Origin of the sequence: Pseudomonas sp. CG7 (genome assembly GCF_023701885.1) — a bacterium.
GTDB classification, from domain to species: domain Bacteria; phylum Pseudomonadota; class Gammaproteobacteria; order Pseudomonadales; family Pseudomonadaceae; genus Aquipseudomonas; species Aquipseudomonas zanjanensis.
Genome location: NZ_JABAEE010000040.1, coordinates 1 through 57,671, shown reverse-complemented (window position 1 = coordinate 57,671; position 57,671 = coordinate 1). Strand labels below are relative to the sequence as shown.

General features: G+C 59.1%; 48 protein-coding genes, 3 tRNA genes and 1 pseudogene (1 of these 52 running past the window's edge). 33 read left to right on the top strand and 19 right to left on the bottom strand.

Going from position 1 to position 57,671, the window contains the following annotated elements:
* Positions 1-82: part of a DUF1993 domain-containing protein coding region (locus HGO40_RS17275; protein ID WP_250963999.1), annotated on the top strand (this coding region is incomplete at its 5' end). Its footprint begins 254 nt before the window's first position; the window shows 82 of its 336 annotated nt.
* A gap of 222 nt (positions 83-304) precedes the next feature.
* Here the strand turns inward: HGO40_RS17275 and sstT are convergent.
* Entirely contained in the window at positions 305-1,537 is a 1,233-nt protein-coding gene (gene sstT / locus HGO40_RS17270; protein ID WP_250963998.1) for a serine/threonine transporter SstT, read from the bottom strand.
* 282 nt (positions 1,538-1,819) lie between these two features.
* Between sstT and HGO40_RS17265 the strand changes: the two genes are divergently transcribed.
* Positions 1,820-2,980, top strand: coding sequence for an MFS transporter (locus HGO40_RS17265; protein ID WP_186708323.1), 1,161 nt, complete (start codon positions 1,820-1,822; stop codon positions 2,978-2,980).
* On the opposite strand, the gene nhaR is transcribed toward HGO40_RS17265, so the two are convergent.
* The gene (nhaR, locus tag HGO40_RS17260; protein WP_250963997.1) at positions 2,977-3,873 is read right to left on the bottom strand and encodes a transcriptional activator NhaR; all 897 of its coding nucleotides are present in this window, start codon (positions 3,871-3,873) and stop codon (positions 2,977-2,979) included. The genes HGO40_RS17265 and nhaR overlap by 4 nt on opposite strands.
* Before the next feature lie 138 nt (positions 3,874-4,011).
* On the opposite strand from nhaR, the gene HGO40_RS17255 reads away from it, so the two are divergent.
* Both HGO40_RS17255 and HGO40_RS17250 read left to right on the top strand, forming a co-directional pair.
* Entirely contained in the window at positions 4,012-4,263 is a 252-nt protein-coding gene (locus HGO40_RS17255) for a hypothetical protein (RefSeq protein WP_250963996.1), read from the top strand.
* A gap of 26 nt (positions 4,264-4,289) precedes the next feature.
* A complete protein-coding gene (locus HGO40_RS17250) occupies positions 4,290-5,039 on the top strand; it encodes a TerC family protein (protein ID WP_053120828.1) in 750 nt (249 codons plus the stop codon).
* Between the two features lie 87 nt (positions 5,040-5,126).
* Here HGO40_RS17250 and HGO40_RS17245 read toward each other — a convergent pair whose 3' ends face one another.
* A complete protein-coding gene (locus HGO40_RS17245) occupies positions 5,127-5,291 on the bottom strand; it encodes a hypothetical protein (RefSeq protein WP_186708327.1) in 165 nt (54 codons plus the stop codon).
* 224 nt (positions 5,292-5,515) lie between these two features.
* Here HGO40_RS17245 and HGO40_RS17240 point away from each other — a divergent pair, with 224 nt between their 5' ends.
* Both HGO40_RS17240 and HGO40_RS17235 read left to right on the top strand, forming a co-directional pair.
* A complete protein-coding gene (locus HGO40_RS17240; protein ID WP_250963995.1) occupies positions 5,516-6,193 on the top strand; it encodes a peptidase C39 family protein in 678 nt (225 codons plus the stop codon).
* Between the two features lie 101 nt (positions 6,194-6,294).
* Positions 6,295-6,489, top strand: a complete 195-nt coding sequence (locus HGO40_RS17235) for a DUF6021 family protein (RefSeq protein ID WP_186708331.1) — start codon at positions 6,295-6,297, stop codon at positions 6,487-6,489.
* Positions 6,490-6,863: 374 nt separating this feature from the next.
* Here HGO40_RS17235 and pbpG read toward each other — a convergent pair whose 3' ends face one another.
* Positions 6,864-7,802, bottom strand: coding sequence for a D-alanyl-D-alanine endopeptidase (gene pbpG / locus HGO40_RS17230; protein WP_250964000.1), 939 nt, complete (start codon positions 7,800-7,802; stop codon positions 6,864-6,866).
* Positions 7,803-8,142: 340 nt separating this feature from the next.
* Positions 8,143-8,997 (bottom strand): bifunctional methylenetetrahydrofolate dehydrogenase/methenyltetrahydrofolate cyclohydrolase FolD, encoded by an 855-nt coding sequence (gene folD / locus HGO40_RS17225; RefSeq protein WP_053120836.1) that lies wholly within the window; start codon positions 8,995-8,997, stop codon positions 8,143-8,145.
* 281 nt (positions 8,998-9,278) lie between these two features.
* Here folD and HGO40_RS17220 point away from each other — a divergent pair.
* The 15 genes from HGO40_RS17220 (at position 9,279) to HGO40_RS17150 (ending at position 27,731) form a co-directional block, all read left to right on the top strand.
* Positions 9,279-9,355, top strand: a tRNA-Arg gene (locus HGO40_RS17220).
* 41 nt (positions 9,356-9,396) lie between these two features.
* A tRNA-His gene (locus tag HGO40_RS17215) sits at positions 9,397-9,472 on the top strand.
* A 58-nt stretch (positions 9,473-9,530) separates the two neighbouring features.
* Positions 9,531-9,615, top strand: a tRNA-Leu gene (locus HGO40_RS17210).
* Positions 9,616-10,037: 422 nt separating this feature from the next.
* Entirely contained in the window at positions 10,038-11,348 is a 1,311-nt protein-coding gene (gene tig / locus HGO40_RS17205; protein ID WP_250963994.1) for a trigger factor, read from the top strand.
* A 93-nt stretch (positions 11,349-11,441) separates the two neighbouring features.
* Positions 11,442-12,077, top strand: coding sequence for an ATP-dependent Clp endopeptidase proteolytic subunit ClpP (gene clpP, locus HGO40_RS17200; protein WP_186609760.1), 636 nt, complete (start codon positions 11,442-11,444; stop codon positions 12,075-12,077).
* Positions 12,078-12,189: 112 nt separating this feature from the next.
* A complete protein-coding gene (gene clpX / locus HGO40_RS17195; protein ID WP_250963993.1) occupies positions 12,190-13,473 on the top strand; it encodes an ATP-dependent Clp protease ATP-binding subunit ClpX in 1,284 nt (427 codons plus the stop codon).
* Positions 13,474-13,634: 161 nt separating this feature from the next.
* Positions 13,635-16,031, top strand: a complete 2,397-nt coding sequence (lon, locus tag HGO40_RS17190) for an endopeptidase La (RefSeq protein WP_250963992.1) — start codon at positions 13,635-13,637, stop codon at positions 16,029-16,031.
* A gap of 149 nt (positions 16,032-16,180) precedes the next feature.
* Entirely contained in the window at positions 16,181-16,453 is a 273-nt protein-coding gene (locus HGO40_RS17185; RefSeq protein WP_250963991.1) for an HU family DNA-binding protein, read from the top strand.
* A 224-nt stretch (positions 16,454-16,677) separates the two neighbouring features.
* Positions 16,678-18,549, top strand: coding sequence for a SurA N-terminal domain-containing protein (locus HGO40_RS17180; RefSeq protein ID WP_250963990.1), 1,872 nt, complete (start codon positions 16,678-16,680; stop codon positions 18,547-18,549).
* Between the two features lie 678 nt (positions 18,550-19,227).
* A complete protein-coding gene (gene lexA, locus HGO40_RS17175; RefSeq protein ID WP_250963989.1) occupies positions 19,228-19,845 on the top strand; it encodes a transcriptional repressor LexA in 618 nt (205 codons plus the stop codon).
* Positions 19,845-20,477 carry a translesion DNA synthesis-associated protein ImuA gene (imuA, locus tag HGO40_RS17170; RefSeq protein WP_250963988.1) on the top strand — a complete coding sequence of 211 codons (633 nt, stop codon included), beginning with the start codon at positions 19,845-19,847 and terminating at the stop codon, positions 20,475-20,477. Before lexA ends, imuA begins: the two co-directional genes overlap by 1 nt.
* Positions 20,478-20,484: 7 nt before the next feature.
* Positions 20,485-21,906 (top strand): Y-family DNA polymerase, encoded by a 1,422-nt coding sequence (locus HGO40_RS17165; RefSeq protein WP_250963987.1) that lies wholly within the window; start codon positions 20,485-20,487, stop codon positions 21,904-21,906.
* Positions 21,903-24,980 (top strand): error-prone DNA polymerase, encoded by a 3,078-nt coding sequence (locus HGO40_RS17160; RefSeq protein ID WP_250963986.1) that lies wholly within the window; start codon positions 21,903-21,905, stop codon positions 24,978-24,980. Before HGO40_RS17165 ends, HGO40_RS17160 begins: the two co-directional genes overlap by 4 nt.
* Before the next feature lie 273 nt (positions 24,981-25,253).
* On the top strand, positions 25,254-27,365 hold the full coding sequence (locus tag HGO40_RS17155; protein ID WP_250963985.1) for a hybrid sensor histidine kinase/response regulator: 2,112 nt from the start codon (positions 25,254-25,256) through the stop codon (positions 27,363-27,365).
* A gap of 96 nt (positions 27,366-27,461) precedes the next feature.
* On the top strand, positions 27,462-27,731 hold the full coding sequence (locus tag HGO40_RS17150) for a hypothetical protein (RefSeq protein WP_250963984.1): 270 nt from the start codon (positions 27,462-27,464) through the stop codon (positions 27,729-27,731).
* Positions 27,732-27,935: 204 nt separating this feature from the next.
* Here the strand turns inward: HGO40_RS17150 and HGO40_RS17145 are convergent, their stop codons facing one another.
* The 3 genes from HGO40_RS17145 to HGO40_RS17135 form a co-directional block, all read right to left on the bottom strand.
* Positions 27,936-28,319 (bottom strand): VOC family protein, encoded by a 384-nt coding sequence (locus tag HGO40_RS17145; RefSeq protein WP_250963983.1) that lies wholly within the window; start codon positions 28,317-28,319, stop codon positions 27,936-27,938.
* 42 nt (positions 28,320-28,361) lie between these two features.
* Positions 28,362-29,486 (bottom strand): S-(hydroxymethyl)glutathione dehydrogenase/class III alcohol dehydrogenase, encoded by a 1,125-nt coding sequence (locus HGO40_RS17140; RefSeq protein WP_250963982.1) that lies wholly within the window; start codon positions 29,484-29,486, stop codon positions 28,362-28,364.
* A 320-nt stretch (positions 29,487-29,806) separates the two neighbouring features.
* Positions 29,807-31,843, bottom strand: coding sequence for an NADH:flavin oxidoreductase (locus HGO40_RS17135; protein ID WP_250963981.1), 2,037 nt, complete (start codon positions 31,841-31,843; stop codon positions 29,807-29,809).
* 211 nt (positions 31,844-32,054) lie between these two features.
* Here HGO40_RS17135 and HGO40_RS17130 point away from each other — a divergent pair, with 211 nt between their 5' ends.
* The 7 genes from HGO40_RS17130 to HGO40_RS17100 all read left to right on the top strand — a co-directional run bounded on the left by HGO40_RS17130 (position 32,055) and on the right by HGO40_RS17100 (position 38,287).
* Positions 32,055-32,804, top strand: coding sequence for an electron transfer flavoprotein subunit beta/FixA family protein (locus HGO40_RS17130; RefSeq protein WP_250963980.1), 750 nt, complete (start codon positions 32,055-32,057; stop codon positions 32,802-32,804).
* Positions 32,804-33,739, top strand: a complete 936-nt coding sequence (locus HGO40_RS17125; RefSeq protein ID WP_250963979.1) for an electron transfer flavoprotein subunit alpha/FixB family protein — start codon at positions 32,804-32,806, stop codon at positions 33,737-33,739. Before HGO40_RS17130 ends, HGO40_RS17125 begins: the two co-directional genes overlap by 1 nt.
* A 347-nt stretch (positions 33,740-34,086) precedes the next feature.
* The gene (locus HGO40_RS17120) at positions 34,087-34,986 is read left to right on the top strand and encodes a glycine betaine ABC transporter substrate-binding protein (protein WP_250963978.1); all 900 of its coding nucleotides are present in this window, start codon (positions 34,087-34,089) and stop codon (positions 34,984-34,986) included.
* Positions 34,987-35,049: 63 nt separating this feature from the next.
* Positions 35,050-36,069: an Ldh family oxidoreductase gene (locus HGO40_RS17115; protein ID WP_250963977.1), complete on the top strand. Its 1,020-nt coding sequence runs from the start codon at positions 35,050-35,052 to the stop codon at positions 36,067-36,069.
* Between the two features lie 42 nt (positions 36,070-36,111).
* A complete protein-coding gene (locus HGO40_RS17110; protein ID WP_250963976.1) occupies positions 36,112-36,729 on the top strand; it encodes a dimethylsulfonioproprionate lyase family protein in 618 nt (205 codons plus the stop codon).
* Positions 36,730-36,780: 51 nt separating this feature from the next.
* A complete protein-coding gene (locus tag HGO40_RS17105; RefSeq protein WP_250963975.1) occupies positions 36,781-37,029 on the top strand; it encodes a transcriptional regulator in 249 nt (82 codons plus the stop codon).
* Between the two features lie 268 nt (positions 37,030-37,297).
* Positions 37,298-38,287: an isopenicillin N synthase family dioxygenase gene (locus HGO40_RS17100; RefSeq protein ID WP_250963974.1), complete on the top strand. Its 990-nt coding sequence runs from the start codon at positions 37,298-37,300 to the stop codon at positions 38,285-38,287.
* 16 nt (positions 38,288-38,303) lie between these two features.
* Here HGO40_RS17100 and HGO40_RS17095 read toward each other — a convergent pair whose 3' ends face one another.
* The 3 genes and pseudogenes from HGO40_RS17095 to HGO40_RS17085 form a co-directional block, all read right to left on the bottom strand.
* Positions 38,304-39,719: an amino acid permease gene (locus HGO40_RS17095; RefSeq protein ID WP_250963973.1), complete on the bottom strand. Its 1,416-nt coding sequence runs from the start codon at positions 39,717-39,719 to the stop codon at positions 38,304-38,306.
* Between the two features lie 152 nt (positions 39,720-39,871).
* A pseudogene (gene ocd / locus HGO40_RS17090) lies at positions 39,872-40,924 on the bottom strand (ornithine cyclodeaminase).
* 49 nt (positions 40,925-40,973) lie between these two features.
* On the bottom strand, positions 40,974-42,008 hold the full coding sequence (locus tag HGO40_RS17085; RefSeq protein ID WP_250963972.1) for a histone deacetylase family protein: 1,035 nt from the start codon (positions 42,006-42,008) through the stop codon (positions 40,974-40,976).
* Positions 42,009-42,127: 119 nt separating this feature from the next.
* On the opposite strand from HGO40_RS17085, the gene HGO40_RS17080 reads away from it, so the two are divergent.
* Positions 42,128-42,628, top strand: a complete 501-nt coding sequence (locus HGO40_RS17080; RefSeq protein WP_250963971.1) for an Lrp/AsnC family transcriptional regulator — start codon at positions 42,128-42,130, stop codon at positions 42,626-42,628.
* A 48-nt stretch (positions 42,629-42,676) separates the two neighbouring features.
* Here the strand turns inward: HGO40_RS17080 and HGO40_RS17075 are convergent, their stop codons facing one another.
* The 8 genes from HGO40_RS17075 to proV form a co-directional block, all read right to left on the bottom strand.
* Positions 42,677-43,633, bottom strand: coding sequence for a GlxA family transcriptional regulator (locus HGO40_RS17075; protein WP_250963970.1), 957 nt, complete (start codon positions 43,631-43,633; stop codon positions 42,677-42,679).
* A 10-nt stretch (positions 43,634-43,643) separates the two neighbouring features.
* Positions 43,644-44,990, bottom strand: coding sequence for a dimethylsulfonioproprionate lyase DddP (gene dddP, locus HGO40_RS17070; protein WP_250963969.1), 1,347 nt, complete (start codon positions 44,988-44,990; stop codon positions 43,644-43,646).
* Positions 44,991-45,154: 164 nt separating this feature from the next.
* Positions 45,155-46,645 (bottom strand): aldehyde dehydrogenase, encoded by a 1,491-nt coding sequence (locus HGO40_RS17065; RefSeq protein ID WP_250963968.1) that lies wholly within the window; start codon positions 46,643-46,645, stop codon positions 45,155-45,157.
* A gap of 1 nt (position 46,646) precedes the next feature.
* Complete coding sequence (locus tag HGO40_RS17060; RefSeq protein WP_250963967.1) at positions 46,647-47,549, bottom strand: dihydrodipicolinate synthase family protein; 903 nt, start codon at positions 47,547-47,549, stop codon at positions 46,647-46,649.
* A 131-nt stretch (positions 47,550-47,680) separates the two neighbouring features.
* Complete coding sequence (locus HGO40_RS17055; protein ID WP_250963966.1) at positions 47,681-49,000, bottom strand: NAD(P)/FAD-dependent oxidoreductase; 1,320 nt, start codon at positions 48,998-49,000, stop codon at positions 47,681-47,683.
* 316 nt (positions 49,001-49,316) lie between these two features.
* A complete protein-coding gene (gene proX, locus HGO40_RS17050) occupies positions 49,317-50,345 on the bottom strand; it encodes a glycine betaine/L-proline ABC transporter substrate-binding protein ProX (RefSeq protein ID WP_250963965.1) in 1,029 nt (342 codons plus the stop codon).
* Between the two features lie 54 nt (positions 50,346-50,399).
* Positions 50,400-51,353 (bottom strand): glycine betaine/L-proline ABC transporter permease ProW, encoded by a 954-nt coding sequence (proW, locus tag HGO40_RS17045; RefSeq protein ID WP_250963964.1) that lies wholly within the window; start codon positions 51,351-51,353, stop codon positions 50,400-50,402.
* A 94-nt stretch (positions 51,354-51,447) separates the two neighbouring features.
* The gene (proV, locus tag HGO40_RS17040) at positions 51,448-52,608 is read right to left on the bottom strand and encodes a glycine betaine/L-proline ABC transporter ATP-binding protein ProV (RefSeq protein WP_250963963.1); all 1,161 of its coding nucleotides are present in this window, start codon (positions 52,606-52,608) and stop codon (positions 51,448-51,450) included.
* A 333-nt stretch (positions 52,609-52,941) separates the two neighbouring features.
* Between proV and HGO40_RS17035 the strand changes: the two genes are divergently transcribed.
* The 4 genes from HGO40_RS17035 (at position 52,942) to HGO40_RS17020 (ending at position 57,399) form a co-directional block, all read left to right on the top strand.
* Positions 52,942-53,910: a LysR family transcriptional regulator gene (locus HGO40_RS17035; RefSeq protein WP_250963962.1), complete on the top strand. Its 969-nt coding sequence runs from the start codon at positions 52,942-52,944 to the stop codon at positions 53,908-53,910.
* Positions 53,911-54,185: 275 nt separating this feature from the next.
* Positions 54,186-55,421 carry an aromatic ring-hydroxylating oxygenase subunit alpha gene (locus HGO40_RS17030; RefSeq protein ID WP_250963961.1) on the top strand — a complete coding sequence of 412 codons (1,236 nt, stop codon included), beginning with the start codon at positions 54,186-54,188 and terminating at the stop codon, positions 55,419-55,421.
* A gap of 99 nt (positions 55,422-55,520) precedes the next feature.
* A complete protein-coding gene (locus tag HGO40_RS17025) occupies positions 55,521-56,414 on the top strand; it encodes a dihydrodipicolinate synthase family protein (RefSeq protein WP_250963960.1) in 894 nt (297 codons plus the stop codon).
* Between the two features lie 97 nt (positions 56,415-56,511).
* On the top strand, positions 56,512-57,399 hold the full coding sequence (locus tag HGO40_RS17020) for a DMT family transporter (protein ID WP_250963959.1): 888 nt from the start codon (positions 56,512-56,514) through the stop codon (positions 57,397-57,399).
* The last annotated feature ends 272 nt before the right edge of the window (positions 57,400-57,671 follow it).

Sequence of the window (57,671 nt, the reverse complement as noted above, 5' to 3'; positions counted from 1 at the left end):
CTTCCATGTCACCACCACCTACGCATTGCTGCGCCACAATGGCGTGGAAGTGGGCAAGCGCGACTACATGGGCGCGTTCTAACCCCGCCGGCATGAAAAAGCCCGGGACGGTTTGGGCCGTTCCCGGGCTTTTTTGTGGCTGCAGTCTAGGTGGTTAAGCATGCTAATTGGAGGTGAGCGATCTGGCGCTATCGCGAGCAGGCTCGCTCCCACAAGGTTTTGCGGCTGACACAGATCCACTGTGGGAGCGAGCCTGCTCGCGATGAGGGCAGCACCGACACCGCAAGATTCAGTTCCTTCCTGATTACGCCGTACGCGCCAGCTTCGCTTCCTCACCCAGGCACGCCGCCGCCGTGAACAGCACATCCGTCGACGAGTTCAACGCCGTTTCCGCCGAGTCCTGCAGGACACCGATGATGAAACCCACAGCGACCACTTGCATGGCGATCTCACTGGGAATGCCAAACAGGCTGCACGCCAGGGGAATCAGCAACAGCGAACCGCCGGCCACCCCGGACGCACCGCAGGCGCAAATGGCGGCGACAACGCTCAGCAGCACGGCTGTTGGCAGGTCAACTGCAATACCCAAGGTATGTACGGCGGCCAGGGTCAGTACGGTGATGGTGATGGCAGCGCCGGCCATGTTGATGGGCGCGCCCAGTGGGATCGACACCGAATAGGTGTCTTCGTGCAGGCCCAGGCGTTTGCTCAGTTCCAGGTTCACCGGGATATTCGCCGCCGAGCTGCGGGTGAAAAACGCTGTGATGCCACTCTCGCGCAGGCAGGTGAACACCAGCGGGTAAGGGTTGCGACGCAGCTTCCAGAGCACGATGAGTGGGTTGACCACCAACGCCACGAACAGCATGCAACCGATCAGCACAGTGAGCAGGTGCAGGTAGCCGAGCAGGGCGCCGAAGCCGGACGTGGCCAGGGTCGAGGCCACCAGCCCGAAGATCCCCAGCGGGGCGAAGCGGATCACCAGGCGCACGATCACGGTCACGCCGTTGGACAGGTCTTCGAGCACGGTGCGCGTGGTCTGGCCAGCATGGCGAATGGCGATGCCCATGCCGATGGCCCAGGCCAGGATACCGATGAAGTTACCGTCCATCAGTGCCCGGACCGGGTTATCCACCACGCTCAGCAACAGGCTTTGCAGCACTTCGCTGATGCCACCGGGCGCGGTGACTGCGACGTCTTGGGTCGATAGCACCAGGCTGGACGGAAACAGCGTACTGGCGACCACCGCGACCACCGCCGCGGCGAACGTGCCCAGCAGGTAGAGGAACAGGATGGGGCGGATATGGGTTTCCTGGCCGTGCTTGTGGTTGGCAATCGACGCCATGACCAGCACGAACACCAGGATCGGTGCCACGGCCTTGAGCGCGGACACGAAGACCTTGCCGATGAAGGCGGTGGACTTGGCCAGGTCGGGCGCCAGCCATGCCAGGACAATACCGGCGATCAGGCCAATGATGATTTGCGTCACCAGGCTGGTGCGTTTAAGGCGTTGCAAAGGGGTAACGGACGAAGCTGTCATAGCGGCATCTCTGATTTTATTGTGTTCAACGGTCGACAGATCAGGGCAACAAGCGGGCAGGCCACATGAGCGGACCGAGAGAAAGTACGGCGTTTGCAGGCCGCGGACTTTAGCACAGCCGGTGAAAACTCTGCCGGACCTGTGACAGTCCGTCACCCTTATCCGGGCCATGCCGAGCGTTTGTATGACGCGCGCATTCTGTTAGGCTTTGTCACTCTCACTTTTTTTCCGCCAGCGGGCCCCAGGGCTAACGCTGGTGTCGTCGTTTTGCTGGAGTTCTACATGTTGCTACCCATCTTCCTGCTGTCGGCCGCCGGTTTCACCGTGCTGACCACGGAATTCGTCATCGTCGGCCTGTTGCCCTCCATCGCTCGGGACCTGCACGTCAGCATTCCCCAGGCCGGGCTGCTGGTGACGTTGTTCGCGTTTACGGTGGCGGCGTTCGGGCCGTTCCTCACGGCCTGGTTCGCCCGCTTCGAGCGGCGCAAGCTGTTTATCAGCGTGCTGGTGATGTTCGGCCTGGCCAACCTGCTGGCCACCTTTGCCCCCAACATTTGGGTAATGGCCCTTGCCCGATTGATCCCGGCCCTGGGCTTGCCTGTGTTCTGGGCGCTGGCCAGTGAAACGGCGGTGGACATTGTCGGGCCGCAACTGGCCGGGCGGGCTATCGCCCGGATCGGCTTCGGCATCGTCTGTGCCACCGTGTTCGGCATTCCAGTGGGCACGTTGATCGCCGATGCGTTTGGCTGGCGCAGTGCCTTCGCGATCCTGGCGGTCATTGCCTTCGCCAAGGCCTTGTTGCTGTTTATTTATTTGCCGAAAACCAACTTGCACCAGCATCAGGTGAGCTTCCGTTCGCAATTGAAGATCCTGCGCAGCCCGTTGATGCAAGGGCACGTGCTGTTGTCGATCCTGGTGTTCAGCGGCATGTTCACCGCCTACACCTATCTGGCGGATATCCTCGAACGCCTCGCCGGATTCGATGGCACCCTGGTGGGCTGGTGCCTGATGGGCTTCGGCGCCGTCGGGCTGTTGGGCAACTCCTTGGGCGGCCGTGCGGTGGACCGGCATCCGCTGATCGCGTCGATGGTGTTCTGCCTGTTCCTGATCGGCGGCATGGTGGCGTTGGTCCCAAGCATCCATTCACCCCTCGCGCTGGCGGCGGCGATGGGCATCTGGGGCGTGACCCAGGCCGCGTTGTTCCTGGTCAGCCATGTGCGGTTGATGAAGGCAGCCCCGCAGGCCCCGGCGTTTGCCGCCTCGTTGAACATCGCCGGGGCCAACCTGGGGATTGGCCTGGGGGCGATGATCGGTGGCCGGGTCATCGATACCCTGGGCTTGGGCAGTGTCGGGTTCGCGGCCGCCGGGTTCATCTTCGTCTCGATTCTGCTGGCGTTGCTCCTGATGACTTTCAAGCCCCGCGCGACTTGCCTGGATAGCTAAGCGCTGAACAACTCGCGACGGGCGCCTTCGGCAATCGCAACGATGCCAGGATGGCTGACCTTGCGTTCCACCGAAATGGCGTAGAAGGATTCACTCACCGCATCGGTCTGGCCGATCACTTCTACGCCGTACTGACGCTTGACCTCTTCGGCGATCACGCTCGGGCCGATGAAAATCCCACTGCCTGATTGACCAAAGGCCTGCATCAAGGCGCTGTCGTCGAACTCGCCGACGATGCGTGGTTGGATCTGTTGCTCGGCGAACCAGCGTTGCAAGCGGCTGCGCACCACGGTTTCCGGCCCGGGAATCAGCAGCGGAGCGTCATTGAGGCCATAGGGGAAATCCTGCCCGTAGCGTTCGGCCAGCGCGGCGGTGGCAAAAAAACTGATCCCGCATTCCCCCAGTTTCTGGCTGTAGCCCTTGATGTCCAGGTGGGTCGGCATCGGGCTGTCGGAAATCACCAGGTCCAGGCGCTGGATTGCCAGGTCCGCCAGCAGCCGTTCGAGCTTGTCCTCGCGACAGGTGATGCGCAGCGGCTCACTCAACTCCATGGTCGGCGCCAAGAGTCGATAGACGATGGACTTGGGCACCACATCCGCCACTCCGACCCGGAACAGGGTTTGCTGCTCGTTGGGCTGGGCCCTCAGCATCAGTTCCAGCTCACCGCCCAACTGGAACATGTGTTCGGCGTAGGGCAGTGTCTGACGGCCGGCTTCGGTCAATTCCAACTGCCGCCCGACACGACGAAACAATTTGATGTTATACGTTTGCTCGAACAGGGAAATCTGCCCGCTGATGGTCTGTGGGGTCAGGTTCAACTGCTCGCACGCACGCACGATGCTGCCGGTTTTCGCCACCACCCAGAAGTAATGCAGTTGTCGATAATTGAGCATGGGTTCACATTGCTTCGTAAAAATCGAAGTATAACCGCTGAAAATACGAATTTTCCTGAAGTATTCGTCTCTCTAGAATGCCTGGCCATTGGTGGGCCACTTTCGAGCTCCTTCTATTCTTCAAGAGGCATATATTCCATGACCTATAAAACCCTGGGGCTTGCAGCCCTGTTGGTGATGTCGGCAACGACACTGGCGGGCTGTGAACAGGCTGAAAAAAGTGCCCAGCAGTTAATGGGGCAGGCTGCGGAAACCGCCAAGCAGGCCATCGACGATACCCATAAGGCCGCCGAACAGGCGATCAGCGAAGCCACCGGCGGCTTGATCAGCCCGAAGAAAGAGCCAGCGGACGAAGCTGACGAAACACAAACCCCTACCAAAACCATCTAACGCGTCACATCAGTCAGGACTGAACCATGGATTATCTTTTACAGCTCGCCGCCAGCCCCACCGCGTGGATCGCCCTGGCGACTCTGGTCGTGATGGAAATCGTGCTTGGCATCGATAACCTGATCTTCATTTCGATTCTGACCAACAAGCTGCCCGAACAGCATCGTGCCAAGGCGCGGCGGATCGGTATCGGCATGGCGCTGATCCTGCGCTTGGGCCTGTTGAGCACGATTGCCTTCATTGTGCAGTTGACCGAGCCGGTCATCGAAATCCTCGGCCAGGCGTTCTCCTGGAAAGACATGATCCTGATCGCCGGCGGCCTGTTCCTGCTGTGGAAAGCGACCACTGAAATCCACCACAGCATGGACCCGGCGCCGAATGATCCCAAGTCGGCCACGTCCGGTGTGACCCTGGGCTTTGCCGCGGCCATCGGTCAGATCCTGATGTTGGACCTGGTGTTCTCCATCGACAGCATCATCACTGCCGTGGGCATGACCGAGCATTTGCCAATCATGATCATCGCCGTCGTCGTCTCGGTGCTGGTGATGCTGCTGGCGGCCGAACCGCTCGCCAAGTTCATCAATGACAACCCGACGGTGGTCATGCTGGCCCTGGGCTTCCTGATCATGATTGGCATGACGCTGATCGCTGAAGGTTTCGGCGCCCATGTACCGAAAGGCTATATCTATGCGGCCATGGCGTTCTCGGCGGCGATCGAGGTGTTGAACATGTTGTCCCGCAGGGCCAAGGAAAAGGCGCTGCCCGACAACGCCTGATTCCAGGCAGCAGGCAGAAGCCACCCGGGTCCAGGCCCGGGTGGCTTTTTTTTTGGATTTGAGAACGATGGGTTTGAAGGTGAGGGGTCAGTGCGCGGCAGCGTGGTGCCGGGCAGGTTTGGCGGCTTTTCCCGATGGCGCAGGTGGCGCGTGATGGTGGCGTCGAGCGATTCGAAGCACCCCCCACAGCATGGCCGTGGCTACGCTCAGCCAGCCGAATATCAGCATCAGGATTGTCGTCGTCAGGCTCATTTGTGCCTCCTTCTATCCCCGGTTCGGGATAACGCACCCAGTACAATGGACAGTCTAGTCGCTCAAGTGTTGCAGCTTGTCGATGTATGGCGCTGGGGTATGGATCGGTTCGTTCTATCGCCCTTTTAAAACGATTGTTATGGCTATACCCAGGGCTGTGCGCACCTTATGATCGTCGACCCACGCCTGGCCCGGATGCCGGGTACCTGAACAAGAGAGTCATCATGTCGCCAGTCATTCCATCGTTTCGATCATTGGTACTGGCGGCGTCCTGCCTCGTCGCCCTGGCGGGTTGCGCGGGCAGCGTATCGCCGCAGATCCAGCGCCTGCCCGAACGGGTAGAACTCAACAGCGTGCCGTTCTATCGTGGCGAAATGCACCAGGGCGCCCCGCAATCCCTGGCCGCCTTGCTGACGTTGCAAGGCACCGTGATCACTCCAGGGCTGTTGGAAAAACCCCTGCATCTACCCGGTGGCGAAGCCAACTTGCAGAAAAATATGCAAACACTGGCGCGCGAGTACGGGCTGCTGGTGTATCCCCTCGACGCCAAGCTGCCCGCGCTGTTGGAGCAGGTCGCGGCGGGTTATCCGGTGCTGGTGCGCTATGTCGATGGTTCGGCGTTTTGGGCCGCGCCTCGGTATGGGATTCTCGCCGGCTACAACCGCCAGAAGCAGACGGTGTTGTTGCGTGCAGGCATGAATCGTCGGCAGTTGATGAGTTTCAGTGCCTTCGAGTCGGCCTTCCAGAGCGCGGGTGGCTGGGCGGTGCTGGTTCAGCGCCCTACGCAGCTTCCGGCCAATGTCGACTCACAGCGTTGGTTGAAAGCGGCGGCCGATCTGGCCGGGGCAGGGCAGGAGCAAGCGGCGGCGCGGGCCACCAAGGCGCTCAGCGCCGCCCATTGATCGTTCATCCCGTTCGTCACTTGCCGGGCACGACCTGGCAGGGCTGGGGCTCTTATCGTCAGGGTTGGGCATTTTTCCGACCGTGATAGGAGGAGGCACGCATGGCACAGTCGAAGACACCTACGGGGCCACATTCATCCGAGCATTCCAGTGGTGATGATTTGGGGTTCGATCCGGACTCGCCGGACCTTGAGGATCCCCAGGTCGATCCGGTCGGGCCGGCCAAGGCGCCGCTGGATAAGAAGGATGAGCGAAAGCCTGAGCCTTATGATCCGCTGGGTGACTTGAAGCCATAGATTAAAAGGTCCCAGCGAGTTGGGTAATGCTGTTCATGGACGCGTAGTTTGGTGTGTAGATCCGTTTCTGCGGTAACGGCTACTGGCGGTTCCGCTCTTAAAGCGGGTCACTTTTGGAAGAGCGTCCAGATCAGGATCCAAAGCAAGAGCAAGAGCGGGGCACATGCCGGCATCTATGTGGCTGAGCCACCGCTATCGCGAGCAAGCTCGCTCCCACATTGGATCTTCAGCAGGCACAAAATTCATGTGCACCGCTCCCACAATGGGCCTTCAGTGAACACAAAACTTGTGAACACCCAAGATCATCTGTGGGAGCGAGCTTGCTCGCGATGAGGTTGGCATTACGACGAATCGGAGCTTTTTTGATTCGTGGATTACTTGGAGGCTTCCACCACCCCACTCTGGCGGCTCTTGAGATTCTTGGCGGCCTTGTATTGCAGGGCCACCGCCGGCACGGCGGCGCTTTTTCCGGTTTCCACCCAGCTACGAATCCGGCTGGCATCGGCGAAGTGCGTGTACTTGCCAAAGGCGTCGAGGATCACCAGCGCCATCGGGCGATTGCCCATCTTCGTTACCAGCACCAGGCAGTGGCCGGCTTGGTTGGTAAAGCCGGTCTTGGTCAACTGGATATCCCAGTTGGCCTTGTGAACCAAATGGTCGGTATTGCGAAACCCCAGGCTATACACCGGTTTGCGGAAGGTAACGGTCTTTTCCTTGGTCGTACTCAATTCGCTCAGGAGCGGGTACTTGCGGGCGGCGATCAGCAACTTGGTCAGGTCCCTGGCAGTGGAGACGTTGTTGATCGACAGGCCCGTCGGCTCGACGTAATGCGTGCTGGTCATGCCCAGCGCCTTGGCCTTGGCGTTCATGGCGGCAATGAACGCCGCATAGCCGCCCGGATAGTGGTGGGCGAGGCTGGCGGCGGCGCGGTTTTCCGAAGACATCAGGGCGATCAGCAAAACGTCCCGGCGTGACAGTTCGCTGTTGAGCTTGACCCGCGAAAATACCCCCTTCATCTCCGGAGTGTTGGCGATGGTGATGGAGATGTATTCATCCAGGTTCTGTTTGGCATCCAGCACGATCAGACCGGTCATCAACTTGGTCACCGAAGCGATCGGCACCACCACGTCGGGGTTGCTCGAATAGACGACTTTATCCGTCTGCAAGTCCAGCAACATCGCGCTGCCCGAGGCGACTTGTAGCTTGGTCGTGTCCCGAGGGGGCGCGATGGTTTCCTGTGCAACGACGTTTTGCGTGATAAAGCTGCCTGTGAAAGCGATGAACAGGCTGATGATCGAAAGATGGATTTTCACGCGAGTAGACTCGATGGAGTTGAAGGTGCCGTTGAGCAACGACTTAAAAAAACGTCGCATTCTAGGAGTATGGGCGACAGCAGCGCTATATGCCTGTACCGCCAGGGGTTGTGAATAAATAAAGTTTAATGAAGGGGGATTCTGGCGAATCGAATCTGAAAAATTCGTAGTTTGCGCGAGCCGTGCACACGACCGACACCTGGCGGCTAAATCCCAATCACCAGAAACACTTGTGGGAGCGAGCTTGCTCGCGATAACGGTGTGTCAGTCAACCTGGAGGTTGGCCGGTCTACCGCTATCGCGAGCAAGCTCGCTCCCACAGGGGCTTTGTCGAGGGCTATCAGCTGTGCAGTGTTTCGGCCGCGTACAACGTGTTTTCCAGCAGGCAGGCGCGGGTCATCGGGCCTACGCCGCCAGGTACCGGGGTGATCCAGCCAGCGCGGGGCAGGGCGGTCTCGTAGACCACGTCGCCCACCAGCTTGCCGTCGTCCTGGCGATTGATGCCCACGTCGATGACGATGGCGCCCTCCTTGATCCACTCACCCCTGACCAGGCCGGGTTTGCCGGCGGCCACTACCACCAGGTCGGCACGGCCGACATGGCCGGCCAGGTCCTTGGTGAAGCGATGGGTCACGGTCACGGTGCAGCCGGCCAGCAGCAACTCCATGGCCATCGGGCGACCAACGATGTTGGACGCACCCACCACCACGGCATCAAGGCCATACAGGTCCACGCCAGTGCTTTCCAGCAAGGTCATGATGCCCTTGGGGGTGCAGGGGCGAAGCAGTGGGATACGCTGGGCCAGGCGGCCGACGTTATAAGGATGGAAGCCGTCGACGTCTTTGTCTGGACGGATACGCTCCAGCAGCTTGGAGGCGTCGAGGTGTTCAGGCAGCGGCAACTGGAGCAGAACACCGTCGATGTTCGGATCGTCGTTCAGGCGATCGATCAGATCGGCCAACGCTTGCTGGGTGGTTTCGGAAGGCAGGTCGTAGGCCTGGGAAAGGAAGCCGACCTCTTCACAGTCTTTACGCTTGTGCGAGACATAAACCTGAGAGGCAGGATCGCTGCCGACCAGGATCACCGCAAGGCCGGGCGTGCGCAGGCCTTGCTGGCGGCGCTCGGTGACTCGTTGGGCGATCTGCTGGCGCAGGCTGGCGGCGATCGATTTGCCGTCGATAAGTTGTGCAGTCATTGCGCGTGGTTAACCATCGAGAGGGGAAAAAAAGAGAGCGCATTCTCGCACGCCGGGGCGTGAGGGCAAAGGCGCTTGGTCTGCAAATTCCCCTAACCCCTTTAATTAAATGAATTTTTTTTAAAAAAGAGTTGACGACCTATCAGGCCGTCTATAACATTCGTCGCACTTGTCGGGCACAGCCTAGCACTGGTTAAGAAGGTCGAGCGGAGTTGGTTGTTTCAACTCGGCAAAACTGAAAGCACTTAGTTTGTAATCGTCCAAGAATACAGATTAAAAAGGCGCCCGTAGCTCAGCTGGATAGAGCATCCGCCTTCTAAGCGGATGGTCGCAGGTTCGAGTCCTGCCGGGTGCGCCAATTAGGCAGCTTTGGCACAAGTAAGGCAACAAGGCAATATGGTGGGCGTAGCTCAGTTGGTAGAGCACGGGATTGTGACTCCCGTTGTCGTGGGTTCGATCCCCATCGTCCACCCCATATTCTAGAAAGGCGCCAGATCTAACAATCTGGCGCCTTTGCTTTAAAAGCTTGATACGCGGATGTGGTGGAATTGGTAGACACACTGGATTTAGGTTCCAGCGCCGCAAGGTGTGAGAGTTCGAGTCTCTCCGTCCGCACCATACAAGTCGCTATTTAAATAGCAGAAAACGGCGCAGTACCTGAAAAGGGCTGCGCCGTTTTTGTTTTCGGTGGTTCTGTGCTTGGCGTCGGCGCTGTTTTTGCGGTTGCGTACAGCGGACGGTTTGTCGCGAATGTGTTTCGTGATGATGCGTGGCATGCCCGTCGGTCTCCTTGTGGGGCGGGGCGCTGCGCGATCGGACAAGCCGCTTCTATATATAGAAGCGTTGGCGCAGAGCCCTGGACTGAATCGACTGTATTTGCAATCCGGGCGGGGCATGACCGTTTGTCCCGTCCTAAATCCGGCGCCTGTTTCCCGCGCGTTTTCAGTAGGGTGACTTCTTGAGTTTGACCTACTAGAATGCATGCCCTTGATTCTGGGGTCGGAAACGCCCGGCCAACGTCTGTGCAACGAGGAATATCCATGCAAGTTTCTGTTGAAAATACTTCTGCTCTTGAGCGCCGCATGAGCATCACCGTGCCGGCTGAGCGCATCGAGACTCAGGTCAACAAGCGTCTGCAGCAGACTGCCCAAAAGGCCAAAATCCCAGGTTTCCGCCCAGGCAAAGTGCCAATGAGCGTGATCCGTCAGCGTTACGAAGCTGATGCGCGTCAGGAAGCCGTGGGCGACGTGATCCAGTCTTCGTTCTACGAAGCGGTCGTCGAGCAGAAGCTGAACCCGGCCGGCGCTCCGTCCGTCGAGCCTAAAGTGCTGGAAAAAGGCAAGGACCTGGAATTCGTCGCTACTTTCGAAGTGTTCCCGGAGTTCACGGTTGCCGGTTTCGAATCCATCGCCGTCGAGCGCCTGAGCGCTGATGTGTCGGATGCCGACCTGGACAAGATGCTGGACATCCTGCGCAAGCAGAACACCCGTTTCGAAGTGACCGAGCGTGCTGCCCAGAACGAAGACCAACTGAACATCGATTTCGTCGGCAAGGTCGACGGTGATGTGTTCGCTGGCGGTTCCGCCAAGGCTACCCAGCTGGTACTGGGCTCCGGTCGCATGATCCCTGGCTTCGAAGATGGCCTGGTTGGCGCCAAGGCCGGTGAAGAGCGCGTGCTGAACGTGACCTTCCCCGAGGACTACCAGAACCTGGACCTGGCTGGCAAAGCCGCCGAGTTCACCGTGACCGTCAACAGCGTTTCCGAGCCGAAACTGCCTGAGCTGAACGAAGAATTCTTCGCCCAGTTCGGCATCAAGGAAACCGGTCTGGAAGGTTTCCGCGCCGAAGTTCGCAAGAACATGGAGCGTGAACTGCGCCAAGCCATCAAGTCCAAGGTCAAGAACCAGGTCATGGACGGTCTGCTGGCTTCCAACCCGATCGAAGTGCCAAAGGCCCTGCTGGACAACGAAGTGAACCGTCTGCGCGTACAGGCTGTTCAGCAGTTCGGCGGCAACATCAAGCCGGACCAACTGCCTGCCGAGCTGTTCGAAGAACAAGCCAAGCGCCGCGTCGTGCTGGGCCTGATCGTCGCCGAAGTGGTCAAGCAGTTCGAACTCAAGCCTGACGAAGCCCGTGTTCGCGAGCTGATCCAGGAAATGGCCTCGGCCTACCAGGAGCCTGAGCAAGTCGTGTCCTGGTACTACAAGAACGACCAGCAACTGAACGAAGTCCGTTCGGTTGTGCTGGAAGAACAAGTTGTGGATACTGTTCTGCAGAAAGCTAGCGTGACCGATAAAGCGGTCTCTTACGAAGAAGCGGTCAAGCCGGTGGAAGCTCCACAAGCCGATTGATGGTTCTGCGGTAAGAAATAAACACCCATAAGCCAGCCTTCGTGCTGGCTTATGCGTATTCAAGACATAACTATTTGGGAGTGACTGCGAGACATGTCCCGCAATTCTTTTTATCAGCAGAGCTCTGACATCCAGGCCGCAGGCGGCCTGGTCCCGATGGTTATCGAGCAGTCCGCCCGTGGCGAACGTGCCTATGACATCTACTCGCGTCTGCTCAAGGAACGCGTCATCTTTCTGGTGGGCCCGGTAGAGGACTACATGGCCAACCTGATCTGTGCGCAACTGTTGTTCCTTGAAGCCGAAAACCCGGACAAGGACATCCATCTCTATATCAACTCCCCGGGCGGTTCGGTGACGGCGGGCATGTCGATCTACGACACCATGCAGTTCATCAAACCTAACGTTTCGACGACCTGTATCGGTCAGGCGTGCAGCATGGGCGCGTTTTTGCTGACTGCTGGTGCCCATGGCAAGCGTTATTGCCTGCCGAACTCGCGCGTGATGATTCACCAGCCACTGGGCGGTTTCCAGGGCCAGGCATCGGATATCGAAATCCATGCCAAGGAAATCCTCTTCATCCGCGAGCGCCTCAACACCTTGATGGCCAAGCACAGCGGGCGCACGCTTGAAGAAATCGAGCGCGATACCAATCGCGACAATTTCATGAGCGCTGAAGCCGCACGTGAATATGGTCTGATCGATGAAGTGATCAGCCAGCGCCCCGCTTAAAATAAGCAGCTCAAAATGAGGTTGATCGGCAGGTCCGATCACCTGCGGGCTTGAAAAAGCCCGCAATTGCCTTCATCTTGTGTTGCAAGCCTATCGGATTTGGATCGATCGAATGACTGACACCCGCAACGGCGAGGACAACGGCAAACTGCTTTATTGCTCCTTCTGTGGCAAAAGCCAGCATGAAGTACGCAAATTGATTGCCGGCCCCTCGGTCTTCATTTGCGACGAGTGCGTCGACCTGTGCAATGACATCATCCGCGAGGAGGTGCAGGAAGCCCAGGCCGAGAGCAGCGCGCATAAATTGCCTTCGCCTAAAGAAATCAGCGGCATCCTTGATCAGTATGTGATTGGTCAGGAACGTGCGAAAAAGGTACTGGCCGTAGCGGTGTACAACCACTACAAGCGCCTGAACCAGCGTGACAAGAAGAATGACGAGGTCGAACTCGGCAAGAGCAACATCTTGCTGATCGGCCCGACAGGCTCGGGTAAGACCCTGCTTGCCGAAACCCTGGCCCGCTTGCTGAACGTTCCGTTCACCATCGCCGATGCAACCACCCTCACCGAGGCGGGTTATGTCGGTGAAGACGTCGAGAACATCATTCAGAAGTTGTTGCAGAAGTGCGACTACGATGTGGAAAAGGCCCAGATGGGCATTGTCTACATCGACGAAATCGACAAGATTTCCCGCAAGTCCGACAACCCGTCCATCACCCGGGACGTTTCCGGTGAAGGCGTGCAGCAGGCCTTGCTCAAGTTGATCGAAGGCACGGTCGCTTCCGTTCCACCCCAAGGTGGTCGCAAGCATCCGCAGCAGGAATTCCTGCAAGTTGATACCCGTAACATCCTGTTCATCTGCGGCGGTGCGTTCTCCGGCCTTGAAAAGGTTATTCAGAACCGTTCCACCCGCGGCGGCAGTGGTTTCAACGCCGAAGTGCGCAGCAAGGAAGAAGGCAAGAAGGTGGGTGAGTCCCTGCGTGAAGTCGAGCCTGACGATTTGGTCAAGTTCGGTCTGATCCCGGAATTCGTCGGTCGTCTGCCGGTCCTGGCAACGCTGGATGAGTTGGATGAAGCGGCGTTGATGCAGATTCTGACCGAGCCGAAGAACGCCCTGACCAAGCAGTATGCCAAGCTGTTCGAAATGGAAGGTGTAGACCTGGAGTTCCGTTCCGACGCGCTGAAATCGGTCGCCAAACGTGCCCTGGAGCGTAAGACCGGTGCTCGTGGGTTGCGCTCGATTCTCGAAGGCGTATTGCTCGACACGATGTATGAAATCCCCTCGCAGTCCGAGGTGAGTAAAGTCGTGATCGACGAAAGCGTTATAGAAGGCAAGTCCAAGCCATTGTATATCTATGAAAACAATGAGCCGGCTGCCAAGGCCGCACCGGACGCTTAAGCGTCCCGCTGCCGGAATAAAGAAGGGGCCTTCGGGCCCCTTTGCTTTTAGCGCGTTTTAGACGTGTCTTAGCGCTTGTTTTTTTTCAAGGCTGCCCCCATCTTGGTTTCAAGCTTACTTCCATCTGTTTCCGGCCCTAGGGCCGCCGTAGAGGCGAAATCATGAAGACAACCATCGAATTGCCTCTCCTGCCATTGCGCGATGTCGTGGTGTATCCGCACATGGTTATCCCGCTGTTCGTGGGGCGCGAGAAGTCCATCGAAGCCCTTGAGGCTGCGATGACGGGTGACAAGCAGATTCTGCTGCTGGCTCAGAGAAATCCGGCCGACGATGATCCCGGCGAAGACGCACTTTATCGCGTAGGTACGATTGCAACGGTTCTGCAGTTGCTCAAGTTGCCCGATGGCACCGTCAAGGTCCTGGTCGAAGGCGAGCAGCGCGGTACTGTCGAGCGTTTCAGCGAAGTGGACGGCCACTGCCGGGCCGAAGTGTCGCTGATCGAAGAAGTCGATGCGCCCGAGCGTGAATCAGAGGTGTTTGTCCGTAGCCTGCTGTCACAGTTCGAACAATACGTGCAATTGGGCAAGAAGGTGCCTGCAGAGGTCCTGTCGTCGCTTAACAGCATCGACGAGCCTGGACGACTGGTTGATACGATGGCGGCCCACATGGCCCTCAAGATCGAGCAGAAGCAGGAAATTCTCGAGATCATCGATCTGTCGGCCCGTGTCGAACACGTGCTCGCATTGCTCGATGGCGAAATCGATCTGTTGCAGGTCGAGAAACGCATTCGCGGTCGCGTCAAGAAGCAGATGGAGCGCAGCCAGCGCGAGTACTACCTGAATGAGCAGATGAAGGCCATTCAGAAGGAGCTGGGTGATGGCGATGAAGGCCACAACGAAATCGAAGAGCTGAAAAAGCGCATCGATGCCGCTGGCTTGCCCAAGGATGCCTTGGCCAAGGCCCAGGCTGAACTGAACAAGCTCAAGCAAATGTCGCCGATGTCTGCCGAAGCCACCGTGGTGCGCTCCTACATCGACTGGCTGGTCCAGGTGCCGTGGAAAGCCCAGAGCAAGGTGCGTCTGGACCTGGCACGGGCCGAAGACATCCTCGATGCCGACCATTACGGTCTGGAAGAGGTCAAGGAGCGCATCCTTGAATACCTCGCCGTGCAAAAGCGCGTGAAGAAGATTCGCGGTCCGGTCCTGTGCCTGGTCGGTCCTCCCGGGGTGGGTAAAACCTCCCTGGCGGAGTCGATTGCCCACGCGACCAACCGTAAATTCGTGCGCATGGCCCTGGGTGGCGTGCGTGACGAGGCGGAAATTCGTGGTCATCGCCGTACCTACATCGGTTCGATGCCGGGAAGATTGATTCAAAAGATGACAAAGGTCGGCGTGCGCAATCCGCTGTTCCTTCTGGACGAAATCGACAAGATGGGCAGCGACATGCGCGGCGATCCCGCCTCTGCATTGCTCGAAGTGCTCGATCCGGAGCAGAACCACAACTTCAACGATCACTACCTGGAGGTCGACTACGACCTGTCGGACGTGATGTTCCTCTGCACCTCCAACTCCATGAACATTCCGCCAGCGTTGCTGGACCGGATGGAGGTGATTCGTCTGCCGGGCTACACCGAGGACGAGAAGATCAACATCGCCGTGAAGTACCTTTCGCCCAAGCAGATCCAGGCCAATGGCCTGAAAAAAGGCGAGCTGGAATTCGACGAGGAAGCGATTCGCGACATCATCCGCTACTACACCCGCGAAGCCGGTGTGCGTGGTTTGGAGCGGCAGATTGCCAAGGTTTGCCGCAAGGCGGTCAAGGAACATGCGCTGGAAAAACGCTTCGCGGTCAAGGTCACTGCGGACCTGCTGGAGCATTTCCTGGGCGTGCGCAAGTTCCGCTACGGCTTGGCCGAGCAGCAGGACCAGATCGGCCAGGTGACTGGCCGGGCGTGGACTCAGGTCGGTGGCGAGTTGCTGACCATCGAAGCGGCCGTGGTACCGGGCAAGGGGCAACTGATCAAGACCGGTTCCCTGGGCGACGTGATGGTCGAGTCGATCACCGCGGCACTGACGGTGGTTCGCAGCCGCGCCCGGAGCCTGGGCATTCCCCTGGACTTCCATGAGAAGCGCGACACGCACATCCACATGCCTGAAGGGGCTACGCCCAAGGACGGCCCAAGCGCGGGTGTAGGCATGTGCACGGCCCTGGTCTCGGCCTTGACCGGTATTCCGGTGCGCGCCGACGTGGCCATGACGGGTGAAATCACGCTGCGCGGTCAAGTGCTGGCGATTGGTGGATTGAAGGAAAAACTGCTGGCGGCACACCGTGGCGGGATCAAGATCGTGATCATTCCCGAAGAGAATGTCCGCGATCTGAAGGAAATTCCTGACAACATCAAGCAAGATCTTCAGATCAAACCGGTTAAATGGATTGACGAGGTCCTGCAAATTGCGCTGCAATACGCGCCGGAGCCCTTGCCGGATGTGGCTCCGGAGATTGTCGCGAAGGAAGAAAAGCGAGAGTCTGACTCTAAGGAAAGAATTAGCACGCATTAATACGCATTTGCCTGGGGGGCCTTCCTTGACAGTTTTTTAGAGCCCTTGTTATAAAGCGGCTCTTAAGTGTCTGCAGGCCATTCAGCACTCGTTTTTGCTTTCACCAAAAAAACTTAGAATCATCTCAAATAGATATAAGGGGACTTAGAGTGAACAAGTCGGAACTGATTGATGCTATCGCTGCATCCGCTGATATCCCGAAAGCTGCTGCTGGCCGTGCGCTGGACGCTGTAATCGAATCCGTCACTGGCGCTCTCAAGGCTGGCGACTCCGTTGTTCTGGTTGGTTTCGGCACCTTCTCCGTGACCGATCGTCCTGCTCGTATCGGTCGCAACCCGCTGACCGGTAAGACGCTGGAAATCGCTGCTGCCAAAAAACCCGGCTTCAAAGGTGGTAAAGCACTGAAAGAAGCCGTTAACTAAGGTTTCGTTGAGTTTATCCGGGTCGGGGTCATGCCTGGCTTGGCAGCGGAGCGGTAATACGGCCGGTTGCTACCGGTCTGGCACGCCAGGGCTTGCAGGTTCGAGCCCGGTCCGCTCCGCCAGTTACGAGAAGGCGCATCCTCGGATGCGCCTTTCTTCTATCCGGATTCTACCCACGCTCCACGGTTGCCTAAATTTGAAGTTCAACCGTTTCTGGGGGACGCATGCTGCAGAATATCAGGGACAATTCACAAGGCTGGATTGCCAAGACCATCATCGGGATCATCGTCGCATTGATGGCGTTGACCGGTTTCGAAGCCATTTTTCAAGCCACGTCGATCACCAATGAGGCGGCCAAGCTCAACGGCGAAGAGATCAGCCAGAACGAGCTGAGCCAAGCGGTCGACATGCAACGCCGTCAGCTCATGCAACAGTTGGGCAAGGATTTCGACGCCTCCCTGCTGGACGAAAAAATGCTGCGCGATTCGGCACTCAAGGGCCTGATCGATCGCAAGTTGCTGCTGCAAGGCGCACACGATGCGAAATTCGCTTTCTCCGAAGCTGCGCTCGATCAAGTGGTCCTGCAAACGCCTGAGTTCCAGGTCGATGGCAAATTCAGCGCCGAGCGTTTCGATCAAGTGATCCGCCAGCTGGGTTACAGCCGTATGCAATTCCGCCAGATGCTGGCTCAGGAAATGCTGATCGGTCAGTTGCGCGCCGGCCTGGCAGGCAGCGGTTTCGTCACCGATGCCCAGGTACTGGCATTCGCCCGCTTGGAAAAGCAGACCCGTGATTTCGCCACCTTGGACATCAAGGCCGATCCGGCGTCGGTGAAGCTGACCGATGATGAGGTCAAGGCTTACTACGACCAACACGCCAAGGAATTCATGACGCCTGACCAGGTGGTCATCGATTACCTCGAGCTGAAGAAAGCCTCTTTCTTCGATCAGGTCAGCGTCAAGGACGAAGACCTGCAAGCGGCTTACCAGAAAGAAATCGCCAATCTGTCCGAGCAACGTCGGGCTGCGCACATCCTGATCGAAGTGAACGACAAGGTCACCGAAGCCCAGGCCAAGGCGAAGATCGAAGAGGTCCAGGCTCGCCTGGCCAAAGGCGAATCGTTTGAAGCCCTGGCGAAGGAGTTTTCCCAGGATCCGGGTTCGGCGAACAACGGCGGCGATCTCGGCTATGCCGGCCCAGGCGTCTACGATCCGGAGTTCGAAAAGGCCTTGTACGCCTTGAACAAGGATCAGGTCTCGGCACCGGTGCGCACCGACTTCGGTCTGCACCTGATCAAGCTGCTGGGTGTCGAAGCACCTGAAGTGCCGAGCTTTGCCAGCCTCAAGGACAAACTGACCCGCGATCTGAAGACCCAGCAGGTGGAGCAGCGTTTCGTGGAGGCGACCAAGCAATTGGAAGATGCCTCGTTCGAAGCGTCCGACCTGGCGCATCCGGCCCAGGACCTGAAGCTGACCGTCCACACATCGGCCCCGTTCGGTCGTGAAGGCGGCGAAGGCATTGCGGCCAATCGCGCGGTGGTGACTGCGGCGTTCAGCCCGGAAGTGCTGGAAGAGGGTGCCAACAGCACCGCCATCGAGCTGGACCCGGAAACCGTCGTGGTCCTGCGGGCCAAGGAGCACCGCAAGCCTGAGCAACTGCCGCTGGAAAAAGTGGCTGGCCCTATTCGTGCTCAATTGACCAAGGAACACGCCAGCGCAGCGGCCAAGACCCGCGCCGACGAGTTGATCGCCAGCCTGCGTGATGGCAAGACGCCGCTGGACAAACCGGTGGACGGCCAGGGCTGGAAAGCCACCGAGGCGGTCACCCGCAACCAGGAAGGCATCGACCCGGCGGTGCTGCAAGCACTGTTCCGCATGCCCAAGCCTGAGTCCAAGGACAAGCCGACTTTCAGCAGCGTGACCTTGCCTGACGGCAGCCTGGTGGTCGTGCGTCTGAACGGTGTAAACGAAGCGGCGGCACCGACTGACGAAGAGAAGGCGCAATATCGCCGCTACCTCGCGTCCCGCGTGGGTCAGCAGGACTTTGCGGCGTACCGCAAGCAGTTGGAGAGTCAGGCGGATATCAAGCGTTTCTGATTGCTTGATGCTTTTTCAAACTTGGTTGTAATGCTGCTCATTTAGAGAAACGGCGCTTCTGCAGAAATGGGAAGCGTCGTTTTTTTTTGGTTTTTTGAGAGGGGGCGGGTTTTGTGTGTATATCCGTTGCTGCGGTAACGGCCACTTAGGGTTCCGCCCTGACGGCGGCTCACTTTTTTTCAAACGCCAAAAAAAGTAAGCAAAAAAGGCTTGCCCCACCACTCGGTGCCTCGCCTAGGCTCGGCATGCCCTCTCTCCGGCATTGCTCCGTGGGCCCGCCGCGAAGGGCCATCCATGGCCCAGCGCGGCTATCCCGGCATCCATGCCGGGATGCCCACTCCACAATGCCTGCGTTCGGCCAGCGTGGTTAACGGGGCCTCAAGATCAAAAGCAAAAGCAAAAGCAAAAGCGAGGCGGCCTGATAGCCGACCTGGTTCTTGGTGAGACCGCGTTCCCCCTGTGGGAGCGAGCCTGCTCGCGAAGACGGTCTTTCAACCGACCTGCTCTGACAGTCGTACTTCGATCCCATTGTGGGAGCGAGCTTGCTCGCGATGGCGGTGGGTCAGCTTGCCTGGGTGTTGAATGTGCTGATGCCTTCGCGAGCAAGCTCGCTCCCACAGGGTATTGCGGTGTGAACTGACTGGCGGCGCTTGTCAGGAAAACCCCGGAAGAGTACAAATGTACTCCATGACGACTCTCACTCCCCGCCGCACCGCCATCCTGACGTTTATCCGCGAACGCATCGCCGATCAGGGTCAGCCTCCAAGCCTCGCTGAAATCAGCGAGGCATTCGGTTTTGCCTCTCGCAGCGTGGCGCGCAAGCATGTGCTGGCGTTGACCGAGGCTGGTTTCATCGAAGTCAATCCGCACCAGGCCCGGGGCATTCGCTTGCTGAACCAGCCGTCGCGGCCCGAACTGCTTGACGTGCCGGTGCTGGGGCGAGTGGCTGCCGGCCTGCCGATTGGCGCCGATGCCGAGGTCCACAGTCGCCTGATGCTGGACCCGGCGATTTTCACCAAGGCGCCGGATTACCTGCTGCGGGTCCAGGGCGATTCGATGATCGAGGACGGCATTCTCGACGGTGACCTGGTGGGCGTGCAGCGTACGCCGCAGGCTGCCAACGGCCAGATCGTCGTGGCGCGCCTGGACGGTGAAGTCACCATCAAGCGCTTCGAGCGCACCGGCGAGCGGGTGCGTTTGCTGCCGCGCAACCCGGCCTACCAGCCGATCATCGTCGAGGCCGACCAGGACCTGGCGATAGAAGGGGTGTTCTGTGGACTGGTGAGGCAAGGCTGATGGGCGCTGTCGTTGCGCTGGACACGCTGTTCAATGGCGGCCAGGTCTGGAAGGGCCGGCCCGCGCCGCCGGCTGCCAGCCCGCAACCCACTGGCCATGACGCACTGGACGCGGCGTTGCCCAGTGGCGGCTGGCCGGAAGCGGCATTAACGGAATTGCTCATCGCCGCGCCGGGCGTGGGCGAGTTGCAATTGGTTTGGCCGACCCTGGCGCGGCTGGCGGCGGCGGGGGAGCGGATTGTGTTGGTGGCGCCGCCATTCGTGCCTTATCCCCAGGCTTGGCAGAACGCCGGCATCGACCTACGTCAGTTGTCGATCATCCGTGCCGATGAGCGTGAGGCCCTCTGGGCCACCGAACAATGCCTGCGGTCGGGCAGTTGTGGCGCGGTGCTGTGCTGGCCCCGCCAAGCGGACGACCGGGCCTTGCGCCGCTTGCAAGTGGCGGCGGAAACCGGCCAGACCCTGGCATTCGCCTGGCGCCCGATCCAGGAGGCTATCAACCCGTCGCCGGCGGCCTTGCGCATCGCCATCGATACCCGGCCGGCGCAATTGCGCGTGCTCAAGTGCCGGGGCGGGCTGGCCCGTTCGGCGCCGATTGCCTTTGCCACGCTCGCCCCACAAACCGGGCATTGAGGTTGCGATGCGCTGGGTCTGTATTCTTTTCCCGCAATTGGCGCTGGACGCCGCGCTGCGTCAGCGCCCCGATCCCGCCCAGCCCCTGGCCTTGCGGACCGGCCCGGCCCAGCGCCGGATCCTGCAAGCGGTGAACGCGCCGGCACGGGCCCTGGGCTTGCGTCCCGGCCAGACCATGACCGCCGCCCAGGCCTTGAGCAAAGGCTTTGCCACCGCCGAGTACGACGCGGCGCAGATCGAGTATTGGCAACAGTTCCTGGCGGCCTGGGCCTACCGTTTCAGCTCCCAGGTCAGCGTACATTACCCGCGTACCCTGCTGTTCGAGATCGAGTCGAGCCTGGGCCTGTTCGGGCCTTGGCCGGTGTTCGAGGCGCGCTTGCGAGCCGAGCTGAACGAGCTGGGCTTTCGTCATCGCATCGTCGCCGCCCCCAACCCGGTGGCGGCGCGGGTGCTGGCCAATGCCTATGACGCCCTGGTGGTGCCCGATGCCGAGACCTTGCAGCACTGCCTGGGCCACATGCCCGTGGAACGAATTGGCCTGGAGCCCGACGTCGCCACGGCGCTGTCGCGCATGGGCCTGCGCCGCCTGAACCAGGTCCAGGCCTTGCCCCGACAGACCCTGGCTCGGCGTTTCGAGGCCCAGGTGCTCAAGCACCTCGATGCGTTGACGGGCAGCCGCACCCTGGCGCTGTCGTTCTACCTGCCGCCCGACCGTTTCGATGTGCGCATCGAACTCAACTATGACGTGCAATCCCATCAGGCGCTGCTGTTCCCGTTGCGCCGCCTGACCGGTGACCTGTCGGCCTTCCTCTGCGGCCGCGACAGCGGCGTGCAGCGCTTCGACTTGCACCTGGAACACGCCGGGTTGCCGGATACGGTGATCAAGGTCGGCCTGCTCAGCGCCGAACGTGACCCGGCGATGCTCTTCGAACTGGCCCGCGGTCGCTTGGAACAAGTCCAGGTCGAGGCCCCGGTGCGGGGTTTTCGCTTGTGCGCAGAAGACCTGCCGAGTTTCGTGCCCCAGCGCCTGGAGCTGTTTGACGAACGCCCGCAACAGTCATTGCCCTGGGAGCAACTGCGGGAACGGCTGCGGGCCCGCCTGGGGGATGATGCCGTGCAAGGCTTGGGGTTTCGCGACGACCATCGGCCTGAGTGCGCCTGGCAGATGACGGCCCAACCCCGTTCCCAGGTTTGTCCGGCGCGCGAGGGCGTGCAGCGTCCCGGCTGGCTGTTGGATGAACCCCAGGCTTTGCCGCAAGGCCAGGCACAGATCCTCATGGGGCCCGAGCGCATCGAGACCGGTTGGTGGGATGGCGCGGATGTGCGCCGCGACTATTACCTGATCGAAACCCGCAGCGGACAACGGGGCTGGGCCTATCGACCGGTGGGCGAGGGCGGGCCGCTGTGGCTGCAGGGCTGGTTCGCATGAGCGTTGAATATGCCGAGCTGCATTGCCTGTCGAACTTCAGTTTCCAGCGCGGCGCCTCCAGTGCCCTGGAGTTGTGCCGTCGCGCCAAGCAGCAGGGCTATCAGGCCTTGGCGATCACCGATGAATGCACCCTGGCCGGGATCGTCCGGGCCTGGCAGGCGGCCAAGGAGTTGGCGCTGCAATTGATTGTCGGCAGCGAAATCCAGGTCGAGAACGGTCCGAAACTGGTGCTGCTGGTGGAAAACCTGGACGGCTATCAAGCCTTGTGCCGGTTGATCACCCGCGCCCGTCGCCGCAGCGAGAAGGGCCACTATCGCATCGTGCGGGAGGACTTCGACGAGCCCTTGCCGGGGCTGCTGGCGTTGTGGGTCGCCGAGGGCAAGGACGCCGAGGAGCACGGACGTTGGCTCCAGCCGATCTTTGCCGGGCGCTTGTGGCTGACGGTCCAGTTGCATTGTGGACAGGACGACCGCCGACGGCTGGCGGACTGCCTGGCACTGGCCGAACGCTTGGATCTTCCGGCCGTGGCCAGCGGCGATGTGCACATGCATGTGCGCGGCCGTCGTGCCTTGCAGGACACCATGACCGCCATCCGCCACCACGTCACGGTGGCCGAGGCCGGCCAGCGCCTGCACCCCAACGGCGAGCGCCACTTGCGCAGCCGCAAGGATCTGGCCGAGCTCTACCCGCGGGCCTTGCTCGATGAAACCCTGGCCATCGCCCGGCGCTGCACCTTCGACCTTGGCCAACTGCGCTATGAATATCCGCGTGAGCTGGTGCCCGAGGGGCATGATCCGGCGTCCTGGCTGCGGGAACTGACCGAGCGGGGTATGCGCGAGCGGTGGAAGGATGGCGTGACAGACAAGGTGCGGGCACAGATCGACAAGGAGCTAAGCCTGATCGCCGAGTTGGGCTATGACAGCTATTTCCTCACCGTGCAGGACATTGTCAGTTTTGCCCGCAGCCGCCATATCCTCTGCCAGGGACGCGGTTCGGCGGCCAACTCGGCGGTGTGCTACGCCTTGGGCATTACCGAAATCGACCCCAGTCTCACCAGCCTGTTGTTCGAGCGTTTCCTGTCCCGGGAGCGCAACGAGCCGCCGGACATCGACGTCGATTTCGAACACGACCGTCGCGAGGAAGTGCTGCAGTACGTGTTCCAGCGCTACGGTCGTCATCGTGCGGCCTTGACGGCGGTGGTCAGCAGTTACCACGGCGCCGGGGCGGTGCGCGATGTGGCCAAGGCCCTGGGCCTGCCGCCGGACCAGGTCAATGCCCTGGCCGATTGCTGCGGCCGTTGGAGCGACGAGGCGCCGCCGGTGGAGCGCTTGCGTGAAGGCGGCTTCGACCCGGACAGCCCGGTGTTGCGCCGGGTCTTGGGCCTGACCCAGCAATTGATCGGTTTCCCCCGGCACTTATCCCAGCACCCTGGCGGCTTCGTGATTTCCGAACAGCCCCTGGACACCCTGGTGCCGGTGGAAAACGCGGCCATGGCCGAGCGCACCATCATCCAGTGGGACAAGGACGACCTGGACGCGGTCGGGCTGCTCAAGGTGGATATCCTGGCCTTGGGCATGCTCAGCGCGATTCGGCGTTGTTTCGACCTGATCGAGCAGTACCGGGGGCAGCGTTATGCCTTGGCGTCGTTGCCCAAGGAAGATCCGGCGACCTACCAGATGATCTCGCGGGCCGACACCATCGGTGTCTTCCAGATCGAATCCCGGGCGCAGATGTCGATGTTGCCTCGGCTGAGACCCGAGAGGTTCTACGATTTGGTCATCGAAGTGGCGATCGTGCGGCCCGGGCCGATCCAGGGAGGGATGGTGCACCCGTACCTGCGGCGCAGAAACAAGGAAGAGGCGGTGACGTATCCCTCTGAAGCGCTGAAAACAGTGCTTGACCGCACCCTGGGTGTTCCCTTGTTCCAGGAGCAGGTCATGCAGATCGCCATCGTCGCGGCCGACTATACCCCGGGCGAAGCCGACCAATTGCGGCGCTCCATGGCTGCCTGGAAACGTCACGGTGGGTTGGAGCCCCATCGGGAACGCCTGGCGCAGGGGATGATGAACAATGGCTACACCGCTGAATTCGCCGCGCAAATCTTCGAACAGATCAAAGGCTTCGGCAAATACGGTTTTCCCGAATCCCACGCTGCCAGTTTCGCCTTGCTGACCTACGCCAGCAGCTGGCTCAAAAGCCACGAACCGGCGGCGTTTGCCTGTGCCTTGATCAACAGTTGGCCGATGGGGTTCTACAGCCCGGACCAGATCCTCCAGGATGCCAGCCGGCATCAACTGTCGATCCGCCCGGTGGACGTGCGCGCCAGCGATTGGGAGTGCAGCCTCGAGCCCATGGACGGCCGGCAACCGGCGATCCGCATGGGGCTGCGCCTGGGCAAGGGGTTTCGCGAAGAGGATGCCCGCCGGATCGAAGCGGCGCGCCGGCAGCGGCCCTTCAGCGACGTGGCCGACTTGGGTGAACGCGCGCAACTCGATGCCCGGGCCCAGGCGCAACTGGCGGACTCGGGGGCCTTGCAGGGCTTGGCCGGGGATCGCCATCGGGCTCGCTGGGAAGTGGCCGGGGTGCAGAAGCAACTGGGCCTTTTCGCCGGTTTGCCCAGCCAGGAAGAACCGCCCGTGACCCTGCCCGAACCCACGCTGGGGGAAAACCTGTTTGCCGATTACGCCACGCTGGGCACGACACTTGGCCCTCATCCGCTGGCCCTGCTGCGTTCCGAACTGCGCGCCCGGCGCTGCCGCAGTTCACGGGAATTGCAGGACGTGGAGCATGGCCGCAACGTCAGCGTCGCCGGGCTGGTCACCGGCCGCCAACGCCCAGGCACGGCCAGCGGCGTGACCTTCGTCACCCTGGAAGATGAATTCGGCAACCTCAACGTGGTGGTCTGGCGCGACCTGGCCGAGCGCCAGCGCAAGACCCTGGTGGGCTCGCAATTGCTCAGGGTCGACGGGCGTTGGGAAAGCGTCGGCGAGGTCCGCCACTTGATCGCCGGGCGCTTGAGCGACCTGACTGAATTGTTGGCGGGTATCCAGGTGCAAAGCCGCGATTTCCGCTGAGGTTGCTATAACACCACAACCCTGTGGCGAGGGAGCTTGCTCCCGCTCGGCGGCGCAGCCGTCGTAAACCAGCCGGCCCGGTGTGCCTGAAGGATTGCGTCAGCCTTTTTTGGGGCTGCTTTGCAGCCCAGCGGGAGCACGCTCCCTCGCCACAGGGATCGTGCGCAAACCGGTCAGCATGAAACCAAACGCCAACCCGACGCTCGAAGCTCTGATCGCAAGGGATTTGTGTATGCCGATTCCCTGCAGGTATTTTGAGGCTCAGAGTCGACCATGCAGTTTCTATCCCTGAATCACGGGTGCCCAGGGTGGGGCGGTGAGATGGCCGGGCGTATCCGGGCGTTCGATTGGAGCCGAACCGAGTTGGGCGCCATCGAGCACTGGTCCGCCAGCTTGCGCAGCGCTGTCCAATTGTTGTTGGCTTCGCCCCTGCCGATGGTGATGTTGTGGGGCCGCCAGGGCTTCATGATCTACAACGATGCCTACGCCGAGTTCGCTGGCGGCCGCCATCCCTACCTGCTGGGGTGCGCGGTGGAGTTGGGCTGGCCGGAGGTCGCTGAATTCAATCGCCATGTCCTGGACGTCTGCCTGGCCGGCGGCACCTTGTCCTACCGTAGCAAAGAGCTGGTCCTGCTACGCGATGGCAAGCCTGAAGACGTGTGGATGGACCTCTACTACAGCCCGGTGCCCGATGACGACCAATCTCCGGCGGGGGTGTTGGCGATTGTGGTGGAAACCACCGAGCACGTATTGACCGAGCGCGCCCGGCAAGCGGCCGAACGCAGTTACCGCGCGGTCAATGAACGCATCCAGCTGGCGCTCTCGGCCGGGCCCTTGCTGGGGTCGTTCGTCTGGGACATCCAGGCCGACACGTTGTCGGGCGATGAGCGTTTCGCCCGTACTTTCAACTACCCACCCGACTGTTCGCTGGACGCATTGCCCATCGAAATTGCCCGCCAGGGTATCCACCCGGACGACCTTGAAGAGGTCAACCAGCGGGTCGAACTGACCGTGCGCACCGGCGTGTCTTACAGCGCTGAATATCGGGTTCGCCGCCTGGTCGGCAACTATCGCTGGGTGCTGGCCAGCGGTCGATGTGAGTTCGATGGGGCGGGCAAGCCCCTGCGTTTTCCGGGGGTGCTGATTGATATCGATGAGCGCAAGACGGCCGATGCGTCGCTGCTCAAGTTCACCCGCGATTTGGAGCAACGCGTCGCCAACGAGGTGCAGGCGCGGCTGGCAGCGGAAGAACAGTTGCGCCAGTCACAGAAGCTGGAGGCCATTGGCGGCCTCACCGGTGGTGTGGCCCATGACTTCAACAACTTGCTGCAGGTGATCGCCGGCAACCTGCATTTACTGGCACGCCACGAACGAGACAATGCCAATGTGCAACGACGGGTCAGTGCTTCCATCGAAGCCGTGGAGCGGGGGGCCAAGCTGTCCTCGCAGTTGCTGGCATTTGCCCGGCGCCAGCCCTTGTCACCGGCGGTCTACAACCCTCGGCGCATCTACGAGGGCATGGGTGAGTTGCTGCAACGGGCCCTGGGCGAAACCATTCAGATTGAAGTGAGCCTGCCCCAGGCGCCATGGTGCATCCACGTTGATCGCAACCAACTGGAAAACGCCCTGTTGAACCTGGCAATCAATGCCCGTGACGCCATGGATGGCGAGGGCACCATCCGCCTGCTCGGCGAGAACATCGTGCTCGATGAAGCGTTCTGCGCCGGCAAGGGAATCCCGGCCGGCGACTATGTTCGACTGTCGGTGATCGATTGTGGTGCCGGCATGCCGCCCGATGTCCTGCAGCAAGTGTTCGAACCGTTTTTCACCACCAAGACCGATGGCCAGGGCACTGGGCTTGGATTGAGCATGGTGTTCGGGTTCGTCAAGCAGAGTGGCGGCCATATCGAGATTTCCAGCGACCTGGGTGAAGGCACGCGGGTGCGGATGTATTTCCCTCGAAGCCTTGCGCCCGAAGTAGGGGAAACCGAGCAACACGACGCGCTTCAGTCCGGCCGGCAGGAGACGATTCTGGTGGTGGAGGACAACGACGAGGTGCGCAGTGCGTCGGTGGACCTGCTGGAGCAGTCAGGCTATCGGACCCTCACGGCCGCCAACGGCGATGAGGCGATGAAACTGCTGCTGGACGGCACCGCGGTGGACCTGATTTTCACCGACGTGGTCATGCCTGGCCTGATCAAGAGTTCCGACCTGGCCGCCTGGGCCAAGGTGCAGAGCCCGCCGGTCCCGGTGCTGTTCACCTCGGGCCATACCCGGGACATCATCTCCCGAAACCATCAATTGAGCCCCGACACCCATTTGTTGAGCAAACCCTACGGCCCGGACGCATTGGCCCGGATGATCAGGAGTGTGTTGGGCGGTTGATCGCTGCGTTTTAAACAAATGGAACCGAAGCCGTTGCGTCATCTTCGAATGTTCAAGACCGGTCAACCATCCGGCCCTGCCATGAACGAGGTGCCTATGAACGACCATCCCGCAAACACCCAGCCACAGACGCCGTCTGCGCGTAATGATCCGGCCATCGACCCCCAGGTTCCGGGCAAAGCGTCTGATGCCGAGCCAGTCAGTCATGCCGGAACGGACCAGGCTGATAGCGCCGCCACTGAGGTCGATCAGAAGCAGCACCACCAGGACAATGACAACACCTTCAGCCCCGGCTTCAAGCCTGCTCCGGACCGGCCGAAATCCGGTGACAGCACGGATGCCGATATCGATACCGATGGGGGCTAGGTTGGTCGCCAAACGCGTGAGGCAGGTTGGGCTCGATGTTGACTGTGCCGCCGCCATCGCGAGCAGGCTCGCTCCCACAGTGGTCCTTTGGTGAATGAGATACTCATGAACACCCAAGACTCCTGTGATGAACATGATATTCATGAACACCCACGATCCCTGTGGGAGCGAGCTTGCTCGCGATAGCGGTGGTGCTGCCTGCGTTTATTCAGCCTTGAAGCAATACACCGCCAGCTTGTGGCCATCCAGGTCCCGGGCATAAGCGGCGAAGGCGTTGTCCGCCCAGCCACGCGGGCCTGGCAGGCCTTCGCAGACGCCGCCGTTTGCCAGGGCGGCCGTATGGAACGCCTGGACCGCCGCGCGGTTCGGCGCTTCGAAGCTCACCGTGACGCCGTTGCCGATGGTGGCCGCACTGCCGTTGGCCGGATTGAGGACAAAAAATGACGGCTTGTCGACGCCCCAGATGGAGCCGGCCGCGTTGAGGTCGGCAACACGCTTGAGGCCGATCTCTTTCAGGGTGGCGTCATAAAATGCGCGTGCTTTTGCCAGGTTGTTGGTGCCGACGGTGACATGGGTAAAAACGGACATCTTGGTTTCCTTTCTTTGGGTCATTGGGTTTACGAGCGGATTTCAGAAATGAATGACGGTACGAATGCTCTGCCCGGTGTGCATCAACTCGAAGGCTTCGTTGATCGCTTCCAGGGGCATGTTGTGGGTGATGAAGGTTTCCAGCGGGATCTCCCCGCGACTGGCCTTCTCCACATAACTGGGTAGTTCGGTGCGGCCTTTCACGCCGCCGAAGGCACTGCCGCGCCACACCCGACCGGTGACGAGCTGGAACGGGCGGGTGCTGATTTCCTGGCCGGCGCCGGCCACACCGATGATGATCGACTCGCCCCAGCCCTTATGGCAGCACTCCAGCGCTGCGCGCATCAATTGCACGTTGCCGACGCATTCGAAGGAGTAATCCACGCCACCGTCGGTGAGTTCGACGATGACGTCCTGGATCGGCCGGTCATCCTCCTTGGGATTGATGAAATCCGTCGCGCCCAACGACAGGGCGACATCGCGCTTGGCTGGGTTGATGTCGATGGCCAGGATGCGCCCGGCGTTGGCCATCTTGGCGCCAATGATCGCTGCCAGGCCGATACCCCCCAACCCGAAAATCGCCACGCTGGCACCGGCCTCGACCTTTGCCGTGTTGAGGACCGCGCCAATCCCCGTGGTCACTCCGCAGCCGAGCAGGCAAACCTGCTCCAATGGTGCGTCCTTGGATATCTTCGCCAGGGAAATTTCCGGCAGCACCGTGTATTCGGAAAAGGTCGAGCAGCCCATGTAGTGGAACAGCGGCTGGCCTTCGTAAGAGAAGCGCGAAGTGCCGTCGGGCATCAGGCCTTTGCCCTGGGTGGCCCTGACGGCCTGGCAGAGGTTGGTCTTGCCCGAGAGGCAGAATTTGCATTGCCGGCATTCCGCGGTATAGAGCGGGATCACGTGGTCGCCGACTTGCAGCGAGGTCACGCCTTCGCCGATGGACTCGACCACACCACCGCCTTCATGCCCCAGCACGGTGGGGAAAATGCCTTCGGGATCGCTGCCCGACAGGGTGAAGGCGTCGGTGTGGCAAACGCCGGTGGCGACGATGCGCACCCGGACCTCACCGGCCTTGGGTGGCGCCACATCGATGGTGACCAACCGCAACGGTTCATTGGGCGCGAATGCGACCGCAGCCCTTGATTTCAAGGTCTGTGCTGACATGGAAAAGCCTCGTGTTAGTTGCAACGCTATCTACTTGAGAAACGATGAACCTGTGGCGCGGGAGCTTGCTCCCGCTCGGCCTGAGCTGGTAGGAGCTGTGTAGGAGCTGTCGAGTGCAACGAGGCTGCGATCTTTCCCCAGCCACTTGAATCTCAAGCGAGAGATCAAGATCAAGATCAAAAGATCGCAGGCTTCGCCAGCTCCTACAGAACCCAGCGGGAGCAAGCTCCCTCGCCACGGGGTTACCGAATTGCTTAAGTGAGCAGCATCACGGGTTAAGTGGAGAAGTGGCCCTGACCCACAAGATCAGGGGCATGACTTCAAATGTCTTTCACCAACCGCAACGCATCGTAGATCGCCGCGTGGGTATTACGTGCCGACACTGCGTCGCCGATCCGGAACAGCTGGAAGCGACCTTCAGGGTTGGTCACGATATCCTGGGTTTTCCCGGCGATCAGGTTGTGCTGTTCGACCGCGCCGTTGTTGCTCGAATGCGGGCGCAGTTCGAAGTACAGGTCGTCCAGGGGCAGGGTGCCATGGTTGACCACCACCTGATCGACCACGCGCTGTTTGTGCACCTGGCCGTAATCGCTGCCGAAGTTGGCGATCAGTTGACCGTCGCGCTTCTCTACGGAATCGACCCGATAGGTCACTGTGAAGGTGACGTTCAGGTCTTGCAGGCTGCGCATGTACGGCACCAGGTTCATCGCCATCACCTCTGGCGAAAACGACCGGTCCGGCGTGACGATCTCCAGTTTCGCACCGCTGTTGGCGATGACCTCGGCCGCCTGTAGCGCCGCGTGGTCGCCCGCGTCGTCGAAGATCAGCACGTTCTGGCCGGGTTTGACGTCGCCGGAAATGATGTCCCAGGTCGACACCACCAGCTCATTGCCGTGCTTGAGCACCTCGGTATGGGGCAAGCCGCCCGTGGCGACGATCACCACGTCCGGCGCCTCGGCCATCACGGTCTCGGTTTCGGCCCAGGTGTTGAAATGGAACTTCACCCCCAGCCGTTCGCATTGCGCCATGCGCCAATCGATGATGCTGATCATCTCGCGCCGCCGCTCGCTCTGGGCGGTCAAGCGGATCTGTCCACCGGGCTGATCCGCCACTTCGAACACCGTGACGTCATGACCGCGTTCGCCAGCCACCCGCGCCGCTTCCAGGCCCGCCGGGCCGGTGCCGATCACCACCACTTTGCGCTTGACCGACGCCTTCGGGATCTCATGGGGCATGGTGGTTTCGCGGCCGGTGGCAGCGTTGTGGATGCAGTAGGCGGCACCGCCCTGGTAGATGCGATCCAGGCAATAGTTGGCGCCGACGCAGGGGCGAATCTCTTCTTCGCGTTTTTCAATGATCTTGCGCACGATGTGCGGGTCGGTCATGTGCGCGCGGGTCATGCCGATCATGTCCACCTTGCCGGAGGCGATGGCGTGCCGCGCCGTGGCGACGTCCGGAATCTTGGCCGCGTGGAACGTCGGGAAACCGGTGGCCGAGCGAATCTCGCCAGCAAAATCCAGGTGCGGTGAATTGCGCATGCCCTGGATGGGGATCACGTCGGTGAGGCCAGCATCGGTATCGATGTGCCCGCGCACCACGTTGAGGAAGTCCACCAGCCCACTGTCCTTGAGCATGTGGGAGATCTGCAGGCCGTCGCTGGCACCGAAGCCGCCGGGCAGGTCTTCATCGCCGGTGTAGCGCACCCCGAGCAGGAAATCTTCGCCACAACGCTGGCGAATGCCACGCAGGATGTCGAAGGTGAAGCGCATCCGGTTTTCCAGCGAGCCGCCGTAGGGCCCGTCGAGATCGTTGGTCAGCGGCGACCAGAACTGATCCATGAGGTGCCCGTAGGCCTGCAGTTCCAGGCCATCAAGACCGGCGGCCTTCATGCGTTCGGCGGCGTCCACGTAATCCTTGATGATCCGGTCGATGTCCCAGTCTTCCATTTTTTTCGGGAAGGCCCGGTGGGACGCTTCGCGGCGATGGGACGGCGAGACGACCGGCAGCCAGTCAGCCTTGTCCCAGCGCGTGCGCCGGCCCAGGTGAGTCAGTTGGATCATCACTGCCGCGCCGTGTTCGTGGCATTCGTCAGTCAGGTCCTTCATCCATTTGACCACTTCGTCCTTGTACGCCAGCACGTTGTTGAACACCGGCGGGCTGTCACGGGAAACAGCGGCGGAGCCCGCCGTCATGGTCAGTGCCACGCCAGCCTTGGCCCGTTCGACGTGATAGGCGCGGTACAAATCCTTCGGCATGCCGTCGACAGGATAAGCCGGCTCATGGGAGGTGGTCATGATCCGGTTCTTGAGGGTCAGGTGTTTGATCTTATAGGGCTGCAGCAGAGGATCGCTGGACATGGTGTTGCGCTCCGGGAACAGAACATCAGGCTTGGTTTGACATAACAGTATGTCTAATGTTCATGTGTGTCAACGATTGGGACACAGGTGTACATTTTTCTTGCGTGGCGGAAAAACCAGGATTACCATCCAGTCGAAACAGGGGTGGTCCGGCTCGTGCGGCCGGCCATCTCGCATCGATCCACAGTGCAAGGGGGCTATGGGAAGAACCATGAAAGTGCTCGTTGCGGTAAAGCGCGCTATCGATCCGAATGTGAAAGTCCGGGTAAAAGCCGACGGTTCAGACGTCGAACTCAATGGCGTGAAGATGGCCTTGAACCCGTTCTGCGAGATCGCTGTGGAAGAGGCGATTCGCCTCAAGGAGAAGGGGCTGGCATCCGAAGTGGTGGTGGTCTCGGTGGGCACGTCGGCGGCGCAGGAACAACTGCGCACGGCCTTGGCACTCGGTGCGGACCGGGCGTTGCTGGTCGAGACGAATGGGCTACTCGAACCGCTCAACGTCGCCAAGTACTTGAGTAAAGTGATCGACCAGGAAAAGCCGCAATTGATCCTGTTTGGCAAACAGGCGATCGACCAGGAGAACAACCAGGTCGGGCAAATGGTCGCGCAGTTGATCGGCAGCGGCCAGGCCACTTACGCCTCGGCCGTCAATCAGGTCGACGGGCAATGGGTCGTCGAGCGTGAGGTCGACGGTGGCAGCCAGGTGGTCGCCCTCGCCATGCCGGCCGTGGTGACCTGTGACTTGCGGCTGAACCAACCGCGCTATGCCTCGTTGCCGAACATCATGAAAGCCAAGAAAAAGCCGCTTGAAATCATTGCCGCCGACACCTTGGGCGCGAGCGTGAAGGAACACGCTCGATTATTAGGCGTAGTGCCGCCGGCGGTGCGCAAAGCCGGGATCAACGTCGGTTCGGTGGCCGAGCTGGTGGATAAATTGAAAAACGTTGCGGGGGTGATTTGATGCGCACATTGGTGATCGCCGAGCACAGTGCAGGTCAACTGACGGCAGGGACATGGAGTGCCGTGACCGCCGCCCTGGCGTTGGGCGCCAAGACGGATTTGCTGGTGATGGGCGGGGCGGATGCGTCGGCAGTGGCGCAACAGGCAGCACTGGCCCAGGGCCTGGACCGGGTGCTGCTCGCACAAGGGGCAATGTTCGAACATGCCCTGGCGGAAAATGTCCAGCCACTGATCACTTCACTGGTGGCCGATGGGTATACGCATGTCGTTGCCGATGCCAGCAGCATGGGGCGCAATGTGCTGCCACGGGTCGCGGCCAGCCTGGATGTCGGCATGCTGTCCGACGTCACCCACATTGTTTCGGCGGACACCTTCCAGCGGCCCATTTATGCCGGCAATGCCATCGCCACCGTGCAGTCCCTCGATCCGATCAAGTTGCTCACGGTCCGCGCCTCGGCGTTCGCCCACGCCTTGTCCCATGAACATCGCTGTGAAGTGGTGGCGGTGGAGGGCGGGCAAAGCGCAAGCAATGTGCGTTTCGTGAGCGAACAACTGACGGCCAGCGAACGGCCGGATTTGTCGAGCGCCCGTGTCGTCGTGTCCGGTGGTCGCGGGATGCAGAGTAAAGAAAATTTCGCCCTGATCGAGCGAGTGGCGGACAAGCTTGGCGGCGCCGTCGGGGCCTCCCGTGCCGCGGTGGAGTCGGGGTTTGCCCCCAACGATTTGCAGGTCGGGCAGACCGGGAAAATCGTCGCGCCAGAGCTTTACATCGCGGCGGGCATCAGTGGCGCCATTCAACATCTGGCGGGCATGAGTGGTTCAAAAGTCATCGTCGCGATCAACCAGGACGCTGAAGCACCCATCGCCCAAGTGGCGGATTACATGTTAGTGGCGGATCTGTTCGAAGCATTGCCGGCACTCGAAAAAGCGTTGTGAGTGGCAAAACGCTGAACCCGTGGCGAGGGAGCTTGCTCCCGCTTGACCGGGCTGGCGCTCCAGTGCGCAGCGCTCACAAAAGGGCTGCTACGCAGCCCAGCGGGAGCAAGCTCCCTCGCCACGGTCTGTCGACAGTCTTAAGGGAGTCTGCATTACCAAAAGAGTTTCGCCAAAGGGCGGAGGAGGGCCGAGCGACCGACATACATGAGCTGTTCCCATAACTAAAACTTACCCATGCATAACATTAAATCCCTTGAGCAGGGTGATGGCACTCTGCTCTGATGAGGGGACGTTAATTCTTCTGCTGCCCTGCCAATAACTATTAATACAGTACGCGGAGATGCACCATGATGACGTTGTCCAGTAAGACGTGTATCGGCTGGTTTGCCGGCCTGGCGATGGCCGCCAGCAGCCTGATGGCCCATGCCGAGGAACCCACGCCTATCCGCATCGGATGGGTGAATTGGTCGGATACGGAAATTGCCGTAAAACTGGCGGATACCGCATTGCGCGACCACTTGAAGCAACCGGTCAAATTGGTGCTCGCCGATATTGGCATTCAGTTCCAGGCCTTGGCCAACGGCAATATCGACCTGATCCCGATGGTCTGGCTGCCGAGCACCCACAAATCGTTCTATGACAAATACCAGGACAAGCTCGAAGACCTCGGCGTGCTGTATGAAGGTCGGATCGGCATGGCCGTGCCAACGTCCATTCCAACCAGCGAACTCGCCACTGTCGAGGACCTCAACAAGCCTGAAGTGCGGGAAAAGTTGGGTGGCAAGATCCTGACGTCGGAAGTGGGCAACGGCCAATACAAACTCACGGAAAAGGCCATCAAGGAATACAAGCTCGATGGCTACAAGATGGTCGCCTCTTCGGAGTCCGGCATGTTGAGCGAGCTGGATCGCAACCTCAAGCGTGACAAATGGGCCTTGATCAACGCCTGGAGCCCGCATTGGATGTTCGCCAAGTGGCCGCTGCGTTACCTGGATGATCCGAAGCAGGTTTTCGGCGGCGCCGAGCAGATTCACGCGATTGCCCGCAAAGGTTTTAGCGCCGAGCATCCCGATGTCGCCCGGTTCTTCGCCAACTTCAAGATCCCCAAGGCCGACCTCGAGAAGTTGATGGCGACCGCCCGCGACAGTTCGGCGGACAAGGTCGTTGCGGAGTATTACGCCGCCAACAAGCCGCGCTTCGAAGCGATGTTCGGCAGCCAGACCGCTTCCGCGACACCGGCCCAGTAATGGCCGTCATCCAATAGTTGTGTTGCCGTCCGATGCCCTTGTGAGGGGCATCGGCTGCATCGAATGAACATTCAGGCGATCCCCTTGAAGACCACCGCTTACCGTCGCTTTACCCTGGATGAAGCGGTCGGCTGGGTGAAGCGCCTCTGCGAAGCGAAGGGCTGCTCAGCCGCGGTTGCCCTCTCATTGGCCCACGCCACAGTGGCTGCGCAAGCGCGCGATAACCAGGCCGTGGGGTTCCGGCATCTTGCCGATTACTTGTCGGGCTTTTCCTCCGGACGCATCGATCCACGTGCCGAGCCAAGTATCTCCCGCGCCGGCGCGATGATCTTCAAATCCGATGCCCAAGGCGGAATTGCCCAGTTGGGTGTCGATCGCTGTTTCGATTCGCTGTGCCATGCCGCGCACACCAATGGCATGGCCACGTTGAGCCAGTGCAACAGTTTTACCAGCGGTGAGTTGGGCGACTACACGCTGCGGTTTGCCCAGGCCGGGCTGATTGCCTTGGCGGGCGCAAACGGACCGGCGCTGGTGGCCGTTCCTGGCGCCAAGGGCAAGACCTACTCGACCAACCCGCTCTCGTTTGCCGCGCCCTCGGCCGATGGCATCCCCTTGTTGTTCGACCAGGCCTGCAGTGCCGCAGCATTTGTGAACATCGCCCACGCCGCTTCGACGGGCAACGATATTCCCGAGGGTTGGGCGGTGGACCAGGAGGGCAACGGCACACGTAATGCCCTGGCGGCACTGGGCGGTGCGCTGCTGCCTTTTGGCGGTCACCGTGGGGCCAACTTGATGCTCATGGTCGAGGTGCTGGCGGCGGGGCTCACAGGCGCCAACTGGTCGCTGGATGCGCCGGACTTCAACCAGGGAAACCAGACGCCTGGCTGTGGCCTGTTGGTCCAGCTGCTGGCGCCGGATTTCTTTTCGACGGGATTCGAGCTGCGGCTCTCAAGTCAACTGACCCGCCTGGCGCAGATGGGCGTCCACAGGCCGGGATGGGAACGGCAACATTCAACGGTCACCGCGCAGAATGATGGAATCAGTGTTCCCGTTGACCTGCTGGAACAACTGAGTTGTCTGTAAGCCGCTCCGATACGTCGCTCGGGAAATGGGATCGAAACGATGATGAATAGCACTGAAAATCCAGCGTGGGGTCAGGACATGCTCCGCAGCGGCGACTCGCTCAGGTGTTCGCTTCAAAACATCCTGTCGGGCAGCGGCTGCGATGAGGCGCAAGCGCACGTCGCGTCTCTGAAGTCGGCCCAATGGACGATCAGGACGGCTGCGCAAGCTTCAAATGCACTGCCAGGCTTTTTGGCGTCCCACTTATCCGAGGCACTTGAAGCTGCGCCCAGGACCGATGATGACCTGCTGTCGATACGGGAGGCGTTAGGCACGCTCTTGCCCCATCTCACCTGGATGAATCGCCAGGCCCGGGCCGACCAGGACAGCGCTTTCGTGGAGCGGCATCGCCACGGGATGATCGCCGGCCCCGGAGGGTTATTGGAATGTTCCACCCTGACCTTGGGATTGGCGCTCATGCTGCCCGAAACCTGCTACCCCTATCACCAACACCCGCCTGCCGAGTTCTATCTCGTCCTGTCGCCGGGCGAGTGGTATCGGGAGGAGGTGGGGTGGTGGAGTCCTGGCGCGGGAGGTTTGGTTTTCAACCCGCCCTCCTGTGTCCATGCAATGAAGTCGAGGGATGTTCCACTTCTGGCCCTGTGGGGCTTGATGCACTAATGCCTCGTTATAAGAAACGATGAAATCGGGTAATGATTGAGAGGAAGAGATATGGCGGTGACCACGCAGGGCATCAAGTTGGACGAAGAGACGCGGGCCAGGCTGAAGTCCGCGTCGGCTAAGTTGGATCGCACCGCCCATTGGTTCATGAAAAAGGCCATTCTGAGTTTTATTGAAAGAGTTGAAGGTGGGGCGGGTATCGAAGCGTTCATGGCAGTCGAGCTTTTAGAAAAAGACACGCGGCGCCACAGCATCGCACGTCGGCAGTGCAAGGATTGCAACGCTGATGAATTAACTTGATGAGGTACCTTGGATCCGCCAAGTCGTATGATGGTTGACGAAACCTGACGGTGACCACCATTCAATGCCATGCACAGGGCATCGAAATATAGCCTTGTTCTCATGATTGATTTTTTCTCATGAGCATTGAATGAAAAGTGGTTTGTGAGTGCCGATTCAATCCTGAACAATAACTTCAGCATAAGCGATCAAGATCAACGCTCTTGGTCCCGACGCTGCAACTCGCTTCAGGATAATTAAAATACGGCGCTCTTGTTGAGGTTCACCGATGATTCAGCTGACCGATACCCGGCTTGCAAGCAAACAGACCACATTCGAAGAAATCCCTTTTATTGATATTGCGCCGTTACTCGATGGGAGCGACCCACAAACAGTCTCGCGCCAGATCGGCGAAACTTGCGAGAAAGTTGGTTTTTTCTATATCAGGAATCATGGCGTTTCTCGTGCCTTGATCGACGCGATGTACGCCCAGACGAAAGGCTTCTTCGCCATGCCTTTTGATAAAAAGAATAAGCTGAACGTCATCAATTCAGGTCCTACGCTTCGTGGCTACATTCCCATGTACGCGGAAAACGTCGATCCGGAAAACACCCGGGATTTCAAGGAGTGCTTCGACTACGGTGCCCACGATGATGAAGTGTCCCCGTTCTTCGGGGCGAACCTGATGCCAGCGGAGCCGGCGCAATTTTCCGAGGTCTGCGAGGCCTACCACCGTGCAATGCTTGACCTGGCGCGTAAGCTCATCAGCGCCATTGCGCTGAGCCTGGATCTGCCGGCGGACTACTTTGAAAAACTGCAACGCAAACCGATCACCATCCAGCGCTTGTTGCATTACCCCTCGCAGAGTGGCGACATTTCACAAAAGGAAATCGGGATCGGCGCACACACGGACTATGGCTTCCTGACGATTCTTTTCCAGGACAAGGTCGGTGGCTTGCAAGTACGCAATCGTGCGGGCGAATGGGTAAGCGCGCCACCGGTGGAAGATACGTTCATTGTCAACATTGGTGATCTGGTGCAAACCCTGACGAACGATCGCTATACATCGACCATGCACCGCGTCATCAACACCAGCGGTGTCGAACGGTATTCCATTCCTTTCTTCATTGACTTGGACTTCGAGGCGACGGTCGAGACCGTCGCCACGTGCATCAGTGCCGATAACCCGGCGAAATACGCGCCTTATACCTGCGGTCAACACAAGTACAGTCGCTTTGTCGCCAGCTACACACACTTGCAGGCTGTCGAGGCCGTGTAACGATAGTGCCCTTGACTCAACCGAGTTGACTCGCCGACTCAACTGCACATTTGGGCTTGCGAAGGTGGGTCAACGGGTAGGCAATTGCCAGCCATACAAACCACCCTGGCATGACCATCAAGGCAATACGGGTGTCAGGTCTCAATGCCAACAGGCCCAGCACAAAACCCAAGAATGCCAATGAGATCCAGGCCATCGGCACCCCACCGGGCATCTTGTAGGCAGATTTCATATGAAGCTCAGGGCATTTTTTGCGATAGGCAATGTAAGACGCGAGGATGGTTGACCAAGTGAAAATAACCAGGATCGCCGACACGGTAGAGACGATGGTGAACGCTGTCATGACCTCCGGTACGATGAACAGCACGAGTACACCTGCCAGCACCAACAGCATGGTAAACACCAGGCTCAGCAGCGGTACGCTATTGCCCGATAGTCGCCGGAAAATGCCAGGAGCGTTGTCTTGGTTGGCCAGCCCGAAAAGCATGCGGCTGGACGAGAATACGCCACTGTTTGCCGAGGACGCGGCGGATGTCAGTACCACGAAGTTGACGATGCCAGCCGCTGCGGGGAAGCCTGCCACCAGAAAAAGTTCTACAAAGGGACTCTTGACCGGCGAAACCTGTTGCCAGGATGTCACGGCAATAATGCAGCTCAATGCGAGTACGTAGAACAAGATGATTCGCAGCGGGATGGAGTTGATTGCCTTGGGCAGGGTCTTCTCCGGAGATCGGGTCTCTGCCGCCGCGGTGCCGATCAGCTCGGTGCCCGCGAATGAGAAAATAGCCATCTGAAAACCGGCGAAGAAGCCGAGTAAGCCGTTTGGAAACGCAGCCTGCTTGTCCACCAGATGATTCAGGGATGCGGTGAAGCCACTGGGGGAAGCGAAGGAACTGGCAATCATTACAATACTGACGCCAATCAGGGTCACGACGGCGATGATCTTGATGATTGCGAACCAGAATTCGACTTCACCAAACAGCCGGACCGTCAGCACGTTCAAGGCGAACAGTGTCGCCAACATCCCTATGGCCGGTATCCAGGCAGGTAGACCGGGGAACCAGTATTGAAAAAAACCGCCGACCACTACGGCATCGCCTATCACTGCAACGCTCCAGCTCAGCCAGTAAGACCAGCCGAGAAAAAATGCTGCGCGAGGGCCCAGGTAGGCGCCGGCGAAATCCGCAAAGGTTTTGAAATTCAGATTGGAAAGTAGCATTTCGCCCATGGCGCGCATGACGAAGTAAACGAACAACCCGATGATCATATAGATGAGGATGATCGACGTGCCGGAGAGTGCAATGATCTTTCCGGAGCCCATGAACAGGCCTGTTCCAATGGCCCCTCCCATGGCCATTAACTGAATGTGGCGATTGCTGAGGGTGCGCTGCAGCGCAGGCTGTTCAACCAGCTCTGATGAACTCGATTTCATTTCAAAACCTCTTGATCTTATGTTTTTTGAGTTTTGGCAGAAAGGTGGACGTCTAGCGTTGTTGTTGGAGACGCAATGGCTAGCGACGGTGGTGTGTCTGTCTGGACGGTGAGGGGCCCCTTGATACACGGTCTCGGGGCGTCACCATTGGGTCAATTGGCTGCGCGCAATCGCTCGGCTTTGGCCGGCGGTTGATCAATCAACTGGTAAAGGTTTTTTATGTTCTCGGGCTTTGGCACCAGGTGAATAGGCTTGCCGGCTTGATGCTCCTGCGCCATGGCATGCAGATAGCGAAGTGACGAAAAGTCCTCCAGGGCAAAGCCCACCGAGTCGAATACCGTGACCTGTTCGTCGCTCTCGCGTCCCTGAACTTCACCTTGCACAATCCGGAAAAACTCAACGACGGGTCAATCGGCTTCCAGTTGCTGGATGTCACCATCAATCCGTGTTTGCGGTTCGAACTCGACGATGACTCGGGCATTACGCAGGATGTCGGCGTGCAGTTCGGTTTTACCCGGGCAGTCACCGCCGACGGCGTTGATATGCATGCCGGGCTCAATCATCTCGGGCGTCAGAATGGTTGCGTAGGTTTTGTCGGCAGTGACGGTGGTGACAATGTGTGCACCCCTGACCGCCTCCTGTACGGAGTTGGCCAGCGTCACTTTGATCGTGGGAAAGGCCGCCAGGTTGTGCTTCAACTTGTGTGACGCGTCGCGATCGATATCGAAGATTCGGATTTCATCGATGCCCAACATTTCATGGAAAGCCAGCGCTTGAAACTCACTCTGGGCGCCATTGCCGATGATCGCCATAGAGCTTGCACCTGCACGGGCAAGCGATCGCGCAACCAATGCCGAGGTGGCTGCGGTGCGTACAGCGGTTGTCAGTGTCAGTTCACTGAGCAGGATTGGATAGCCACTGTGAACATCGGCCAGCAGGCCGAAGGCCATGACCGTCAGCAAGTTTCTCTGGCCATTGTCCGGATGGCCATTCACGTACTTGAATGAATACTGCTGGCCGTCGTCGGTAGGCATCAACTCGATCACACCGTCCGCAGAATGATTGGCCGTGCGCGGCGATTTATCAAATTGCGTCCAGCGTAGGTAGTCCGCTTCGATGTACGCCGCCATTTCACTGATCGCCCGGCGGATACCGACCTTGGCAAACAGGCGTGCGGCATCATCGACATCAATAAAAAGAGTCATGTTCTTATTCTCCAATCCAGTCATGAAACGCTGTAGGGCGGGGGGATTCTCAAGCGCGTTTGCTCTCGAAACCATGCAGTACGTTCACCGCATTGATGCCGATTTCATCGACCATATAGCCCCCTTCCATCACGAAGAGGGTGGGGCAGCCAACGCTCGCAATCAGCTCGCCAATCCCGATGAAATCATCGCTTTCCAACAGAAAGTGGCTGATGGGGTCGTCTTTGAACGTGTCGACGCCCAGTGATATCACCAACACTTCGGGCGCGAATTGCTGGAGCTTTTTACAGGCATGGAGCAGGGCGTTGCGGTAGCTTTCCCAGGTAGTGTTCTTCGGCAAGGGGTAGTTGAGGTTGTAGCCTTCGCCATGGCTGGCGCCGACCTCGTGGCTGAAGCCCGAGTAGTACGGATAGGACACGGTCGGTTCGCCGTGCAGCGACACGAACATGACGTCACTTCGCTCGTAGAAAATATTCTGGGTGCCATTGCCATGATGGAAATCGACGTCCAGTACCGCGACACGTCTGGCGCCTTGGGTGATGGCCTGTTGTGCAGCAATGGCCGCGTTGTTGAGATAGCAATAACCCCCCATGTATTCACGTGCCGCGTGGTGGCCCGGCGGACGACAAAGGGCAAAGGCACTGTCGTGACCTTCATCGATCAGTGCCAGGCCTGTCAGGGCGATATCGGCGCTGGTTTTTGCCGCTTGCCACGTGGTGGCGGTAATCGGTGAGCCGGCATCCATTGCATAAAAGCCGAGCTTGCCGTCGACGAAAGTGGGTACGTGTTCATTGGCCAGATCACGCACCGGCCATACCAGTGGCAAGGCGTCATGCGTACGTCCTGTCGCACACCATTCTGTCCAGGCGCTTTCCAGAAAACTGACGTAGCGCTCACTGTGCGCGTTGACGTAACACGATCGGTCAAACATACGCGGTTCGACGATCTGGCCAAGACCTACCTGCTTGACGCGGTGGTGAACGGTGTCGGCCCGACTGGGTTGTTCGAACGACGGCTTGAGCACGCCGTCTTTCAATTCGGTGCCGTGGTGCAAACGGTGGGAATCACTGAAAACTGTAAACATTCTGCGCATCCGTCAATTTAAGCCAGTGCAAATATTCTGTTCTGGTATTGAGGCGATTTCTTTGCTTTGTTTTCGTGCTTTGCTAGATTAATCGGGCGCTTTGACTCAGGAATGCCAGATTGAAGAAAAATCTATCCAAACGCATCAGCCTCGACGAGACCGATCTGGCGATTCTTGAGTTATTGCAAGAGGACGCGAGTATTTCCAACGCTGAACTCAGCGAGCGACTCTCATTGAGCCTTACGCCTTGCTGGCGACGGCGCAAACGAATGGAAGAGGCGGGGGTGATAAAGGGCTATCAGGCAAACCTTGACCGAAGAATGCTCGGGCTGGACATCATGGCTTTCGTGCACATCCGCTTTTCCACCCACGCCGATCACGCACCGGATGCCTTCGAGGCGGTGATTGCGCAACTGCCGCAGGTGCTGTCCTGCCACAAGATCACCGGGGACGCCGATTACGTGCTGCAAGTGCTGGCGGAGGATCTTGATAGCTACAGCGACTTTATCGAGCAGGTGCTCAGGCGTCAGGTCGGTATTGCCTCGATTCAGTCGAGTCTGGCTTTGCGCGAGGTAAAGTCCAGCAACCGGATTGCGATCCCCAAACCGATTAGGCACTGAATGGGAGACGTGCGCCGCGTCCTTCCCCTAGGCCCAGCTTCGCAGCCCTCATAATTCGTGGCGACGTTCCCTCGACGGCGGATAACCAAAAAAGGAGCTGTAGCATTTACTGAAGTGCGGGGTTGAGACAAAGCCGCAGGCAATCGAAACATCGATGATTGCCAAGCGTGAATTCTGTATCAGGTGTTGGGCGCCTTTAAGTCGCAGTTCCAGGTAATAGCGCTGGGGAGGGACGCCCAATTGTTCCTGGAAAAGACGTTGCACCTGACGTCTTGATAATTGAACACACTCGGCGAGTTGATCCGGTCCTAACGGTTCTTCCAGGTTACTCTCCATCAAGGTGATGATTTCTCGTAGCGGGGCGCTGACCTTGCCGTCTTGCACCTGTACTGAAGTCCGAAACCTGGATTGGTCATGATCCAACAGGTCAAAAACCGCGTTCGCGACGTTCTGATCAAGCGCTTTGTAAAGCCACTTCATCATCATTTGAAAAGCGCCCGCGGGACTCGCCGCCGTGAGCCGGTCTCGATCAAATACCACGGCCTCCAGAGTGACGTTCGTATTAGGTGAAAACTCGGATAACGCGATCCGTTGTTCTGCGTGAATGGCACAGCGGTAGCCATCCAATAACCCGGCTTTGCCCAGATACCAGGCGCCATTCCATAGCCCACCGAGCGCGATGGGCATGCTGGCGAGTTTGTTCAAGAGTTTCACCAACCCATCAGGCACGACTCTAGGCGTGCGCAACCCCCCGCAGACAATCATCAGATCCAGGGCGGCGATCCTGATGTCCGTCAGGGGGGTATCCGGCCTGATGGGGATGGCCAGGTCGCTGACGACTTCGGAGTCGTTTCGACTGAATGTATGCACTTTTACCGAGCCTGGCCGGATCAGATTGGCCGTCACGAGCACGTCCAGGCATTGCGTGAAGCACGTCAGGGAAAAGTTCTCAAGCAAGAGAAAACCGATGCTTGATGGTTTATGGCCTTCAATTAAATGGCTCATCAATCAAGCTTCATATGCGCAGAAAGCTGTCGTCGAAGGGGTAATGCGTCAACAACTCATAGCCGGTTTCAGTGACCAGTAATTGGTTCTCCAACTTGATGCCATCGCGGCCACCCACTTCACCCACGTAAGCCTCGACACACAGGGCCATGCCTGCCTGCAACTCGCCCTCGTATCCGTAGGATTCCAGGTCCTCGGGGTAGCGGACACAGGGGTATTCGTCGCACAGGCCGACACCATGGAACAGCACGCCGTACCGCTGGGCACGGCAGGACTCTGGCAGCCGATGGGCCTTGGCGGTCAGTTCCGTGAGGCGCATGCCTGGCTTGATCAGCTCGCTGTTGTGGCTGATATGGTCATGGGCAATTCGATACAGGCGCTTCTGTTCGGCCGTGGGCTCAAGTCCCCCACAAATCCAACTGCGGGACATGTCCACGCACATGCCGTAGGTGCCGATCAGATCCGTGTCGAACGACAACAGGTCGCCGTCGCTCAACACGCGTGGGCCGGACTCCTGGAACCAGGGGTTGGTGCGAGGACCGGAACTGAGGATGCGCGTCTCGATCCATTCGCCACCACGGCGGATATTGCCCGAATGCAGGGCGGCCCAGACGTCGTTTTCGGTCGCACCGGCGCGCATTGCCTGATGCATTTCGGCCACTGAGGCTTCGCACGCGGCCACCGCGCAGCGCATCGCCTTGATTTCATCCGGGCCTTTGATCATGCGCGCGAATTCGGTGACTTCCTGGCCGCTGCAAATCTCGCTGGCCAGGGCATCCAATGCGCGTACGCCGGCGACTTCGATTCGGGCTACCGCCAGGCGTCGGTTGGCCCCGGCGTGCTGGCGCAGCAACTCGTCGATTTGCGCGGCGAAATGCCTGGCGTGTCGATCCGTGTGCTCGCCGGTCTCGAAAAAGAAAAAAGACGCGCCGCTGCGCAATTCTGTAACCAGCGGCAAATGGGCGGAAAGATGATCGCAGCCATGGAAGTCCCACAACACGACGTGCCCACTGGCGGCGACGAAGCAGGCCCGTGCGGGGTTATGGGTCGTCCACAGCTGCATGTTGGTGGTGTCGGTCGCGTAGCGAATATTCAGCGGATCGAATAACAGAATGCCGCCCAGGTCACGGGCGACCAGTTGATCGACAATTCGTTGCAGCCGGTACTTGCGCAGGGTGGGCAAATGGGGCGGTTCCAGGCCCAAACGCTCCCACTCCCCGAACGCCAGGGGAGTGGGGCCTATTTCGACGCGGTCGTTGTCATTGACGGAGCCATCTTTTTTTAAGGCGGTTGCACGCTGCCTGGCGGGGTCGATGCGCCGAGCATTGGCTGGAATCGAAAAAGGTGAAGTCTTCATGATGGCGTCCAGTGTTCAGTCTGCTTGAGGTATTGCCCGCTGTGCCGGCCTCATCGCGAGCGAGCTCGCTCCCACAGGGTCATGTGTACGCCGGAGGAATGTGGGAGCGAGCTTGCTCGCGATGAGGCCAGTACAGCCGCCACAAAATCGCGATCTCGAACAGGTTATGAAGCATCAATCCAGATGGTCTTCAGCTCGGTGTACTGATCATGCGCCCAGACAGATTTGTCGCGTCCCCCAAAGCCAGACTCCTTGTAGCCGCCGAACGGCGTGGAGGCGTCGCCTTCACCGAAGCAGTTGACCGTGACCACACCCGCACGAATCTCCCGCGACAGGCGCAAGGCGTTACGCAGGCTGCCGGTGTAGGCGGAGGCCGCCAGGCCGTAGACCGTGTCGTTGGCCAGCTCGATGGCTTCGTCGATCGTGCTGAAGCTGGTCACGCTCAGGACCGGTCCGAAGATCTCCTCGATAAACAGGCGACTGTCACGCTCGACTCCATCGATGATGGTCGGCTGCACGAACACGCCGGACTCGGTCTCGCCACCTTGCATCACGTTGAGTTTGTGCTCGGCTGCGTATTCCAGATAAGAACGTACTTTGTCGAAATGGGTTTTGCTGATCATGGCGCCGAGGCGATTTTCAGGATCGAGCGGGTCACCCATTTTCCAATCGCGCAGATGCTTGCCGATCAGTTGCAGCAGCTCATCCTTGACGTCTTTATGGACAATCAGCCGCGAGGAGGCCGAGCAGTTCTCGCCCATGTTCCAGAAAGCGCCGGCCGTCACATACTGGGCAACCTGATCGAGGTCTTCGCAGTCATTCATCACCACGGCGGGGTTTTTACCCCCCAGTTCCAGCACCACGCGCTTGAGGTTCGACTCGGACGCGTACTTGAGGAACAACCGGCCCGTGTCGGTCGAACCGGTGAAGCTGACCATCGCCACATCCATGTGCCGACCGATTGGCTCGCCAGCCTCCCGGCCGCCGCCAGGGGTAATGTTGAATACGCCTGGCGGAATACCGGCCTGATGGGCCAGCTCGGCCACACGCAGCGCGGTCAGGGTGGTTTCCTTGGCCGGTTTGACCACGATGGAACAGCCCGCAGCCAAGGACGGGCCGATCTTCCAGGCCAGCATCAACAGTGGGAAGTTCCACGGCAGGACCAGGCCGACGACGCCGATCGCCTCGCGCACCACCAGGGTGACGGCACCGTGGCCGGTCGGCGCGGTGCTGTCATACACCTTGTCGATCAACTCCGCATGCCAGCGCAAGGTATGGATGGCATCGGGCACATCGACGTTCTGGCATTCGCTGACAGGCTTGCCGCTGTCCAGGCTTTCCAGCACGGCGAGTTCGTGGGCGTTGTCTTCCAGCAATTGGGCGAAACGCAGGAGCACCTGCTTACGTGCGCCGGGTGACAGCTTATGCCAACGACCATCCTCGAAGGCTTGCTTGGCGGCCGCCACGGCAACGTCGACGTCACGGGTATCGCACGCCGCGATCTCTGCAAGCTGCTCACCCGTGGCCGGGTTCGTCGTGATGAAGGTTTTTCCAGAGAGGGCATCACGGAACTCGCCGTTGATGAACGCTTGGGTAGGAAATTTCAACTGGGCGGCGATGGCCGCGTACTGTTCTTTGCTCAGTAAATCAGCCATTTCAGACACCTCCAGTGATCTGCGCGATGTTGCGCTTGAGCTCGGTGACGACGCCTTGCAGGGCCTGCTTTTCCTCAAGGTCCAGGCCATGCAGAGGGGCGCGCAGGCCACCGGTGCGCAAGCCGTTCAGTTCACAGCCGTACTTGATGGACTGGACAAATTTTCCGCCCTCCAGGAAGTCCATCAGCGGCATCATCGCCGCCATGATGCGTCGGCCTTTGTCGAAGTCCTTTTCCACCACGCAGGCCTCGTACAACGCGACGTGCTCGCGGGGAATGAAGTTGGAACCGGCACACACCCAACTGCGGGCGCCCCAGGCGAAAAATTCCAGGGCTTGATCGTCCCACCCGCAAGACAGGGCGATGTGTGGGTACTTGCAGGCCAAGCGGTGCATCTGGGCCATGTCACCGGAGCTTTCCTTGATGGCGACGATATTTTTCACATCGCTGACTTCGTCAAAGAACTCCTCGCCCATGCTCACACCCATGCGGCCTGGATAGTTGTAAAGCATGATGGGTAGACCGGCGGCGCGGTCCACGGCCTTGACATGCAGGGCGATCTCTTTTTGCGTCGGCAGTGCATAGGGTGGCGAGCCCACCAACAACGCATCGGCCTTGATGGCCTTCGCCGCTTCGGCGTAGGCGACCGAGTCTTCGGTGCGGATGGCGCCGGTACCGACGATCAGTGGCAGACGCCCGCGCAATACGTCCTTGGCCTGGGCGGCCAGGTCGAAACGCTCCTGGGCGGTGTGTGCGTAATATTCGCCAGTCGAGCCGCCGATAATGATGCCGTGGACCTTGGAGTCGACCAGATACTCCAGGACTTCGGCGAAGGCGGTCTTATCGATACTGCCGTCAGAGGTCAGCGGCGTAACGGCCGGTGTGTAAATGCCTTCAAACTTCATTGATCTCGCTCCAGTTAGTGTCAATGCCTATCAAGCGGCGCTAGCCAGTCAGCGCAGCCTTTTTAACCAAGAGAACCGCTCGCAGAAGATCGAGCGAGCAGCTCCAACGTCTTCAAGTTTCTTCGATATGATTAACTTTCTTTACCAGCGCGGTATTGCCCCCAGCGCAAACTTATATTGACGCCCGCTGAAACCAGCGGCGCGGGTGGGTTAGGGCAGGGGCCGGGTGATTTCAAGACAAAATCAATGAGCTCGGATTGTTCTCCAGCCAGCCAATCCGCCAAGAGTTTGCCGGTCGCCGTCCCGCGGGTAACACCCAGTCCGTTGCAGCACAGAGCTCCATAGACGTTGGGTGAAAGTTCGCCGAAATAACCCATATGGTTACGTGAAAGAGCCAGTGCGCCGCCCCAGGTATAGTCGATGTTCATTTCAGGCAGCATGGGAAAGCGTTGTTCGAAAGAGGCCTGGTGCCTGGCGACAAAACGTTTCAAGTATTTTGCATCGCTGCGGCCGTCCGGGTTGAAGCTGAAACTATTACGGATCAGAAGACGGTTATCCGGTGTGCGACGTACCGTAGTACCGAATGGATCCGCAGGAATGACGCCCCAATAAGGCCGGCCACCGAGGCGAGCCTGTTCTTGCTCGGTCATGGGGCGGGTCAGGCTGGCGTAGGTGAACACCGGCAGCATGCGGCCCTTCAGGAAGCCGAAACTCATGCCAAAGGCATTATTGGTCAGGATCAGTTTGTCCGCGGTAATTGAACCCGCGGCGTGCGTGAGTACTGTCTTGGTGCCGTATTCCACATGGGTGATCGCGGTGTTTTCGTATAGCGTCACGTTGCTGGGAAGGCTGTCGGCCAAGCCTTTGACCAGCGCCGAAGGCTGAAGCAAAGACGTCCCTGGCGTAAATAACGCCTTGCGGTAGAAATGCGTGCCGATATGTTCGGGCAGTTCGCTGGCCTCGATCATCTGGTAGGGCTGATCGAGTTTATCGAGTCCGCGACGGTAGGCCTCCAGGACGGCGATGCCCCGTGGCTCAACGGCTGCCTGGTATTTGCCGCAATGCTTCATTTGGCAATCGATGCCGTGGCGTTCAACCAACTCTATTAAATAATTCAGGCCACTCAGGTTAAGTTTCAGTGTGGTTTTCGCCGTGGCGATATCGCCGATGTAGTCCTCGGCAGCGATGTCATGGGGCAGGTCGATAGCGAACCCTGCATTACGACCGGAAGTGCCAAAGCCCACTTCCTGGGCGTCAATCAACACGATCTGATCGTCGGGGAAGTGAGTCGCGAGCTGCCGGGCGGCGGCAAGGCCGGTGAAGCCGGCACCGCCAATCACCCAACGGGCACTGCCATGGCCTTGATGGGCGGGCTTGATCTGGCGCCCCTTGCTCAAGTGGTACCACCCGCAAGATTGATCATCGGCAGGCAATGAAGATACTTTTAACATTTCAAGATCCTGTTCATTCAACCGATCCGATGCCAGTCATGCAAAAAAAGCTGTTTGGTAACTTCAAGTGAACTGAGTATTTAACGGCCGTAACGGTTAAGTTTTTTGCAGTTTTAATTGGCTGTAGGGCCAGCGCCAAATTTATTCTGGTGATTGCTTGATATCCAACAACGTTTAATAGAGGAAACAGATAATCCTCCGTTATAAGTAATCGAAACGGGCCTTTCGGTTGGCTTTTACTGATTAAATTCTACGTGGAACGGAACGTCATTAAAGGGGCGGGGCAGTCATCGACTTGTCCCGCCTCTTATCTGTATTAATTTTTTGTTTGTGTCGCCGCAGCGCGAGCGGTTTGCAACCATGCATCAAATTGCTGGCGATGGGCTGCCACCCACTCCTTGGCGTGACGGCGGATATCCGCTGGCTTTTTCTCACCTTCTTGCATTTTCAAGTTCTGGGCGCTTTCGTCAGCCGTGGTAATTTGCATCACCGAAAGGAACTTCAAGGCCGCCGGGTTTTTCTCGGCGAAGTCTTTGTTCAGCACGGCCTGGATTTTGTCTACCGCAAAGCCAAGGTTCTTGCCCTTGTACAGGGTGTCGACAGTATTGTTGCCATCAGGCAAGTCGGTTTTCGGTACTTCCAGCCACACCACGTCCTTGTCTTCGACCAAGACAGTGGCGATCCACTGTGGGACCCAGGTGAAGTACAGAATCGGCTGCCCTTCCTTATAACGAGTGATGGTGTCCGCCATCAGTGCGAAATAAGAACCCTGGTTGACGGTGACCGTCTTTTCGAGGCCGTAGGCCTTCATGTGGTGCGCGATGACCAACTCGCAGCCCCAGCCAGGATTGCATCCCGTCATGTCCGCCTTGCCGTCGCCGTTGGTGTCGAACAGTTTGGCGATTTCCGGTTTTTTCAGGTCGGTGATGTATTTGATGCCATGGGCGTCGGCGGTCTTTTTGTCGATCAAATAACCTTGGAGTACGCCGGGCATGATGTCGCCCGCCTTGACCATGGTCTTGTCGCCCCCGGCCTGCTGGTAGAACTTATCGTGCAACTTGTCCCACAAGTGCACCGTAAAGTCCGCGTCACCGCTACTCAGCGCCATCATCATGACGCCGTACTCGGTCTCCTTGGGTTCCTGCACCTTGTAACCCAGCTCTCGAAGACCTTCCATGGCCACTTCACCGCGGAATCGTTCCTCTGCGATAGAAGGGAAGATGGGGGTGATTTTTACACCGTCGCCCGGTTGGTTGGCCGAGGCGTTTGCGTAAAGCGACATCGCCGCTATGGCGAGGGCTGTAGCGCAATTGAGAATGCTGCGGGAAAGCTTGAATTCAGACATCTTCGCGTACCTTTTTGGTTTTATCTTCGTGTGCGGCAGATCGAATACGGGGGTTTAAGCTGTCTTGCTCCTTCCCACCGGTTGTTTCGCCCCGAACAAGCGCAGAACAAAGCCGACAGGACCGGTGTGATACCAGCGCAGGCTCGGGTCGGCCCCGGTGCGAGCGCCCATGGCCTGGGTCAGTCGGTCAAGGAAGATGGCGAGCAGCACCAGGCCAGTCCCGCCGACCGTGGCCAAGCCCATGTCCAGGCGACCGATGCCGCGCAGGACCATTTGGCCAAGGCCGCCCACCGAGATCATCGACGCGATGACCACCATCGACAGCGAGAGCATCAGGGTCTGGTTGAGTCCAGCCATGATGGTGGGCGTCGCCAGGGGCAACTGGACGCGGGTCAGCATCTGCCGCGGCGTGCAGCCGAACGCGCGGGCCGCTTCTATCTTGTCCTCCGGGACCTGGCGGATGCCCAGGTTCGTCAGGCGCACCAGAGGGGGGAGGGCGAAGACAATGGTGACAAGGATGCCCGGCACGTTGCCGATGCCGAACAGCATGACGACAGGGACCAGGTAAACGAACGCCGGCAATGTCTGCATGGCATCGAGTACGGGCCGCAAGATTCTTTCCAGGTTGTCGCTACGGGCGCAGAGAATACCCAGGGGTATCCCTAGCAAGGCGCAAAAGAAGACTGAAGTCAGTACCAGCGCCAAGGTGGTCATCGACTCGGACCAGACACCGATAAGGCCCAGCAGGGTGAGCGTCACAAAACACAGCAAAGCCATGCGTTTACCGGCCAGCTGCCATCCCAGCAAGGAAGACAGAATGATCCCGATGCTGGGTGGGATGCTCTGCAACGTGTACTCGACGCCGTTCAGTACCTGGTCAATCGGCCAGCGGATGGCGCGGAACACATCGCGAAAGTTGTGTACCAGGAAATTCAGGGTGCTTTCCACCCAGTCACCCAATGGAATAGTGAGGACTTGAAACGGGTCGAGAAAACTGAACTCGGACATCAGGGTTTACCTCTTCATCATCACCGCAGCGGCGTTATGAAGGCCGCAGGTACTTCAGGTCAGGGACGCGCCAGCGTAGAGGGGCGCGCCTGGATTAATGGCGGCTCAGCGTTTGCAGTAACTCGCTCTTTGATAGCGTCCCGGTGAGGGCGCCCGAACGGTCGAGTACAGGGACCGGGTAGGGCAGGGTGGCTGCGATTTCCAGTACTTCGTGCAGGGGGGTATCGGTAAAGACGGGATGCTGTTGGTGCTGGGTGTAATGCGTGCTGCCACCTGCGCCGCTGGTATCGATATCCACGACCCCGAGCAATTGCCCGCCTTCATCGATCAAGTAACCGAACGGGAGGCCGGCCTTGAACTGTGGCGCTTGGCCGTTCAGCTTGCGAACCCATTCCGGATCGAGCCTGGCCACGTCGCCTGCCTTGAGGATCCGGGAGCTGTCGAAGCCTTTGAAGAACGTGCGCACATAGTCATTGGCCGGTTGACTGATCAGCTCTTGAGGCGTGCCGATCTGTACCACCTGGCCGCCCTCCATGATCGCGATCCGGTGACCGATGCGGACGGCTTCCTCGATGTCGTGGGAAATGAAGATGATGGTCCGCTTCTGCTCGGCTTGCAGGCGAATGAGCTCTCCCTGCATCTCGCTGCGGATAAGCGGGTCCAGGGCGGAAAAGGCTTCGTCCATCAAGAGGATGGTCGGGTCGTTGGCCAGCGCGCGGGCCAGGCCTACCCGTTGTTGCATGCCGCCGGAAAGTTGATGCGGATAACTGTGCTCCTGTCCGGCAAGACCGACTTGGCTGAGGGCTTCCCTGGCACGGCTATGCCGTTCCTTTTCACTGATGCCGGAAATCTCCAGGCCAAAGGCGGTGTTTTCCAGGACGCTCATATGCGGCATCAAGGCGAAGGACTGGAACACCATGCCCATCTCTTTGCGGCGGACGTCGAGAAGCGCTTTGTCAGCCAGCCCGGTAATTTCTCGACCGTTAAGATAAATGCTGCCGGAGGTGGGTTCGATAAGGCGGTTGAACAAGCGCACCATCGTCGACTTGCCAGAACCTGAGAGCCCCATGATCACAAAGATCTCGCCACGCTTGACGGCAAAGCTGGCGTCGAAAACACCGATGACTTGGCCTGTTTTTTCAAAGACTTCTTTTTTGCTTGCCCCGGCGTCGAGCATTTTCATCGCCGTTTCAGGTTGTGCGCCAAATATTTTAAAAACGTTCTTAACAGAAATGATTTCGTCTGAACTCGTCATTGCGTCCCTCCTTTGCGTGTAACGCTACAAGCGCACGAAATCGAATTGAGCTCGAGCGTTGGTAATTTAGGCGGGCAGGAATAAAAGATGGATATGCGCATGACATGTACCTGTTTTTTATTGTTTGCCCTTGGGCTCGGGCTTTTTTTCAATCTATAAGTATCCTGATTTTAAATCCAACAACATTTACAGGGCTTTATGGATAACCTAACGTTATCCAGACCCGCCGAAACGACCGCCTTGGTCCAATCACGACGCGTTGGTATGGCCTGGGCTAGGCTATTGAGTTAGGCTCCGCCGCTTCCGCGGATGACAGGAGGATGAGGGCTTACCATGCTCAGCAGACACGTAGACCCTGATACATTGCTGCTTAGAATGCCTTCCCTTCGGGCTGTCAGAGCATTTGTCGCCGCCGCTAAATATGAAAGCTTCACGCGGGCAGCGGAGGCGCTGTGCGTATCGCAAGCCGCGATCAGTCGGCAGATTCGAGAACTGGAGGACTCGTTGGGCGCTCAACTGTTCATGCGTGCCGGGCGCACGGTAGAACTAACCGCCGAGGGAAAGATTTTTTTCGAGGCGGCGCAACTGTCCTTCGTTAATATCGCACAGGCGGCTGAAAGGATTCGTACCGCGCCGACGCAGAAACATATCCTGACGGTTTGTTGCTCACCGGCCTTTTCTGCATTGTGGCTGTCAGAGCATCTTCCGGAGTTTCGTGCGACTAACCCGGATATTGAGTTTAACCTGATTACCACTCAGAACTTTGTGAATATGGAGCCGGGCGTAGAGCCGGACATCATCATTTCAAAAATTCGCAAAGTGGGAGACGGGTACAAGAGTTATCAGTTGTGCCACGATATTATTTATCCTGTTTGCTCTCCAGCGTTTTTGGACGCGCATCCCGAACTGACCTCGCTGGAAGGGGTGCGCGATTCTTCGCTGCTCAACCTGAGTCCCTATGGACGGTCGGGCGTGGCTGAACATGTGGATTGGGGGGTATGGCTGGCCTTTCTGAACGTTGATATCGATGAGCGTCCTTCCGACTGTCCGCCTATTTTTCATGCCAATGATTACAACCTGATCATGAACATGGTCCTGACCCATCAAGGCGTCGCACTGGGCTGGAACCAGCTGGTCGGGGCAATGGTCGAGCGAGGGCAGCTCGTTCGCCCTGTCGAGCATCAAGTGACGCTTCGAAACAGCCTTCATTACGTGGCCTGCAATGAACGGACTGAATACGAAGATGCCTGCCGGAGAGTGCGCGACTGGATCCTTTCGAAATTTTCCAGGTGGAGCGTATAAATTCCCCCGCTTCCTTCAAGTCTTCTCGGTCGGTAGCGATGGTCGGCACGGTATTTTCTGGATTCGCTGGGTCATAACGCTAAGTTATCAGTTGAACGACGAAAATGTAGTTTTGCCGGCTGGGCAGGCTACCGTACCCTTCGTGTTAAACATGGTTGAAAAATATTAATTCAACGGCGGCGTTGGACATTCCAGCGCGCAGGATCCGTTGGCCATGACACCGTTTTCTGGGCGTACTTGCCATTAACCGTCAGGTTGATGTGAAGAGGATAATAATGAATACCAAGGCATCCGTGATCGGCCTGATTGAAAAACGTAAGGCGCGCCACGCGCTTCCCCGTGAACTGTATATTGAACCTGAGGTTTTTCGTCAGGATCTTGAGCAGATTTGGCACAAGGATTGGATCTTTGCGGGGCATACTTTCGAGCTTGAAAAGCCCGGGCAATACTTGACGCTGCAAATCGGCGACTATCCTGTCTTGATCATCAGGGATAAAAGTGGCCAGGTCCGGGCTTTTCATAATGCCTGTCGTCATCGTGGTTCTAAAGTTTGCGAACACGCCCAGGGTAAAGTCGCGAAACTCGTCTGCCCTTATCATAAGTGGACGTTTGAACTGGATGGCAATCTTTTGTTTGCCGGTAATATGGGCGCCGATTTCGACAGGTCTCAATACAACCTGAAAGCTGTTCATTGTGAAATTGTTCATACCTATATTTATGTCTGCGTCGCTGACGAGGCGCCTGAGTTCGAAAGTTTCAGGCACTCTGTAAGCCCTTTCATCGCCCCCCATTTCCTCGATAACTGCAAGGTGGCTTTCGAGTCAAACCTCATCGAAAAGGGTAACTGGAAGCTCGTATTTGAAAACAACCGCGAGTGTTTCCACTGTGACGGTACGCATCCCGAGTTGATGAATTCTTTTGTCGAGAACCTTTCGGTGGCCGGGGTCGGGGGCGAAGATGATCCAGAACTGACCGCCCACTGGAATCGCTGCGAAACCGCGGGTATGCCCAGCAAGCTGGTCATGGATCCGAATGGCCGTTTTCGTATGACGCGCATTCCACTGTCCGCAGGCGCCGTGAGTTACACCATGGACGGTAAACCTGCCGTGGCGGGACGCTTGGATAAAAGCGGCGAGCCGGATATTGGCGCCTTGCTCTACCTTAACTATCCGTCTACCTGGAACCACTTTCTCGGCGATCACGCCTTGAGCTTCCGGGTGCTTCCGATCGGCCCCGGCGAAACGCTGGTGACGACCAAATGGCTGGTGCCCAATACTGCCGTTGAAGGTGTGGACTATGAGATTGACCGGCTGACGAAGGTCTGGCTGGCCACCAACGATCAAGACCGGCGTTTGGTAGAAGGCACGCAGGCCGGTGTGACCTCGCCGACTTACGAGCCGGGACCCTTTTCGGACATTGCGGAAAATGGCGTGTGCCAGTTCGATGATTGGTACTGCGAAACCATGCTGACGCGCCTCCAGGCCCAGATTCCACTTGAATCGGTGAGCTGATTTTCCTGAGACGATATGTGTTGCCACTACTGCGTGCAAACAGCCCGGGAAGGGCTGTGGGTGCGTCCGATCAGGAAACAAGAAAGGGGGCACGACCCAATGTCCGCATTCGCTTTTTCCGGCCTCAACCTGGCCGTGACCACGCCGTTCGATGCCCAAGGCAAGATTGACTATCCACGCTTCGAGACGTTGCTCGAGCGCTATCTGGCTGCTGGCGTCCAGGGTTTTGTCCTGAGCTCGGGGACTGGCATGCATGTCTACCTGAGCCAGGAAGAGTCCCGACAACTGGTGGCCTTCGGCGCCAAGGTCCTCAAGGGGCGTGCTCGCGTTATTGTGCAAACCTCTGCCTTGTTGGCGGACGAAGTGGTGCAGCGCACCCGTCATGCCGTTGAATGTGGCGCCGACGGCGTCATGGTGTTGCCACCGTTTTTCGAAGGCCCGACCGACGACCAGGGCATCGTCGATTTCTACTCGACGGTGTCTGAGACCGGGTTGCCGATCATAGGCTACAACGTGCCCCAGGCGGTGGGCGTAGAAGTGACCCCGTCGCTGTTTCGCCGGCTGAGCGAGATACCCCACTTCGTCTCGGTCAAGGACAGCAGTGGTGACCTTGCCGCCCAAGCCTCGCTGATCCGCACGGGGCTGCCGACGATGAATGGCGCCGACGCGCTGGTACCCTACGCGCTCTTCGCCGGCGCCGCGGGCTTGATCTGGGGCGGGGCGAACATGGCCCCGCGCGCTTGCGTTGCCGTGGTGGAGGCTGCCATGAAACAGGACTGGGCACGTGCCCGGGAGGTTTGGCGGTCGATCGAGCCGGTGATGTCGTTGATCTGGCAGGGTGACTATGTGCAGTCGGTCTACGCCGCTGCCGAGATCACTGGTTATGGGGCGGGGAATCCGCGTCGGCCCTTGGCGCGTTTGTCCGCCGATAAAATCGATGTGCTCAAGGTTGCCCTTGCGCCGTTGATCGCGCTCGAGTCTGAGCTCGCCTGACAACCGGGCCCGGCTTACGATGACGCGAATGGCGTGCCGGGGCATGGATGATGCCTGGCGTCACGAAGCAACAATTTCCCTCCAGATGGAATGATCCATGAGCAATCAGTCGGACAGCGCTGCACGAGCTTATGACGTTCCCAGGCCCCAGTTCGGCATTCTCCTGTGCCTGCTCTCCATGCTGGTGTTTGCCAGCCAGGATGGGATCACCAAGGTGCTGGTCAAAGACCTTCCCGTCGCGCAGTTGGTGATGGTGCGCTATTGGGCGTTCCTGGCTTTTGCTGTCGGTTATAGCGTCTATCAGGGCAGCCTGCGGACCGCGTGCCGAAGCCGCCATCCTTGCCTGCAGGTCATCCGTGCATTGGTCGGGGTGGGTGAAATCGTGCTGTTTGGATGGGGGCTGCGCTATTTGGGACTGGCGGAGATGCATGCCCTGTATGCGGTGTTCCCTTTGATGACACTGGCGTTGGCTGGGGTGTTCCTGGGTGAGTTCATCGGCGTGCGTCGATGGGTTGCCGCCGCCGTGGGCTTCGCGGGGACGCTGGTCATCCTTCGGCCTGGCACTGGTGTCTTCGAACTTGTAGCGCTGATTCCGCTGGCGTCTGCCTTGGGATTCGCGGTTTTCAGCGTGCTGACGCGTCGGATCAGCCAGCATGATTCGTTCGCCACGAACATGCTGTACATGGGCTTCTTCGGCGCGATCACCATCACTTCGGTAGGTCTTCCTGGATGGGTGGCGCCGAGCCCGACGCAATGGGGCTTGATTGCGGTGCTGTCCACGACAGGCGTGGTGGCCCAGCTGTTATTTCTCCAGGCGCTGAAGTATGCAACCGCGGCCACGCTCCAGCCGTTCAACTACACGCTGCTGGTGTTTGCCACGCTGATTGGCCTGTTGGTATTCGGCGAGCTGCCAGACACCTGGACGGTGGCGGGGGCGTGTCTGGTGATTGCCGGTGGCATGTATGCGATCAAGGCGAAAGGGTAGTGGCCTGGCAGATACCGAGCAACACAGACATTGCGTACCGCTCAAATCCACTGTGGGAGCAAGCTTGCTCGCGAAAGCGGTATGCCTGTCACTGGGATGCTGGATGTGCCGCCGCCATCGCGAGCAAGCTCGGCTCCCACAGGGTTTTGTGGTGAATGCAGATATCGCTGACACCACAAGTCCACTGTGGGAGCGAGCTTGCTCGCGAAAGCGGTGGGCCTGTCACCGGGATGCTGGATGTACCGCCGCCATCGCGAGCAAGCTCGGCTCCC

Coding starts and splice junctions, on each gene's coding strand:
- HGO40_RS17030 (WP_250963961.1), top strand. CDS start 54,186: ATGAATACCAAGGCATCCGTGATCGGCCTGATTGAAAAACGTAAGGCG.
- proW (WP_250963964.1), bottom strand. CDS start 51,353: ATGTCCGAGTTCAGTTTTCTCGACCCGTTTCAAGTCCTCACTATTCCA.
- clpX (WP_250963993.1), top strand. CDS start 12,190: ATGACTGACACCCGCAACGGCGAGGACAACGGCAAACTGCTTTATTGC.
- HGO40_RS17245 (WP_186708327.1), bottom strand. CDS start 5,291: ATGAGCCTGACGACGACAATCCTGATGCTGATATTCGGCTGGCTGAGC.
- HGO40_RS17150 (WP_250963984.1), top strand. CDS start 27,462: ATGAACGACCATCCCGCAAACACCCAGCCACAGACGCCGTCTGCGCGT.
- tig (WP_250963994.1), top strand. CDS start 10,038: ATGCAAGTTTCTGTTGAAAATACTTCTGCTCTTGAGCGCCGCATGAGC.
- proV (WP_250963963.1), bottom strand. CDS start 52,608: ATGACGAGTTCAGACGAAATCATTTCTGTTAAGAACGTTTTTAAAATA.
- proX (WP_250963965.1), bottom strand. CDS start 50,345: ATGTCTGAATTCAAGCTTTCCCGCAGCATTCTCAATTGCGCTACAGCC.
- dddP (WP_250963969.1), bottom strand. CDS start 44,990: ATGAAGACTTCACCTTTTTCGATTCCAGCCAATGCTCGGCGCATCGAC.
- nhaR (WP_250963997.1), bottom strand. CDS start 3,873: ATGCTCAATTATCGACAACTGCATTACTTCTGGGTGGTGGCGAAAACC.
- HGO40_RS17130 (WP_250963980.1), top strand. CDS start 32,055: ATGAAAGTGCTCGTTGCGGTAAAGCGCGCTATCGATCCGAATGTGAAA.
- HGO40_RS17020 (WP_250963959.1), top strand. CDS start 56,512: ATGAGCAATCAGTCGGACAGCGCTGCACGAGCTTATGACGTTCCCAGG.
- HGO40_RS17135 (WP_250963981.1), bottom strand. CDS start 31,843: ATGTCCAGCGATCCTCTGCTGCAGCCCTATAAGATCAAACACCTGACC.
- HGO40_RS17235 (WP_186708331.1), top strand. CDS start 6,295: ATGGCACAGTCGAAGACACCTACGGGGCCACATTCATCCGAGCATTCC.
- HGO40_RS17120 (WP_250963978.1), top strand. CDS start 34,087: ATGATGACGTTGTCCAGTAAGACGTGTATCGGCTGGTTTGCCGGCCTG.
- HGO40_RS17180 (WP_250963990.1), top strand. CDS start 16,678: ATGCTGCAGAATATCAGGGACAATTCACAAGGCTGGATTGCCAAGACC.
- HGO40_RS17065 (WP_250963968.1), bottom strand. CDS start 46,645: ATGGCTGATTTACTGAGCAAAGAACAGTACGCGGCCATCGCCGCCCAG.
- HGO40_RS17075 (WP_250963970.1), bottom strand. CDS start 43,633: ATGAGCCATTTAATTGAAGGCCATAAACCATCAAGCATCGGTTTTCTC.
- clpP (WP_186609760.1), top strand. CDS start 11,442: ATGTCCCGCAATTCTTTTTATCAGCAGAGCTCTGACATCCAGGCCGCA.
- HGO40_RS17060 (WP_250963967.1), bottom strand. CDS start 47,549: ATGAAGTTTGAAGGCATTTACACACCGGCCGTTACGCCGCTGACCTCT.
- imuA (WP_250963988.1), top strand. CDS start 19,845: ATGGGCGCTGTCGTTGCGCTGGACACGCTGTTCAATGGCGGCCAGGTC.
- HGO40_RS17165 (WP_250963987.1), top strand. CDS start 20,485: ATGCGCTGGGTCTGTATTCTTTTCCCGCAATTGGCGCTGGACGCCGCG.
- sstT (WP_250963998.1), bottom strand. CDS start 1,537: ATGACAGCTTCGTCCGTTACCCCTTTGCAACGCCTTAAACGCACCAGC.
- HGO40_RS17035 (WP_250963962.1), top strand. CDS start 52,942: ATGCTCAGCAGACACGTAGACCCTGATACATTGCTGCTTAGAATGCCT.
- HGO40_RS17265 (WP_186708323.1), top strand. CDS start 1,820: ATGTTGCTACCCATCTTCCTGCTGTCGGCCGCCGGTTTCACCGTGCTG.
- folD (WP_053120836.1), bottom strand. CDS start 8,997: ATGACTGCACAACTTATCGACGGCAAATCGATCGCCGCCAGCCTGCGC.
- lexA (WP_250963989.1), top strand. CDS start 19,228: ATGTACTCCATGACGACTCTCACTCCCCGCCGCACCGCCATCCTGACG.
- HGO40_RS17055 (WP_250963966.1), bottom strand. CDS start 49,000: ATGTTAAAAGTATCTTCATTGCCTGCCGATGATCAATCTTGCGGGTGG.
- HGO40_RS17100 (WP_250963974.1), top strand. CDS start 37,298: ATGATTCAGCTGACCGATACCCGGCTTGCAAGCAAACAGACCACATTC.
- HGO40_RS17095 (WP_250963973.1), bottom strand. CDS start 39,719: ATGAAATCGAGTTCATCAGAGCTGGTTGAACAGCCTGCGCTGCAGCGC.
- HGO40_RS17255 (WP_250963996.1), top strand. CDS start 4,012: ATGACCTATAAAACCCTGGGGCTTGCAGCCCTGTTGGTGATGTCGGCA.
- HGO40_RS17155 (WP_250963985.1), top strand. CDS start 25,254: ATGCAGTTTCTATCCCTGAATCACGGGTGCCCAGGGTGGGGCGGTGAG.
- HGO40_RS17115 (WP_250963977.1), top strand. CDS start 35,050: ATGAACATTCAGGCGATCCCCTTGAAGACCACCGCTTACCGTCGCTTT.
- HGO40_RS17125 (WP_250963979.1), top strand. CDS start 32,804: ATGCGCACATTGGTGATCGCCGAGCACAGTGCAGGTCAACTGACGGCA.
- HGO40_RS17250 (WP_053120828.1), top strand. CDS start 4,290: ATGGATTATCTTTTACAGCTCGCCGCCAGCCCCACCGCGTGGATCGCC.
- HGO40_RS17160 (WP_250963986.1), top strand. CDS start 21,903: ATGAGCGTTGAATATGCCGAGCTGCATTGCCTGTCGAACTTCAGTTTC.
- HGO40_RS17110 (WP_250963976.1), top strand. CDS start 36,112: ATGAATAGCACTGAAAATCCAGCGTGGGGTCAGGACATGCTCCGCAGC.
- HGO40_RS17105 (WP_250963975.1), top strand. CDS start 36,781: ATGGCGGTGACCACGCAGGGCATCAAGTTGGACGAAGAGACGCGGGCC.
- HGO40_RS17085 (WP_250963972.1), bottom strand. CDS start 42,008: ATGTTTACAGTTTTCAGTGATTCCCACCGTTTGCACCACGGCACCGAA.
- HGO40_RS17240 (WP_250963995.1), top strand. CDS start 5,516: ATGTCGCCAGTCATTCCATCGTTTCGATCATTGGTACTGGCGGCGTCC.
- lon (WP_250963992.1), top strand. CDS start 13,635: ATGAAGACAACCATCGAATTGCCTCTCCTGCCATTGCGCGATGTCGTG.
- HGO40_RS17145 (WP_250963983.1), bottom strand. CDS start 28,319: ATGTCCGTTTTTACCCATGTCACCGTCGGCACCAACAACCTGGCAAAA.
- HGO40_RS17140 (WP_250963982.1), bottom strand. CDS start 29,486: ATGTCAGCACAGACCTTGAAATCAAGGGCTGCGGTCGCATTCGCGCCC.
- HGO40_RS17025 (WP_250963960.1), top strand. CDS start 55,521: ATGTCCGCATTCGCTTTTTCCGGCCTCAACCTGGCCGTGACCACGCCG.